The sequence below is a fragment of the Mesorhizobium sp. M0088 genome (assembly GCF_040322895.1).
In the GTDB taxonomy this organism is placed as follows: Bacteria; Pseudomonadota; Alphaproteobacteria; order Rhizobiales; family Rhizobiaceae; genus Mesorhizobium.
This window is the reverse complement of the sequence record NZ_JAMYUI010000029.1, coordinates 1-56,585: the sequence shown is the minus strand read 5'-3', so window position 1 is coordinate 56,585 and position 56,585 is coordinate 1. Positions and strand designations below refer to the sequence as shown.

The window sequence follows — 56,585 nt, the reverse complement described above, 5'->3', positions numbered from 1 at the left end:
GATGATGTCGGCATCGTCGCTGAAACGGTAGGCGCCGGTGGTGCTGGTGGTGAAGCCGTCGCCATTGTCCTCGTAGCCGAGCTTCTCGCTCAGCGCCCAGCGCTCGTCCTTCTTGAGGAAGTCGCCGGCGTCCTTGGTCTCGAAGGAGACGACGCCGCCGATGCCGCCCGAACCATAGGCGTTCGAAACCGGGCCGCGAATGACCGTGGCTTCCTTGATCAGGTCAGGTTCGACATAGAACGAGCCAGAACCATGACCGACGCGCCAATAGTCCTGGCGGGCGCCGTCGAGCGTCACGACGACGCGGCCATATTGTTCCAGGCCGCGAATGTTAATGGCGGTCGCCGGGTCGTCGCCATTCATCGAGGCGGCGACGCCGGGCGTGGTGCGGAAGATGTCGGCGGCTGTGTCGGGCTGGATGCGGTCGAGTTCGTCCTGATCGATGGCGCTGATGGCGGCCATCGATTCGATCACCGCCGTCTTGATCATCGTTGCCGAGATGGTGATCACGTCGAGCATCGTCGCCGGCTGGTTCTGCGCGGGATTGGCCGGCGCCAGGCGGCCGGCCTTGGCGGCGGCCTTTTTCTCTTGGTCCTGTTCCTGCGCGCTGGCAAAGGGCACAGCGCATAGGCCGAGCACGAAGGCGAGCGCGGTGCTCGCCATCAAGGTCGTGTTTGTTGTCGTTGTCATGGTCATGCAGCCCCCAAGCAAAAGCAAAACTGCTGGCGGTGGCTGAAGGGCCTTGGCTGGCATGATCGAGAATCCCTCGACCAGGCGGGCCGGGGCAGGGGTCACATATTAAAACATGATGACATAAGTCAACTTTAAATTTATAGCCGACCGTCATCGAGAAGCATTTGGCACGGGAGCAGCGGCATGGTCGGAAGTGTGGGCGATGGCAAGAGGATCGGCTGGTTGCAACCGGGCAGGATCGCGGCGGTGCTGCTTCTGGCGCTGTCGGTGCTGGCGCCTTCCTGCGGCTTCAAGGCGCTGGCCGCCGAGACGGTTGTCGATGCGCTGGGGCGAAGCGTCGTGCCGGGCGCGGCGACCCGAATCGTGACGCTCGGCTCCGACGTCACCGAGATCGTGCACGCGCTCGGCGCCGGCGAGCGGATCATCGCCGTCGATCGCGGCAGCAAATATCCGCCATCCGTAACCGGGAAGCCCAATGTCGGCTACCGCCGCCAGCTTTCGGTCGAGGGGCTGGCCAGCTTGCGTCCCGATCTGATCCTGGCGGCCGAGGACAGCGGGCCGCCGGAGGCGGTCGAGGTGCTGAAGTCGCTGGCGATCCCGATCGTCTTCGTCCCGCAGGACAACACCCCGCAAGGCATCGAGCGCAAGATCACACTGATCGCCGCCAGCCTTGGGCTCGAGGACAAGGGCAAGGTGGTTTCCACCGAGGTGCTCACCGCCTTTCAGACGGCAGCCGACCTGGCAGCAAATATTCCGCCGGAGCGGCGCAAGAAGGTGGTGTTCTTCCATGGCCTTGTGAAGCTGAGCGCAGCCGGTGCCGGCACCTCGGCCGACGCCATCATCCGCTACGCCGGCGGCCGCAACCCGATGGATGTCGTGCAGGGCTACAAGGCGGCATCAGAGGAAAAGCTGATCGAGATGGCGCCTGATGTCATCCTGATGATGAGCGACGGCAAGGGTGGCCCGACGCCCGAGCAGGTGTTCGGCAACCGCGCGCTGGCGGCAACGCCGGCGGCGGCCAACAAGGCGCTGGTGGTGCTCGACGGCGCCTACATGATCGGCTTCGGCCCGCGCACATCAGATGCGATCCGCGACCTGGCGAAGGCGCTCTATCCGGAAGGGGAATGACGTCGCGAAAATCGCAAGGCGTTTCGGCTGGGCAGTACCAATTCGTCGTCGAACCCGTTGCGCTTGATAAATCCTGTCCGTCCGGATTTCTCCGGATCGGCTTCCGCCCGAACAAACTTGGCGGCTCGGCCTGAAACATTGGCACGATATTCTAAGCCGCTCGGTTGACCGTGAATGTGCTCTCCAGCCTATAATTATACTAAATTCATAGACTAACTGCGAACGTTCGAGGCGCTCGCACCTTGGCCTGTGAAAACCGGCTGCACAAAGGGAGCGCGCATCGATGCCGAAGACAGAGTCCAATCCGATCGACCTCGGCACCAGGGCGGCCGATTTCCTGTTGCCCGACGCGCAAGGCGTGCTGCACCGGCTCGCCGATTTCGACGCCAAGCCGGCCTTGCTCGTCGCCTTTATTTCCAACCGCTGCCCGTTCGTCGTGCTGATCCGTGAGCAGCTTGCCGTTTTCGCCAGGGATTATGCCGGCAAGGGGCTGCAAGTGGTGGCGATCAACGCCAACGACCATGAGGCGCATCCGGAGGAGACGCTGGCCCGCATCGGCGAAGAGGCCGAAAAATTCGGCTATTCCTTCCCCTATCTCAAGGACGCGTCGCAGCAGACGGCGAAGGCCTACGGCGCCGCCTGCACACCCGACTTCTTCCTGTTCGATGCCGACCGGCGGCTCGCCTATCACGGCCAGTTCGACGATGCGCGGCCGGGTAATGGCAAGCCGGTGACCGGTGCCGATCTGCGGGCAGCGGTCGACACGGTGCTGGAGGGCGGCAGGCCCACTGCCAGCCAGGTGCCGTCGATCGGCTGCAACATCAAGTGGAGCGCCGGCAACGAGCCGGTCTGGTCTTCCAGCGCGGCCCGCGCGGCCTAGCGCCGTCCTCGACGCATTCGCCAGGTATCCATGCCCAAGCCGCAAAAATCCGTTTCTGACAGCTTGCTGCTCCAGGCCGACGTGCTGGTGCTGGGCGGAGGTCCGTCAGCGGCCTGGGCGGCTGTCGCTGCGGCCGAGAGCGGCGCCAAGGTGGTGCTGGCCGATAAGGGCTATCTCGGTACCAGCGGCGCCACCGCGCCCTCCAACACCGGCACCTGGTGCGTGCCGCCGGGCGACAACAGGCATGCCGTCGTCGAGCGGCGCTGGCAGCGCACCGGCGAACTCGCCGACCCGCGCTGGATGCTGCGCTGCGTCGATACCGCCTACCGCAATCTGCTCAGGCTGTCCGAATGGGGCTATCCCTTTCCGAGCGAGGATGACGGCCGGCTCTACATCGCCAATCTGCGCGGGCCGGACTACATGCGCTTCATGCGCCGCCGGGTGCTGTTGGCCGGCGTCACCGTGCTCGACCATCACCCGGCGCTCGAACTTCTGTCCGACGGCGATGCCATCGTCGGCGCCGCCGGTGTCGCCCGGCAGATCGGCCAGGACTGGCGCGTCGACGCCAACGCGGTGGTGCTGGCGACGGGCGGCTGCGCTTTCCGCGAGCGCATCCTCGGCGCGACCGGGCTGACCGGCGACGGCTATCTGATGGCGGCGGAAGCCGGCGCCAGCCTGTCGGGCATGGAGTTCACCGGCAAGTACACGCTGGCGCCCTATGGCTCCTCATTGAACAAGGGCCTGCCGTTCCGCTGGGCCTCGTTCCATCGCGAGGATGGTTCGCCGATCCTCGGGCCGACCGGCGAGCCGTTGCGCAACGGCATCGGCGACCGCGAGGAGGAAGTGGCGCGTGCGCTGATCGACGGCCCGGTCTATGCGCGGCTCGATCAAGCCGAGCCGGCGCTGCAAGGCTGGCTGCGCCAGGGCCAGCCGAACTGCTTCGTGCCCTATGACCGCGCCGGCATCGATCCGTTCAGCGAACTGTTCCGTATCACCTTGCGCGCCGAAGGCACGGTGCGCGGCACCGGCGGCATCGACATCGTCTCCGACGATTGCGCCACCGGCGTGCCCGGCCTCTATGTTGCCGGCGATGCCGCCAGCCGCGAGATGATGACCGGTGCGCTATCAGGCGGCGGCGCCGTCAATTCATCCTGGGCGCTGGCCAGCGGCTGGTGGGCCGGCAAAGGTGCCTCGACCCATGCCAAGCGCCGGACCGGCAAGGCGTTCCGCAGCGCGGTGCAATCGCTCGGCCAGGCCGGCTTGCGTCCTGCATCATCGGCGAGGGCCGACATCTCGGCGGGCGAAGTTATCGAGGCGGTGCGTAGCGAAGTCACGCCGCTCGACAAGAATTTCTTCCGCACTGGCGAGGCCCTGGAGAAAAGCGGCGAGCGGCTGGAGAGTGTCTGGCGCGACGTGCGCAGCCATCTGCAAGGCGAGGGGCTGGACCGGGTCCGTACCCGAGAGGCAGCTTCGATCGCCGCTGCTGGGCGTTGGTCCGTGGCCGCCGCGCTGCACCGCACCGAGAGCCGCGGCATGCACCGCCGCACCGATCTGCCGGGCAAGAGCCCGGCCTTCGCGCACCGGCTGGTCATCACCGGTGTGGATGCGTTCCGCATCGCAGGTGCGCCTGAGCGGCTGGCGGAGCTGGCGTCATGATCGAGATCGTCTCGGCCACGCGCTGCGTCGAGTGCGACATCTGCGTCAAGGTGTGCCCGGCCAACGTCTTCGACGCGACCGACAATGGCGTGCCGGTGATCGCTCGCCAGGAGGACTGCCAGACCTGCTTTCTCTGCGAGATCTATTGCCCGACCGACGCGCTTTATGTGGCCGAGTTCGCCGAAGGGCCGACCGGCATCACGGAAGCTCAGGCCGACGCCCGACAGCTGTTCGGCTCCTATGCCCGCGCGCTTGGCTGGAAGCGCGGCAAGGCGGGCGGCTCGGAATTCGACCCGACGCACCGCATCCGCGTGGCGCAGTGAACCGATCGGAGACAGATATGGATCGCCCGAACATGGACCGGATCGTCGTCAGCGACATCAGCAAGACCTTCCAGCTCAAGCCGGGGCAGTTCGTCACCGTGGATGGCGAGGCGACCGACCGCGTCACCGTGCTCGACGGCGTCGATCTTTCCATCCGCAAGGGCGAGTTCATCACGCTGGTCGGCCCGAGCGGCTCGGGCAAGTCGGTTCTGCTCGATATCATTGGCGGGCTGACGCAGGCGACCGACGGCAACGTCCAGCTCGACGGCAGGCGCATCACCAGGCCCGATCCAAAGACCGGCTATGTCTTCCAGCAATATGCGCTGTTTCCCTGGCGCACGGCGCTCGCCAACATCGAATATGCGCTGGAAGTGCGCGGCGTGGCCAAGGCCGAGCGTACCGCCACAGCCCGCCATCTGTTGGCGCTGTTCGGCCTTGCCGGTTTCGAGGACCGTTTTCCCAACCAGCTGTCCGGCGGCATGCAGCAGCGTGTGGCGATCGCGCGTGCGCTGGCCAGCAACCCGGAAGTGCTGCTGATGGACGAGCCGTTCGCGGCGCTCGACCAGCAGACGCGCGAGCTTCTGCAAGGCGAGCTGCTGCGGATCTGGGGCAAGATCAACACCACGGTGATTTTTGTCACCCACTCGATCGACGAGGCGATCTTCCTCGCCGACCGCGTCGTGGTGATGACGGCACGGCCGGGCGCGGTGAAAGAGATCATCGACATCGACCTGCCACGACCGCGCGACGGCGACATCCGCGCCAGCGCCGAATTCAATCTATATCGCGCCCGCGTCTGGGACGTGCTGCGCGACGAGGTCAACAAGGCGCAGAAGGACTGGACCCTGTCGCCAGCCTTCAGTCACTGAGGAGCTGGACCAATGGCCTATCTGACCGAGAAGTTTGGCTCCGCGGGAGCGCTCCACCTGTTTGCCGGCGCTGGCGAAACGGTCGCTGCCGCCAGGGTCCCGGCCATCAAGGCCAGCGCCAAGATCCGGAGCAAGAAAGCAAGCCACGGCACGCTCCTCTATGGGCTGCCGCTGCTCGGTCTGTTCTTCCTGCTGTGGGAGATCGCGCCCCGGCTCGGCTGGCTGAACCGCATCTTCTTTCCGCCGCTGAGCGAGGTGCTGGTCGCCTGGTGGGCGCTGCTCGCCTCGGGCGTGCTGATCGAGCATATAGGCATCAGCCTGCAGCGCGCCGCGATCGGCTTCGCACTCGGCGTGGTGGTGGCCATCCCCCTCGGTCTGTTGATGGGGCGCTATTCGTTGTTCGAGAAGGTTTCCGACCTCCTGGTGCAGACGCTGCGAAACACATCGCAATTCGCACTGCTGCCGGTGTTCATCCTGTTGCTCGGCATCGGTGAGGAATCGAAGGTCGCGATCACCTTCTACTCCTCGGTTTTCTTTCTCCTCGTCAACACGATCAGCGGCGTCAAGTCGGTGGATCCGCTGCTGATCAAGGCGGCGCGCTCGATGGGTACGTCCGACTTCGATCTGTTCCGCAAAGTCATCCTGCCGGCCAGCATTCCCTCGATCGTCGCCGGCGCCCGGCTGGCGGTGAAATCCTCGCTGTTCGCGGTCATCGGCGCCGAGATGCTGGCGGCTAAATCCGGCCTCGGTTTCCTCATCCAGAACTCGCAGCTGATGATGGAAACGGCCGACATGTATGCCGGCATCCTGACGCTGACCGTCATCGGCCTGACCGTCAACTACCTGCTCGTCTGGTTCGAGCGCTGGGCAACAGCCTGGAAAGGCCAGTCCGAGACCTCGCTCATTTAAGCGGTCCATTCATTCCAACCAGGAAGGATTTTTCCCATGCCCAACATTCCATTCGACGCACTTCGCCGGCTGCTGCTGAAGGGCGCTATTGCTGTCGTCATCGGCCTTGGCGGCATGCCTGCCTTCGCGCAGGACAAGCCTGAAATTATCCGCATCGGCAGTACCGCGCCGGGGCATCTCAAATTCATCCTCGCCCAGAAGGACGGCTGGTGGGAGAAGGAATTCGCCAAGGACGGCATCAAGGTCGAACTGGTGACTTTCAATGGCGGTTCGGAGGCGACGACCGCGCTGGCCACCGGTGCGATCGAATTCACCTATACCGGCAACAATCCGGCGCTGCGAGTTGCTGCGTCCGGCGCCGACGTCAAGCTGATCGGCCTGTCGAGCTATGTGAAGGCCGGCGGTTCCTACATCGTCGTCAAGACCGACTCGCCGCTGAAGACGCTGCAGGATCTCAGGGGCAAGAAGGTCGCCTATCTCACCGGCACGGTGCGGCATTCGAACTTCAGCAAGGCGCTGAACAGCGTCGGCCTGACCACCAATGACGTCGAAGGTCTGAACCTGCCGTTCGAGGCATCCGGCCCGGCGTTGCTGCGCGGCGATATCGACGCCATTGTCGAGACCGATTCGACGGCGGCCAAGCTGGTCGACACCGGCGAGGCGCGCGTCCTGTTCGACACCAGCACTCATCCGGAATGGAACGTGCCCAACGTCATCTCGGTCAACGGCGCCTTCGCGGCGAAATATCCCGATCTGGTCAAGCGGCTGCTGAAGGTCGATATCGAGATTTCGCGTTGGGCCGATGCCCATCCGGACCAGACGATCAAGACCTTTGTCGAGGCCACCAAGTCGTCGGAAAAATCCGTCCGCAAGACCTATGCCGACGGGGTGTTCCATCAGGATCCGAAACTCACGGACGGCGCGATCGCCGCCTTGCAAGGCGAGGAGAAATTCATGGCCAGCGCCGGGCTGCTGAAGGGCTCGATCGACTATGGCAAATGGGTCGACAAGAGCTTTGTCGATGGCGCCGCGGCTGAAGTCGCTGCCGTCCAATAGACTAGAAGCATCGAGCGGGCGGGCGCTTTGCGGCGCCGCCTCGTACAGGTCAAATCTCCGGGATGTTCTCCTTGAAGATCACCTGCAGCCTTGGTTGGTGCAGTTCATAGGGCAGTCCCCGGACCGCATGGATCAGGGTGTTGAGCGCTTCGCGGGCCTCGACGCGCGGGTTCTGGTCGATGACAGCGTCGAGCGTGCCGTCGAGCAGAAGGTCCTTGGTCCCGTCCGTCACTTCGTGGCCGAGGAAGACCATGGACTGGGCGCGGTCGCGCTCCTTGAGCGCGCGGGCGATGCCGGTGTTGCCGGCGCCGACATTGTAGATCGCGGCAAGGTCGGGGTGCCGCTCCAGCAGGGCCGATGCCTCCGAATAGGCCTTCTCGCGATCGTCGAGCATTTCGCGCATTTCGACGATCTGCAGATTGGGTGATTCCTCGGTCAGCACGTGGCGGAACCCCATCTCGCGTTCTTCGTGGCCGCGATAGGACAGCGAACCTGCGAACAGCGCCACCTTGCCCGGACGCCCCGATCCCATGAAGCGGTTGAGCAGATAGCCGGCCAGCCGCCCGGCGGCGCGGTTGTCGATGCCGATATACGCGACCCTGGGCACATGCAGGATGTCGGAAGCGATGGTCACCACCTTGATGTCGTTGGCCGACAGGGAGCGGATCGCTTCGCGCACCGTCGGATGGTCGAGTGCGATGACGCCGACGCCTTGCGTCTGTCCGCGCAGATCCTGCAGCAGGCGAGCGAGCCGGTCAGGATTGAAGCCCTCTATGGTGGCGATACGAACATCGAGGTCGGGCCGCGCCAGAGCCTGTGCCTCGATGTGGCGGTGCAGCATCTTGATGAAGGAATTGGTGCCGGCCGGCAGGGCGAAGTCGAGCCGGATGACCTCGCCGGGCGAGGGCCGTGGCGGCGTGCCGTTCGGGCCTTCGGCGATGTAGCCGAGGCGCTGCGCCATTTCGAGCACGATTTCCCGCGTGCGCGCCCGTACGCCGGGCCGGTTGTTGAGCACGCGGTCGACGGTGGCGGCCGAGACGCCGGCCTCCCGGGCTATGTCAGTCAGGGTGGAACGCACCGTCTTTCATCTCCTGCATGCGTCGGATCGGCTGGTGACGGCTTCCGCGTCATCGGCGATTCTGATGGGAAATGATGTATCCGCCCTTGGCCGATGTGCAAGCCGCCGGGCTAAATCAAATGGTCCGGCAGGGCTGCGCAGGGCCGGGAAGGGTCGGGTGCCCTCAAATTGAGGCATCCGGCTTGACGGATGGATCCCGTTTTTGTGCATTTCCTTGCCCTATTGCAATGTTATGATGTGTTTTGATTATTTATGATGTTGACAGCCTTGCCATGCTGTCGTCAATATCCCTCATAAGGGTCGTGGAGGAAACGTGGCCCTGAGGGAGGAGTTTCAATGTCTGACTTGATCCGCATCTCGCGGCGCCGGCTGCTGGCATCCGGAGGAAAGGCGGCCGTGATCATGGCCGCCGCTGGTATCGCACCCCAATTCATTCGTCCCGGCCGTGCCTATGCGGCCGACGCGCTGGCGCCAGGCATGATCGGCGGTCCGACGGGCTTCGAAGGGGCCGAGCGCTACCAGTATGGCGCCGATACGCCGGAAGGCCGCGCCATCGAGGCGGCCAAGGCGCTGAAGGGCGCCGGCAAGGCGCCGGCCAAGATCGTGCTCGGCCTGTCCGACGGCTCGATCGGCCAGCTCACGCAGCCGTTCCCGGCCGGTGCGCCGTCGATCAAGGAGCTGTGGGAAAAGGAAACCGGCATCGCGATCGAAATCGTCGGTCTGCCGAACGGCCAGGAATTCACCAAGACGATGCAGGACATCTCCACCAAGGGTGGGGCCTACGACATCTACTCGACCGAATGGAACCGCCTCGGCGACCTCGCCGAAACCGGCGGCATCGCCAAGCTCGACGACTTTGTCGCGCAGCATAAGCCTGAATGGGACGATCCCGTCAGCGGCTATGTCAACGGCGCCAAGGGCGTGTCGCTGCTCAACAAATACCGCGGCTCGAACTATGGCGTGTCGCTGGACGGCGACTTCCAGACCTGGGTCTACCGCACCGACCTGTTCGGCGACGAAGCCGAGAAGAAGGCCTTCAAGGACAAATACGGCTACGATCTGGCGCCGCCGAAGACCTGGAAGCAGCATGGCGACATCGCCGCCTTCTTCCAGCGACCGGACAAGGGCCTGTTCGGCTCGACCGACCTGCGCAACCAGGGCTGGGGCTACACGAACTGGTACCAGCGCTATGTCTCGATGGCTTCGCCCAACCAGTTCCTGTTTGGCGATGACGGCAAGCCGATGATCAATTCCGAGCAAGGCATCGCCGCCACCAACGAATATGTTGCTTCGCTCGCGCATCATTCGCCGGATGCGATCTCCTGGGGCTGGCCGGAGCAATACGGCAACTTCGCCAAGGGTGGTGCGGCGATGACCTGCGCCTTCTCCAACCTGCCGAAATTCCTCGACAATGCCGGCAACAAGGATTCAGCCGTCACCGGCAAGATCGGCTCGATGCTGCCGCCCGGCCGCGAGATCGGCGGCAAGCTGATCAGCCGTTCCGTGCTGTGGTTTTCGCTGACCGGCATGGTCTCGTCACAGTCGAAGAACCAGGAGGTCGCCTACCTCCTGCTGCAATGGCTGGGCTCGGCCCGCATCTATGCCTGGATGAGTGCCAACCCCGGCGGTTATCTGGACCCGTTCCGGCTTTCGGACTTCTCCGATCCGCTGGTGCGCCAGACCTATCATGCCTACCACATGGACGTCGTGCGCGAGACGGTCGCCCGCACCGTGCCGACCATCAACTATCCCGGCGCGACAGCCTTCCACAATGCGCTCGACGAGAACCTGATGGCGGCGCTGACCAAGGCCAAGACATCGGAGCAGGCGATGGCCGACACCGAGGCAGAGTGGAAGAAGATCGCCCGGCGCACCGGCGAGGACAAACTGCTCGAAGCCATCAAGACCAACAAGGAGGCCTGGCCGACAGTTCTCGATCCAATCGTCTGATCTTTCTCCCTGGATCATATCGAAGGAGGGGAGGAGCTTGCTTCTCCCCTCCGCCCACAACGCCACCAGCAAAGCCGCCAGATGAAGCGTTCCGTTCCTTTCCTGATATTCCGCTATGCGGCGATCTTCGCGGCCATGGCGGTGACGCTGGTGCCGATCCTGTGGATGGTATCGATGGCGTTCAAGCCGATCGCCGAATGGTCGGCGACCGGCGCCGAACTGACCTGGTGGCCGAAGAACCCGACGCTCAGCAATTTCCGTTTCGTGTTCGGCGAGTCGACCAACAATTTGATCGTCGCGCTCGACCGTAACGCGCTGAAGCCGATCCTCGCATCGCTGCTGTCGGCGGTTTTCGGCACGGTGATCGCCATGTCGGCGGGCACTGCCGCGGCTTATGGGCTGTCGCGTTTCGGCTCCGGCCAGAACCTGCCGCTGGCGCTGATCCAGCTCAGGATCTTTCCGCCGATGGCGGTCATGATCCCGGTGATGATCATGTGGGCTTTCCTCAACTTCACCGACAGCTGGTGGGGCCTGGCGCTGATCTACGGCATCGTCACCTTGCCGTTCGCCTTCTGGCTGATGAAGACCTTCTTCGACGACATGCCGCGCGAGATCGAGGAGGCAGCGCTTGTCGAAGGCTGTTCGCGGCTGCGCGTCTTCACCCGCATCACGCTGCCGATGATGCGCGCGCCGCTGGCCAGTGCCGCGCTCTTCGTCTTCATCCTCAACTGGTCGGACTATCTGATCGCGCTGCTTCTGACGACGCGCGAATGGGTGACCATCCCGGTCTACATGGCCTCGCTATCCTCCTCGATGACCGGGCAGCTCTATGGCGCCAAGGCGGCGCTTGGCCTGATCGCGGCCGTGCCGCCGGTGATCATGGGCATCGCCATTCAGCGCCATCTTGTGCGCGGGTTGACGTTCGGGGCGCTCAAGCAATGAGCGCGGTGACTGCCATGACGTCCAAGGATGAGATGACAGCCGTCGGAGCAAAGCCGGTTTCGCGCGATGAGGGCGCAAGGCTGGGTTTCCGCCTGACATTGCCTGCGCAGATCCTGGTGCTGTTCATCTCGGCCTTCCCGCTGTTGATGCAGCTCTACATCAGCGTCACCGACTGGTCGCCGCTGTCGGGCACCGGCTGGTGGAACGCCTGGTCGATGTGGAACAGCTTTGCCAACTACACCGATCTCGCCGCCGACGCGCGCTTCTGGAGCGCGCTGAAGCGTACGGCCATCGTCATGATCGTCTGCGTGCCGGCGGAATTCCTGCTTGGGCTGGCGCTGGCGACGCTGTTTGCCGACGATTTCCCAGGCAAGCGCGCCTTCTATTCGATCCTGCTGATGCCGATGATGGTGGTGCCGGCGGTGGCCGGCTACATGTTCTTCATGCTGTTCCAGTCGGGCGGCCCGGTGAACGACATCTTGTCGTCGCTCACCGGATCTCCCGTCACCATCGCCTGGCTGTCGGATCCGACTCTGGCGCTGATTGCGGTGATGGTCGCCGACATCTGGCAATGGACGCCGCTGATGTTCCTTATCCTGCTTGCCGGCCTGGTCGGCGTGCCGGAGGACCAGATCAAGGCGGCGACGCTGCTCGGCGCCAATCCCTGGCAGCGCTTCGTCACCATCGTGCTGCCGAAGATGAAGACGATCATCATCATCGCGCTGGCGATCCGGGCGATCGAGAACTTCAAGATCTTCGATACGCTCTACATCATGACCGGCGGCGGTCCAGGCGTCGCCACCGAAACCATCTCGGTCTACATCTACAAGCTCACCACGCAGGACCTGATCTGGGGCTATGTGGCGGCGATCGCGCTGGCCATTTTGGTCGTGCTGTCGATCGTCGCGGTGTTCGCCATGAAGCGCATGGCGCGGGCACGCGAGGTGGCGGCATGAGTGCGATCCACTTGCAGAACCTGGTCAAGAAATTCGGCGACTTCACCGCGTTGAAAACCATGGATTTGGCAATTGCCGATGGCGAGTTCATGGCGCTGCTCGGGCCGTCTGGCTGCGGCAAGTCGACGACGATGAACATGATCGCCGGCATGGAAGAGCCGACCGGCGGCAAGATCCTGTTTGGCGAGCGCGACATGGCCGGCGTGCCGATGGGCCGGCGCGGCGTCGGCTTCGTCTTCCAGAACTACGCCATCTTCACGCATATGACGGTGCGCCAGAACCTTGCCTATGGACCAAAAATGCGAGGGGCTGCCAAAGCCGAGATCGACCGCCGTGTCGGCGCTATCGCCGAGATGCTGCAGCTGACGCCGCTGCTCGACCGCAAGGCCGACAGGCTGTCGGTCAACATCTTGCAGCGGGTGGCGATCGGCCGCTCGGCGATCATGGAGCCGGCGATCTTCCTGCTCGACGAGCCGCTGTCCAATGTCGACGCCGCTTTCCGGGCCGTCATGCGCACCGAACTGAAGCAGCTGCAGCGGCAGTTCCGCCAGACCATGGTCTATGTCACCCACGATCAGCTTGAGGCGATGACCATGGCCGACCGCATCGCGGTCATGGATCATGGCGTGCTGCAGCAGGTCGGCACGCCGCTCGAGGTCTACAACGATCCGGCCAATGTCTTCGTCGCCCGCTTTATCGGTGCGCCGGGCATGAATCTGCTCAAGGGCAGGCCAGCGGAGAGCGACCGCGGACTGGTCGTCGATCTCGGACCGCTGGGCGTCACGCCGCCGCTGCCGGGCGAACTCGCGATGGCCATGCGCGGTGCGCGCGGCGAGGTGCTTTACGGATTCCGGCCTGAACAGGCGACGTTGGTTCAGAATGGGCAGGGGCTCGCAATGCCGGTGACCTTTGTCGAACGGATCGGTGCGCGTACCATCGTTCATCTCGGCCAGGGCGAGGCGGCTGTGAAAACGGTGTTCGACAATGATGTCGGACTGACTATCGGCGACACCGCTGTCATCGCCTCCACTACGTCGTCGGTGCGTGTCTTCGACGCCGCTACCGGCCTTGCGATGAAGGCAGGTTGAGATGGCCGATATCGTGTTTCGCAATGTCACCAAACGCTACGGCAATACACTCGCCGTCGATGACGCCTCGTTCACCGTCGACGACAACGAGTTCTTCTGCTTCTTCGGTCCGCCGCTGTCGGGCAAGTCGACGATCCTGCGCCTGGTGCTTGGGCTGGAGACACCTGACACCGGCGAAATCCTGATCGGAGGCAGGCCGGTCAACGCGATGTCGCCGGCCGAGCGCAACGTGGCGATGGTGTTCCAGAACCTGGCGCTGTTCCCGCATATGAGCGCGCTCGAAAATGTCCGCTTTCCCCTGGTCGAACGCCGGGTCGCCGAGACCGAGATCAAGCGGCGGGTCACCGACGTCGCGGCGAAGCTGCATATCGGCCATATCCTGCACAAGCCGCCGGGACAGCTTTCGGGCGGGGAGCGGCAGCGCGTGGCGATCGCGCGGGCTCTGGTGCGCGATCCCAATGCCTATCTGATGGACGATCCGATCTCGGCGCTCGACGCCAGGCTGCGCGAGGAAACGCGCGTCGAGCTGAAGCGCATCCAGCGCGAACTCGGCAAGACGCTGATCTATGTCACGCATGACCAGGAAGAGGCGATGTCGGTCGCTGACCGCATTGCTATCCTGGAGGACGGCAAGATCAGGCAGATCGGTACGCCGGCAGAGATCTACGACCGCCCGGCCAGCACCTATGTGGCAAGGCTGCTTGGTTCGCCGATGATGAACATCCTCAGATCGGCGCGCGGCGAGGGCGGTGTCGAAGCGGCTGAAGGCACGATCCGCATCGAAGACAAGACAGCGCCCGCCGACGCCGTGGAGATCGGCCTGAGGCCGGAAGACATCAAGGTTAGACCGTGGGCGGGTGGGGGCCCGGGCCGCCCGGCGCGAGTGTTCGAGGTCGAGCCGCTTGGCGGCTATACCGTGGTGACGCTCGCTGCCGGGCAGGCGCGGCTGAAGGCATTGCTGAGCGGCCAGCCCGACATCCGGCCGGATGCCATGGTGGCGATATCCTGCGAGCCGGCCAGAGTGCATTATTTCGAACAGAGCGGCGGAGCGTTGGCACGATGACGGCCGCCGCAAGGAAAGAGTTTCGGGAGGAAGAGATGGGAAGCAAAGGCTTCGAGCCGGACGTGAAGGTCCGCACGAAGGAATACAAGATCGGCTGCGTCGGCGCAGGCATGATCATGGCCGAGTGCCATCTCGCCGCCTACAAGGAAGCTGGGTTCCCGGTGGTGGCAATCGCCTCGCGCACCAGGGCCAGCGCCGAGAAGGTGGCGACGCGCTGGGGCATTCCGACCGTCCACGACACACCGGAAAAACTGATCGAGGACGAAAATGTCGAGATCATCGACCTTGCTTTCCCGCCCGACCTGCAGCCGGCGCTGATCCGTCACGCGCTGAAGCAGAAGCACATCAAGGCGATCCTGGCGCAGAAGCCGTTGGCCTTGTCGGTCGAGGAAGCGGTCAAGCTGCGCGACGAGGCGGCCAAGGCCGGCAAGATCCTCTCGGTTAATCAGAACATGCGCTACGACCAGTCGATGCGCGTCTTGAAGCAGATCATCGACAGCGGCGCGCTGGGCGACATCGTCTTCGCGCAGATCGACATGCACGCCATCCCGCACTGGCAGAGCTTCCTCGAGGACTATGACCGGCTGACGCTCGCCAATATGAGTGTGCATCATCTCGACGTGCTGCGCTTTCTGTTCGGCGATCCCGACGAGATCACCACGCTGACACGCAAGGATCCGCGCACGACATTCGACCATTCCGACGGCATCACCGTGTCGACGCTGCGCTTCCCGTCCGGTGTGCTTGCCGTGTCGCTGGAGGATGTCTGGTCCGGTCCGCGTCAGGATGGCTACAAGGACGACCAGCACATCAACTGGCGCGTCGACGGCAGCAAGGGGGTCGCGAAGGGCACCATTGGCTGGCCGACGGGCGCTGCCTCGACGCTGACCTATGCGTCGACCGAGACGACCGGAGGCGAGTGGGTCAGTCCGAGCTGGGACACGATGTGGTTCCCGCATGCCTTTATCGGCGTGATGGAGCAGCTCCAGCATGCGGTGAAGACCGGCACACCGCCGGCGCTGTCGGTCGCCGACAACGTCAAGACCATGGCGCTGGTCGAGGCGGGTTATCGCTCGATCGACGAGGGCCGCACGGTCAAGCTTTCCGAAATCGCTACCTGATCACCGCAACTGAAACACCAGACAACTGAATCGCTTCCAGGGAGGAATTCACACCATGATGCAGGCAGGTATTTTCACGGGGTATTTCCCATACGGCCTCGAAGAGACGGCGAAGAAAATTCGCGGCCACGGTTTCAACACCGTGCAGCTCGACCTTCATTTCAAGGATATCGACCTGTCGGCCGGCCAGATCACCAAGGATAAGGCCAAGAAGGTTCGCGACACGTTCCGTGCCCACGACCTGCCGATCTGCTGCATCTCGGGCTACACCAATGTCATTCATCCCGACCTCGCGCACCGCAAGGCGAATGTCGATCGGCTGAAGGAAATCATCCGCAACGCCCGCCAGCTCGGCAGTCCTTACGTGATCTCGGAGACCGGTACCTACAACACCGAGAGCGAGTGGATGAGCGATCCCAAGAACAAGTCCGAAGAGGGTTTTGAGATGTGCCGCAAGGTGATCTCCGAACTGGCGCAGGAAGCCTATGACCACGGCTCAATGTTCCTGCTCGAAACCTACGTCAACAATGTCGTCGGCTCGGTCGAGGAAACGGTGAGGATGTTCGCGCAGGTCGACCATCCGGGCCTCGGCCTGCTGATGGATCCGACCAACTACTTCGAAAGCCACAACATCGACCAGATGGACAAGGTGCTGAACCAGGTGTTCGACACGCTGGCCGACAAGGTCAAAATCGCGCATGCCAAGGATGTCGCACGAGCCGGCGACGACAAGAGCGAGAAGCATGCGGACATCGGCGATGACGACGCGCTGGCCTCGCACACCTTCCGCGGCGTTGGCGAGATGGTCCTCAACGCGCCGGGCACCGGCTCGCTGAACTACGACCTCTATCTGCAGCGCCTGTCGCAGAAGAACCCGAACATCCCGGTGATCATCGAACACCTTTCGGAAGACGATGTGCCGAGGGCCAAGAAATTTCTCGACGACAAGTTCCGCGCCAACGGTCTCTGACCGGCTGTGCGCCGCCCTTTGCCGGCGGTGCATCCGGCTTGGAAGCAACAACAAGGGAGGAATTGCAGTGTTGAAATTCGGATTGAAACTGGCGGCGGCCGCGACTGTGTTCGCGGGCATCGCATTCGCCTCGCCGGCAATGGCGCAGGAAGGCCAGAAGACCTTCTACCTGCTGTCGCATGGCGGTCCGTCGGATGCGTTCTGGCTCGACTGGAATGCCGGCGCAACCAAAGCCTGCGACCAGCTCAAGGTGACCTGCAAGATCTCCTTCAGCGGCGGCGACATGGCGGCGCAGAAGGAGGCCTTCAATTCCGCGCTTGCGGCCAAGCCCGACGGCATCGCCACCACCTCGGCCCAGCCGGGCCTGTGGACCGAGGAAGTGAAGGCTGCCAAGGCGGCCGGGATCCCGATCGTGTTCTTCAACACAGACGATCCGGCGACCGGACGGCAGGCCTATGTCGGCGCCGATCTCAAGGAGGCGGGGGTCATCTGGGCCAAGTATCTTGTCGACCACAAGATGGTGAAGCAGGGCGACAAGGTGTTCCTGCCGGTGGAAGTGCCTGGCGCCAGCTATCAGCAGCTGGAGACCGAAGGCATCGCCAGCGTCTTCGATCCGTTGGGGATCAAATATGATGTGGTCGATTGCGGCACCGACCCGGCCGGCATCATTGCCAAGATGACCGACTATATGGTGGCCAACAATCCGCCGGCGATCATCGCGCTCGGCGATTCCGTCGCGGCCAGCGTCAAGCGGGTGTTCGACGGCGCCGGTGTGCCGGCCGGCAAGATCCCGGTCGTCGGCTGGGGCAATTCGAAGGAAACCGCGGAAGCCGTGAAGTCCGGCTTCGTCAACGCGGCCGCCTGGCAGTTCCCGTCTGCGCAAGGCTTCATGCCGGTGGCATTGCTCGGGCTCGCCGCGTCGGGCGAACCGATCGGCTACGACATCCATACCTTCAGCCTCTACGACGCCTCGAGCGTCGAACCGATCCTGAAACTCTACGACACGAAGTGAAAACCGGTGCCCGCGGCGCAGGCCGCGGGCACCATTTCAAAGCATGGTTCAAGCAGTCATGATGATCGCCGCAGAAGACGAAATGCCTGTCGGGAAACGTAGATCGAGCCTTATGCGCTCGCCGCAATTCTCCTCGCTCGTCATCCTCATTGTCCTGCTCGCGGTGTTCGCCATCGCCGATGCCAATTTCCTGTCGCCGCTCAACATCTCCAACATGATGGCGTTCCTGCCCGAGCTCGGCATTATCGCGCTCGGCATGACGCTGCTTCTGACGGCGGGCGAATTCGACCTGTCGGTTGGTGCCGTGTTCGGGCTGGCGCCGGTCGTCGTCATGCTTCTGGTGCAGAACGGAGGCGTCGATATCGGCATCGCGCTTCTGGCCGGGCTTCTGCTGTGCATCGCCATCGGCGCCATCAACGGGCTGATCGTCACCAAGATCGGCATTTCGTCCTTCCTGGTCACGCTGTCCATGCTGCTCGTGGTGCGCGGGGCGGCGCTCTACATCACGCAGGGCTTTCCGCTGAAATCCTGGGACCAGCCAGGCTTTTTCGTCACGCTGCTGGCCGGTAGCTTCAATGTCGGGTCGTTCCGGTTCTACACCTCGCTGTGGTGGTTCATCGGTCTCTCGCTGCTGGCGATCTACGTGCTGCGCTATGCCAAGCTCGGCAACTGGATCAGCGCCATCGGTTCCAACCGGAACGCGGCGGTGGCGCGCGGCGTGCCGGCGGACGCCGTCAAGGTGTGGCTGTTCATCCTGACTTCGGTCCTTGCGGGACTGGCCGGCATGATCAGCGCCTTCCGCATCTCGGCCGCCTCGCCGGTGGCCGGCACCGGCTACGAGCTCGAAGTGATCGCCATGGTGGTGGTCGGCGGCACGGCGCTGACCGGCGGGCGCGGCACGATCCTCGGCACCATCGTCGGCGCGCTGATGCTGCGCGCGATCCGCAACGGCATCGTGCTGATCGGCGTGCCGGGCCTCGCCTACAACATCTTCGTCGGCCTCATCATCCTCGCCATGCTCATCCTGCACGCTTTGCTGCAGAAGAACGCCGCAAGGGGCTGACGATGGAAGTTCTCCGGCTGCAGAATCTGCAAAAATCCTTCGGCAGCGTTCGGGCGCTGAAGAATGCGTCCTTTGCCCTCAAGGAGGGTGAGGTGGTGGCCTTGCTCGGCGACAATGGCGCCGGCAAATCGACGCTGATCAAGGCGATTTCCGGTGTGTTTCCGATCGACCGTGGCGACATCTATGTGCGCGGCGAGAAGGTCTCGATCCGCTCGACGCGCGATGCCATGGACCTCGGCATCGAGACCATTCACCAGGATACGTCTCTGGCGCCGGATCTCAGCATTGCGCGCAATCTTTTCCTTGGGCGCGAACCGGTCAAGCTGAAATGGCTGGGCGTGTTCGCGCCGCTCGATTTCGCCAAATTGCGCGATGCGGCGTCGGCGCTGTTGAAGCGCGTCGGCATCTCGAAAAAACTCGACGCCGATGCGCTGGTCTCGACGCTGTCGGGTGGCGAGCGGCAGTCGATTGCGATTTCTCGCGCCATGCAGTTCGCCGCCAAGGTCATCATCCTCGACGAGCCGACCAACAATCTCGGTGTCGAGGAAACCCATGGCGTGCTGCGCTTCGTCAAGGAGGTGCGCGACGCCGGTCATTCCGTGCTTTTGATCACCCACAACATCCACCACGTGTTCCAGGTCGCCGACCGCATCATCGTCATGCGCCGCGGCGAGATCGTCGCCGAGCAGACGGTTGCCGATACCGATCTCCTGACCGTGGAGAGCATCATCACCGGCGCCGACATGTCGGCCCTGCTGAAAGAAACGAGAGCGAAGTGAAGAAGTTGGCCGTCACATGGTAGAACTCTACGGCAAGACGCTTTCGCGCCGGCAGGTGTCGGAACGTTCGGGCATGCTGTCGCAATTTGCCGGCGTGCGGCTGATGACGCTTGGCGACGGTGTGGAACGCGGCATCCGCATGCTGGAATTCCGCACCGGCTCGGGCCTGCGCTTCACGGCACTGGTCGACCGGGCGCTCGACATCGCCGATTGCGACTATAGGGGACAGGCGATCGGTTGGCATTCGCCGAGCGGCTTTCGTCATCCCGGCCTGCACGATTATGGGGGGGAAGGGGGGCTCGCCTGGGCCCGCTCGTTTTCCGGCCTGCTTGTCACCTGCGGCCTCGACCACATATTGGGCCGCGAAGAGGTGCCTGCCGATAGCTACAACTACCCGGGCAAGAAGACCGTGATCCATTCGCTGCATGGCCGCGTCGGCACCATTCCAGCGCGGCTGACCGGTTATGGCGAGGCCTGGGATGGCGACCGCTGCGTGCTTTGGGCCGAAGGCATCGTTCAGCAATCGGCGGTGTTCGGCGAGGATTTGCATCTGATCCGGCGTATCGAGGCCGATGTCGGCGGCAACGAGATCCGGCTGTCGGACCGCGTCGTCAACCATGGCTTCAATCGCACGCCGCACATGTATTTTTACCACGTCAATGTCAGCCACCCCTTGCTCGACGAGGGTTCGCGCTATCTGGCGCCGATCCGCGACGTCGTCTGGGCTGGCCATGCAGGCGAACGCTACGAGGCGCAGAAGGTCGGCTACCGCACCGTGCCGGCGCCGCGACTGGGCTTCAGCGAGCAGGTCTGGCAGCATGAGATGGCGGCCGACGCCAATGGCGAGGTGCCGGTGGCGGTGGTCAATGACGGCATAGGGCTTGGCCTGGAAGTGATCACGCGCAAGGATCAGCTGCCTTGCGCCTACCAATGGCAGAATTTCCAGGCAGGGCAGTATGCGCTGGGCATAGAGCCCTCGACACATCATGTCTTGGGCAATCTCGCGGCGCGCGAGCGAGGCGAGATGATCTGGCTGGAGCATGGCGAAGGCCGTTCTTACGACGCGGTGTTCCGGGTGCTCGACGGCGCCGGCGCGATCGCGGCGGCCGAAGCAAAGATCGCGTCGATCGCCAGGCAGCCGCAACAGGATTATCCTGTGCCGTCGGGTAATTTTCCGGGATTGGCGGACAGGGCATGATGCGAAACGAATGCTCCGGCTGGCGGGCCGGAAATCGGAGGTCGATGTGATGGAGAAAAAGCGCGACTACAGCCTGGTCGGGGAAAGCACGCGCATCGCGATCGAGACCGGGCTGGCCTCGGCCGAGTGGTATCACACCGATGTGCCGCGCAAGGCGATGAAAGAGCTGATGCAGCGCTCGGACGGCCCGGCGATCCGCGATACGATCATCTGGATCGTTGCCATATTGGGCTCGGCCGCCGGGATCGCCTGGTTCTGGGGGACGTGGTGGGTGGTGCCGTTCCTGCTCGTCTATGGCGTGCTCTACGGCTCGTCCAGCGACTCGCGCTGGCACGAGTGCGGCCACGGCACCGCCTTCCGTACGCGCTGGATGAACGATGCCGTCTACCAGATCGCCAGTTTCATGCTGATGCGCAACCCTGTGACCTGGCGCTGGAGCCATGCCCGCCATCACACCGACACGATCATCGTCGGCCGCGACGCCGAGATCGCGGTGATGCGTCCGCCGGACCTGCTGCGCGCCGCACTCGCCTTCACCGGCATTCTCGATTTCCGCTATTCGCTGCCGACGCTGGTGCGCAATGCGTTCGGCAGCATCTCGCCCGACGAGAAAAGCTTTATTCCCGAGATGGAGCTTCACAAGGTGGTCACAGCCGCGCGCTGGCATGTCGCCATCTATGTCGCGGCGATCGCGCTGGCGTTCTATCTGTGGTCGTTCCTGCCGCTGGTGCTTATCGGCCTGCCGCGCCTCTACGGCAGCTGGCACATGGTGCTGACCGGCCTGCTTCAGCATATCGGCCTGGCCGATAATGTCACCGACCACCGGCTGAACACGCGCACCGTCTACATGAACCCGATCAGCCGCTTCATCTATTGGAACATGAACTACCATGTCGAACATCACATGTTCCCGATGGTGCCGTATCACGCGCTGCCGAGGCTGCATGAATTGATCAAGCACGACCTGCCCGAGCCGAACCCTTCGATGTGGCATGCCTATCGCGAGGTCTGGCCGGTGCTGCTGAAACAGCTTCAGTACGAGGACTATTTCCTCAAGCGTGAATTGCCGCCGACGGCCAGGCCATACCGGGACGAGTTCCATGCGCTGACCGTTCCGGCGGCGGCGGAATAGAGTTGCAGGAGACGAGAGATGGCCGACTGGGTTGAAGCGTGCGGCGTCAACGATGTCGAGGAAGAGGATGTCATCCGCTTCGATCATGGCGGCCGTACCTTCGCCATCTATCGCAGTCCCGATGACGAGTACTTCGCAACCGACGGGTACTGCACGCATGAGAAGGCTCATCTGGCCGATGGGCTGGTGATGGACGACATCATCGAATGCCCCAAGCACAATGGCCGCTTCAACTACAAGACGGGTCTGGCCCGAGGCGCACCGGTATGCGTCAATCTCGCCACCTATCCAGTGAAGGTCGAGGCTGGCAAAGTGATGATCCAGATCGGCTGACCTGCCGCCGAATGCAACTGAGGGAACCCTTTTGATGAGCCGAAAAAGACCGACGGTGGCGGATTTGCGCGCCATGAAAGGCAAGCGCCAGCTGACCATGCTGCGCGTGCTGACGATGGACGAGGCAGAGGCCGCGGAGCGCGCAGGGGTCGACATCGTCTCGGTGCCGCCCGAACTCGTGCTCAACCCGCAATACCGGGACGCCGCACCCAGCCTGTTCACCATGCCGGGCGACAATTTCTACGAGATCGGAACGGCGGACGATTTCGTGCGCTGGGCCTTCCGGCTCTACAAGGCCGGCGCCGACGCGGTCTATTGCAGCGCCGGCTACGCCACGATCAAGCGGATGGCCGATGACAATATCCCGGTGATCGGCCATGTCGGGCTGATTCCGTCACGGGCCACCTGGACCGGCGGCTTCAAGGCGGTCGGCAAGACCGCCGACACCGCCATGGGGGTCTTCGCTGCGGTGAAACAACTGGAGGCCGCAGGCGCCATCGGCGCCGAGATCGAGGTCGTGCCGGTCGAGGTCGCCAAGGCGATCTCGGAGCGGACGTCGCTGATCATGCTGTCGATGGGGGCGGGCACTGGCTGCGACGCGCAGTACCTGTTCGCCGACGACATCCTCGGCCAGAACCGTGGCCACATGCCTCGTCACTCCAAGGTCTATCGCAACTTCGCCGCCGAGTATGACCGGCTGCAGGCCGAGCGCATCGCCGCGTTCTCGGAGTATGTTACCGATGTCAACAGTCTCGCCTATCCCGAAAACAAACATGTGGTGCATATGGATCCGGCTGAGCTCAGCCTGTTCATGAAAAGGGTCGACAGGGCGTGAAATCTCAAGACAATAATGCGACGGACGACGCCGCGCCGGTTCATATTCTTACGCTTTCCTGCGAGGACCGGCCGGGGATCGTCGCCGCCGTCACGGCGGAGCTTGCCGCGACCGGCGCCAACATCGCCGAAAGCAGCCAGTTCTGGGACCGGCAGACCAATCGCTTTTTCATGCGGATCGCCTTCATCAGCCCGCCAGGCTCGACCAGGGACAGCCTGGAGCGTGCCTTGAAATCAAGTGTCGACCGGTTCGGCATGAAGACCGCGCTCGTCGATCAGGGGCGCCGCCCGAAGATCATCGTCATGGTCTCCAAGTTCGACCACGCGCTTCTCCATCTGCTGTACCAGATCAGGGTCGGCTGGCTGAACGCGGAGGTTGCCGCCGTCGTCTCCAACCACGAGGATGCCCGCCGCTTCGCCGAGTTGGAGGGCATTGCCTTCCACCATTGGCCGACCACCAGGGAAAACAAGGCCGAACAGGAACAGAAGCTGCTGGACCTGGTGCAGCGGACAGGGGCCGAACTGGTCATCCTGGCGCGCTACATGCAGGTCTTCTCGAAAGGCCTGTCGGACCGGCTGTTCGGGCGGGCGATCAACATCCACCATTCCTTCCTGCCGAGCTTCAAGGGCGCCAAGCCTTATCACCAGGCCTTCGACCGCGGCGTCAAGCTGATCGGTGCGACGGCGCATTACGTCACCTCCGACCTCGACGAGGGCCCGATCATCGATCAGGAGACCGAACGCGTCACCCATGCGATGAGCGCCGAGGATTTCGTCGCTGTCGGGCGCGACATCGAAAGCCGGGTGCTGGCGCGCGCGGTCAAGCTGCATCTCGAAGCCCGCGTCATGCTCAACGGCCACAAGACCATCGTCTTCTGAGAAGCCGCGTCAGGCCGGCCAACTGCCGCCGGCGAGCGCGGCGTAAAGCGTCTCGGCGTCGATACCGAGCGGCCGGTCCTCTTTCAGCATGGGGACGAGCGCGCGGATCGCCGTGTGAATAGCGGCGGTGCGTGGCGCCAATGTGAAGCCGTCGCGCAGGTCGATGGCCTGTGCGGCGGCCATCAGTTCGAAGGCGATCAGGCGGCGCCACAGCGCGATCATCCCGGCGCATTTTGCCACCGCCAGGGGCGTTTGCGTGGCGTGATCCTCGACGCCTTCCGACACGGCCAGGAAGTCGAGCATCACCGGATTGGCCTTGTGGCGGATGGCGGCCAGGATCGACGTCACCGTCTTCTGCAGCGGTACGAGGCCGGCCGAGGCGCCGCCGACCGGCGACAGATATTTCGGCAGGCCATTGCGGCCCGAACCGGTGAGCTGGATGAAGCGCGCTGCACTGGCCGCGGCACATTGGGCGATCGCCAGGCCGAGCGTCTCGAAGGCGAGCGCCAGCGAGGCTGTGTGGAAATTGCCGGTCGACAGCACCAGCTCATCATCGCCCAGCACCAGCGGATTGTCGGCGGCGGCGTTGAGTTCGATCTCGACAGCCTGTCTCGCCTGACCGATCGCCTCGATCAGCGCGCCATGGATCGACGGCATGCAGCGGATCGACAGCGGGTCCTGCAAGGTGGTCGGCGCCGGCGCGTCGTCTCGGGCGAGCAGATCGTGCAGCACCTTGGCTGCTTGCTGCTGGCCTGCCGCCGGACGCGCCATATGCAGGCGCGGATCGAGGATGGTGCGGTTGGCGCCGATGCCTTCCATGGTCAGCGCGCCGGCCTGCTGTTGCTGGGCAAGGGCGGACAGAGCATCCGTCACCGCAAGTGCGCCGCTGCCGGCGGACACCGCCGAAGCGTTGATCAGCGACAGCCCGTCCTTGGGCGCCAGGCTGATGGGGGCGAGGCGCGCCATCATCAGCGCCTTGGCCGCCGGCATGCGACGGCCCTGATAGTCGGCTTCGCCTTCGCCGGTGAGCATGCGGGCGAGTGCTGTCATCAGCACCAGGTCACCGGCTCCGATCGAGCCGAGCGACGGCATGACGGGATGGGCGCCGGCATTGAGGGCGTCGACCAAAGCGACGAAGACGGAAGGCGACAGGCCGGAGCCGCCGACCGACAGCATCGACGCACGGGCAAGCATGGTTGCCCGCACGGCTTCGACCGGCAGCACCTCGCCGACGGCGCCGCTGCGTCCTTCAAGCAACTGGCGCTGGAAGGCGCCGGCGTTGCCGTCGACCGCGGTGCCGAGATTGGCGCCGAGCCCGGTGTTGAGGCCATAGATTTGCTGGCCGGACGCGGCGGCCTGGTCGAGCACTTTTCGTGCCTTTTCCAGCCTGCCGATGACATCGGGTCCAACCTCCACCTTGCGCCCATCGCGGGCGACCGCAGCGACATCGTCAATACCGACGCCGGTTCCGGTGAGGACGAGCGCGCTCATGCGAAGCGCAGCCGCTGGCCGATGCCTTGCACTTGGGCCTTGGCCAGCATCGCCTTGCCCAGCGCAATATCGGACAGCGAAAGGCCGCGATGCCAGAACAGGATCGTTTCGGCGTCGCTTTCGCGCCCGGCTTTCAGACCGGCGGCAATCTGGCCGAGCTCGGCATGCAGCGTCTTCTCGCTCAGCCGCCCGGTCTCGACATGGGCGCGCAGCGAGCCGAACTTGCCACCCTTGCACTGGCCCCAATCGTCGACGACCATTTTCTGCATGATATCGGTCAATGACAGTTCCACCGCGCTCATGGTGCCGTAGGGCACGACCAGCGCGCCGGGCTTGATCCATTCGGTCTTCAGCAATGGCTGCGGCTCCGGCAACCGCGAGGCCTCGACGACAATGTCGGCGCCCTCGATGCAGCTTTTCCAGTCGGCGACCGCCGTCACCGTCTTGCCGAGATCGGCGGATAGTCTGGCGGCAAAACCGTCGCGGCTTTCCGGGCGGCGCGAATGGACGCGGATCTCGTCGAAATCGAAGAGATAGTCGAGCAGGCGCACATTCCAGTAGGCGGTGCCGCGCGCGCCGATATGGGCCAGCACTTTGGAATTCTTTCGCGCCAGATGCCTGGCGCCGATGGCGGTGATGGCGCCTGTGCGCATGTCGGTGATGACGGTGGCGTCGAGGATGGCGCGCGGCGCGCCGGTGCGCGGGTCGAACAGGTTGAGGATGCCGAATTCGGAAGGCAGGCCATGCAGGTAATTGTCGACATAGTCGCCGACGATCTTGACGCCGGCCGTGTCGAGCGGCGCGACGTAGCCGCGCAAGACGTTGAAATGGCCGTGGAAGGACGGGTCCGGCTCGAGATGGACGCGCGGTTCGACCACCGTCTGGCCCTTGCCTTGCGCCACCAGGCCAGCCTCGACGGCGGCAATGATTTCGCCATCAGTCATGGCAAGGGCGTCGATGTCGAGGGCATTGAGGTAGTCGATGTAGATGGGCTTCATGTTACGCGGACACTTTCCTCGGCCACCCCGTTCATCCCATAGCAGGCCAAGGCGGGACACGAAAGTTTGTTGCGAGGTCTCTGGACGCCGCCGGTGAGATGCTGTTCAAACCGGTTCCGTCATGACAGCCGTTCCCGAGACCGCAACCTTACCCGAAACGGCCACCAATGCGCGGCGCGTGGCGCTGATTGTCGCCATCGCTTTCTTCATGCAGTTTCTGGATTCGACGATCATCTCGACCTCGCTGCCGCAGATGGGGGCTTCCTTCGGCGTGTCGGCGGTGGCGATCAGCATCGGCATCACCGTCTACATGCTGACCATGGCCGTATTCGTGCCGCTGTCGGGCTGGCTCGCCGACCGGTTCGGCGCACGCAACATCTTCCTGCTGGCGATCGTCCTGTTCACCCTGGCCTCGCTTGCCTGCGGCGTCTCGCAAAACCTGACCCAGTTCGTCGCCGCACGTGTCGTGCAAGGGCTCGGCAGCGCGCTGATGACGCCGGTCGGGCGCATCCTGGTACTGCGTAATGCGTCGAAGTCGGAGCTGCTGAACGCCACGGCACTGATCACCTGGCCGGCGCTGTTTGCGCCGGTGATCGGGCCGGTGCTCGGCGGCTTCATCACCACCTATCTGTCCTGGCACTGGAATTTCTTCATCAACATCCCGCTTGGCGTGGTCGGGTTGGTGCTGGTCGCCCGCTTCATTCCGGGCGATCGCGAAGCCGACCCCAAGCCGCTCGACTGGCCGGGTTTTTTCCTGACATCGGCGGGGCTTGCCTTGCTTCTCTATGGCCTTGAACGCATTGCTCATCCGGAGGACGGCGTTTTACCGACGGTGCTGCTGGTCGTAGCCGGCATCGTCATCGGCTGGCTGGCGGTGCGGCATCTCAGGCGCGCGCCGCATCCGCTGCTCGATCTCTCCTCGTTCAAGGTGCTGACCTTCGCCATCTCGACGCTTGCCGCCGGCACCATTTTCCGGGTGGCGATCAACGCCACGCCATTCCTGTTGCCGCTGCTGTTCCAGGTCGGCTTTGGCCTCTCGTCCGTCGATGCCGGCTTGATGATCCTGGCCTATTTCCTCGGCAATCTCGGCATGAAGACGGTGACGACACCAACGCTGCGCCGTTTCGGCTTCCGGTCGGTGCTGGTCGTCAACGGCCTGATCGCTTCGGCGGCGATCATGGCATGTGCTGCGATCTCGCCGCAGACGCCACAGGTGCTGGTGGTGGCGCTGATGCTGAGCGCCGGCCTGTCGCGCTCGATGCAGTTCACCGCGCTCAACACACTGGCCTTCGCCGACATCGATGCGGCGCAACGAAGCTCGGCGGCGACGCTGTCCTCGATGCTGCAGCAGGTGGCGATGCTGTTCGGCGTCGCGGTGGCGGCGGCGATCCTCAATTTGTCGCAGATCGCCAGGGACCGGCCGGCCCTCGATCTTGTGGATTTTCGAGTAGCCTTCCTGGCGATCGGCGCCATCGGGCTGGTGGCGGCGTTGCGTTTTCTCGTGCTGCCGCCAGGTGCGGGCGCGGAGGTTTCCGGCCACTCGCCGGGAAATTGAGATCGATTTTTCCGCCTGATGCGGAGATAAATTCCGTCTTGTCCTTTCGCCTTGGTGCAGCCTTTTCGCGAGTGGCGGCTATGGCGCAAGCAATTGCCAAAAGTGCAGAGTTTTCCGAGCATTGCGCCAGCTTCGGCAATCGATGCGTCCATTTGGCAAATATCGTTGCCGGCCGGGGTTCCGAGCGCGGATTCATTTGACGAACCGGCGTTGGGCCGATTAGCGTTCTTCCCAGGGATGGCAGCGCTGCCATCGGGGCAAACGCAGACATGAACACGATCGGCTGGCCGAATTTCAGGAGCCTGAATCAGGAAGGCATTGTCTTTGCCATAGCGGTGGTGCTGTTCGTTGCAGCGGCCATAGGCCTGCCAGGTTTCATCGACCCCAACAATCTCGTCGCCATCGTCCGCTCGGTGTCGGTGCTGGGCATCCTTGCGCTCGGCATGGCCGTCGTCATCATCGGACGCGGCATCGACCTCTCCGCCGTGGCGATCATGGCGATGTCTGTCGCCTGGTATCTGCAACTTCTGAATTCGGGAACGCCGGACGGGCTGGCCTTCGCCTATGTGCTGGCCGGTGTGCTGGCCATCGGCCTGCTCAACGGCTTTCTCGTCGCCTATGCCGATGTGCCCGCGATCTTCGTGACGCTGGCGACAGGCTCCTTCGTCTTCGGCTATGTGCGCTCGCAGCTGATCACGCAGGATGCGGTGCCGGTGCCGCAGGGCCACTGGGTCGAGCTGCTCGGCGGCCTGCGCTTCCTCGATATTCCGGTCGAGGTGTTCGTCTTTGCCGGCCTCGCCTTCCTCTTCTTCCTGTTCCTGCGCTACACCAAATGGGGCCGCTACATCTACTTCGCCGGCGACAATCCGGTTGCCGCCCGCAACATCGGCATTCCGGTGCGGCCGATGCTGGTGCTGCGCTATGTGCTTTCCGCTTTCGTCGCACTGGTCGCCGGCCTGCTGACGGCGGCGAGCCTGCATTCGATCAACACCCGCGTCGTCAATTCGACGCTGCTCTACGACATCGTGCTGGTCGCCGTGATCGGCGGCATCGGCCTTTCGGGCGGGCGGGGCGGGGTGCGCAACGTGCTGGTGGGGGCGGCACTGATCGGCATCCTGCTCAACGCCATGACCATCATCGACATCCCGCTGCTCTACCAGAACCTGATCAAGGCCGCGATCCTGCTCGGCGCCATCATCGTCGACGGCATCATCAACCCACGTGACGAACAGACCGCCCAGCAGGGCGACATCTAGAGCATGATCCCGAAAAGTGGAAACCGGTTTTCGGAAAAGATCATGCTCAAACAAGAGAGTACCTGAACTGCGGCGGACGGTTGGGGCCGGCCGCTGATAACAAAACCAAACCAGAGGATGTGACATGAAACTGATCAGAACACTCATGGCAGCGGCCACGGCGCTTGCCCTTACCGCCTTCGTGGCGCCAACCTTTGCCGCCGACGATCCTGGCCCGGCGGCTTACGCACAGGCGCTCAAGGGCAAGCGCGTCATGCTGGTGCCGATGGCGATGGGTTTCGACCTGGCACAGGGCTGGACGCATTTCCTGAAGAAGGAAGTCGAAGCCTGGGGCGGCACCTTCGAGACACGCGATCCGAACTGGGTCGTCGACGCCGGCGCGCAAGCGATCACCGACGCGATCTCGTCGGACACCAGGCCGGATGTGCTGATCATCCATTCGCCGGACCTCAATTCCTATGCCAAGCTGATGAAGAAGGCGCAAGCCGCCGGCACCTATGTGATTTTGGTCGACAATCCGGCCAATTTCCCGGCCGACGCCTTTGTCGGCAGCGACTGGGACCGGCTCGGCCAGCTCGAGGCCGAAGCGGCGATCAAGGGCTGCGGCCCGAACTCCTCCAAGAAGCTCGGTTTGGTGCAAGGCGACCAGGCCAATTCGTCGAGCCTCTACCAATATGCCGGCATCATGAAGGTGCTGGACAAGAACCCCGACTTCAAGGTGGTGGCCAAGCCGGATTCCAACTGGGACGCGACCACCTCGCGCAACGTGACGACGACGATGCTGCAGCAGAATCCCGACATCTGCGCCATCATCGATTTCTGGGACGGCGATGCCACCGGCGCGGCTGCCGCGATCCGCGACGCCAAGCTCGACGGCAAGGTGTTCCTGGTCACCACGGGCGGTGGCGAGAAGGCGGCCGATTGCGACAAGCTGCAGGACGGCACCTATGGCGCTGTGGTGATGACCGATCTTGCCCGCCAGTCGGGCGACATGAACGCCATCATCAAGTTCCTGCTGCAGAGCGGCCAGCCGGCCGGCACCTCGCACACCTACATCTACACGCTGGAGAAGGCGACGACCAAGGCTGACCTGAAGCCCGATAGCTGCTGGGACTTGAAGGCCCTGCAGGCCGAAGCGGCGGCGAAGTAAGCCAAGCCTCTTCAATCGATATCGATGAGGTGGTCGGATTGCTGGCCACCTCTCTGTCTTTTCTCTTGCAGCAGTGACCTGATGTCCTTTCGCGAACGGCTCCAGTCCTGGCGCTACAATCTCGTGCCCGACCATGTCGTCGGCGAGATCCTGACCAAGCGCTGGACCGACAACGCCATTCCGTTCCTGGCGCTGGTGGCGACGCTGGCAACCTTCGGCTCGCTCATCCCGGGCTTCTTCAAGCTGACGGCGCTGCAGGATTCGACCCGTCAGCTCGGCGAGTTCTCGCTGATCGTCACCGGCATGACGGTGGTCATGCTGGGCGGCGGCATCGACCTGTCGGTCGGTTCGATCTTCGCGCTCTCCTGTTTTTCCGCGGTCTATGTCTTCTTCATCCTCGATCAGTCCGTGTGGCTGGCGCTTGCCGCATCGATCGCCACAGGATTGCTGTTCGGTGCGATCAACGGCTATCTGGTCGGCTATTTCAGGCTGCGCGCCTTTCTCACCACGCTGGTCACCTTCATCTTCGGCCGCGCGCTGTTCGACATCCTGGTCACCACTTATGCCGCCGATGTGCAACTTTCCGGCGCCACCTCGGACGTGCTGGATTTCATCGGCGACGGCACCTTCTGGGGGCTGTCGGTCTCGGTGTGGCTGGCGATCATCCTGGCCATCGTCACCCATATCGCGCTGACCCGTTCACGGCCGGGCTGGCACGTGCTGGCGGTCGGCGGCTCCAGGCGCTCGGCGCACAATGCCGGCATCCGCGTGCGCCGCACCGTGTTCATGACCTACGTCTTCTCCGGCTTCTGCGCCTCGATCGGCGGCTTCCTCATCGCTTGCCGGCTGAGTGGGGCAGGGCCGGGCACCGGCCTCAATCTGGAAATCATGGCGCTGACGGCGGCGGTGGTCGGCGGCGTCAGCCTGGGCGGCGGCCGCGGCTCGGTGATCAAGGGGCTGATGGGCGCCATCATTGTGCTGACCATGACCAACGGGCTGATCCGGCTGGGCTATGGCACCGGCACCAACCAGATGGTGTTGGGCATCATGCTGGCGGTCGCGGTGACCATCGACATCCGCTGGCTGAAGAATCGCCACAAGGTGCTGAACGAGGTCTATGTTGCGCCGGTCTATCTCAAGATGGGCGAGACACAGTCGGCCGCACCAGGCTCCGGAACGCCCTACGAACTCGACAACCGGCTGTCGGCCGCAGAGCATATCGGGCTTGGCGAGCTGGAAGGGCCTGAAGACGTCATTCTCGACCGCGACGACAATCTCTATTGCGGCACGCGTCATGGCGAGATCGTCCGTTTCTTCGCGCCGGACTACGTCAAATCCGAAGTGTTTGCTCACATCGGCGGTTTCCCCCTGGGGCTGGCCTTCGACAAATCAGGCAATCTGATCAGCTGCGTCGGCGCCATGGGGCTCTATTCGGTCTCGCCGGATCGGGAGGTTAAACGCCTGTCGGCGGAGACGTCGCGTTCGTGGACCTCGATCGTCGACGATGCGCGGCTGCGCGATCCCAATGACTGCGACATCGCACCCGACGGGCGCATCTATTTCACCGACTCGACCAAGCGCTACGACGCGCATGACTGGGCGCTGGATTCGATCGAGAACCGCGCCACGGGCCGGCTGCTGGTCTATGACCCGAAGGACGGCTCGACGAAGACGCTGCTCGACGGCTACCGCTACACCAACGGTGTGTGCATGGCGCATGACGGCAAGTCGCTGTTCTTCGCCGAAAGCTGGGCCTGCCGCGTGCATCGCTACTGGCTGGAAGGACCGAAAGCCGGCACCGCCGAATGCGTCATCCGCGACATGCCGGGCTATCCCGACAACATCAACCGCGCCTCCGATGGCAATTACTGGATGGCGTGGCTCGGCATGCGCACGCCGAGTTTCGACCTGTCGCTGCGCCATCCCGACATGCGCAAGCGCATGACGCGCCGGCTGCCGCAGGATGAATGGCTGTTCCCCAACATCAACACCGGCGGCGTGGTCAAGTTCAACGAGAAGGGCGGCATTGTCGAGGCGATGGGCGACCTCACCGGTGGCGCGCACCCGATGGTCACCTCGATGCGCGAGCACAAGGGATATCTGTTCGTCGGCGGCATCCTCAACAACCGCATCGGCCGCTACAAGATCGCAGGCGCCGACCCGAACTGGACCAGTCCCGCTTCCTATTGGGGAGCAAAGCCATGATCCTCGATCCGGTGCTTGGCCTGTTTCGCGGCAAGGCGGTCACCATCCCGCCGCTCGACGGCGCTTTTCGCCCCAATACGCGGCTGGATGATGCGCCGGCTTTCGCCGAGATGACGGAACCAGACAATCTGCTCGTCGCCGGTGACAGGCTGCTGGCCTCCAGCGGCAACGCCATCCATTCGATTGCGGCTGGAGCGGAACCTGTCGTGGTCGAGACTTTTCCGTCTGCCGTCACCGCGCTGGCGCTGTCGCCATCCAGTGAACTGACGGTCGGGCTGGAAAGCGGAAAGCTGCTGATTGGCGGCAGCGACGTTTCGCTGCCGGCTGACCTCAGCTGCATCACCGCACTTGCCTATGCGGATGACGGCACGTTGTGGCTGGCCAATGGCTCGGCCGAGCACGCGCCGTCGCAATGGGCCGCCGATCTGATGAAGAAGGGTGCCTCCGGTTCGCTGTGGAAGCGAGACGCCGCGGGCGGTGATTTCCGCAAAGTCGCCGGCGAGATTGCCTTTCCCTATGGCCTGCATCCAGTCGGCAGCGATGTGCTAGTCAGCGAAAGCTGGCGTCATCAGTTGGTGCGTTTCGATGGCGCGACGGGCAGCCGCTCGACGGTTCTGACGCATCTGCCCGGCTATCCCGCGCGGCTGTCACCTTCCGCCGATGGTGGGGCGTGGCTGACCCTGTTTGCGCCGCGCAACCGGCTGATTGAATTCGTGCTACAGGAAACGCATTACCGTCAGGACATGCTGAGCCAGGTGCCGCCGGCCTACTGGATCGCGCCAGCGCTGGCCTCCAGCCGCAGCTTCCTCGAGCCGCTGCAATGCGGCGGCATCCGCACCATGGGCATCCACAAGCCATGGTCGCCGAGCCGCTCCTACGGGCTGGTGGTCAGGCTCGACCAGAAGATGCAGCCGCAATTCAGCCTGCACAGCCGCGCCAACGGCACGCGCCATGGCATCTGCAGCGTTGCGGAAAAGGACGGTCTTCTGTTCATCGCCTCCAGGGGCGGCGACTGCATCCTTTCCGTCGCCACGGGAGGTTTCTGATGGAACCGATTGTCCGTCTGGAGAATGTCACCAAGAACTACCGCGGCGTGCCCGCTGTGAAGAATGTCAGCTTCGACCTGCGCAAAGGCGAGATCCACGCGCTGCTTGGCGAGAACGGCGCGGGAAAATCGACGCTGACCAAGATCATCGCCGGTGTGGTCGACGCCACCTCGGGCAAGATGTTCCACAAGGGGCAGGAGATCGCCTACGCCTCGCCGCACGCGGCGCTTGAAGCCGGCATCGCCATGGTGTTCCAGGAGACGAGCCTGGTGCCGTCGATGACTGTGGCGCAGAACCTCTATCTCGGCACCGAAAAGTTCCTCAACCGGCTGCGCGGCACCTACATTTCGGCGCAGCAATTCCTGCAATCGCTGAACTTTCCCGTCGACCCGAACGCCATGGTGGCGACGCTGGGTGCTGCCAAGCGGCAGATGGTCGAGATCGCGCGCGCGGTGCACCACAATGCCGAGATCATCATCTTCGACGAGCCGACGGCGACGCTGACGCCGGAAGAAAAGCGGCACTTCTTCGCGCTGATCCGGCGGCTGAAGGCGAGCGGCGTCTCCATCGTCTTCATCAGCCACGCGCTGGAAGAGGCGCTGATGATCGCCGACCGCATCACCATCCTGCGCGACGGCGAGCTGGTCATCACCGACGACACGTCTGCTTTCGACCGCGACAGGATCGTGTCCGCAATGGTCGGGCGCACGCTGTCGGGGCAGATCTACCGGCAGCGCGACGAAGCGAAGCTTCGCAAGGCGGGCAAGAAGGTGCTGTCGGTGCAGGACATCTCGATGAGCAATGTCGTGCGCAACACGTCCTTCTCGATCTTCGAGGGCCAGATCACCGGTGTGTTCGGGCTGATTGGCTCCGGCCGCACCGAAACCTTCAAGATCGTCTCCGGCATCTACAAGCGCGACTTTCTGCGCGGCGGCGCCATCGAGCTCGATGACAGGCCGGTGCGCTATCTCGTGCCGAGCGAGGCGGTGGCCGACGGCATCGTCTATGTCACCGAGGATCGCAAGAGCGAGGGCATCTTCGAGACGATGGGCATTGCCGAGAACCTGTTCGGCGGGCTGCTGGCGGCGGGCCGCGAAAAGGCCTGGGTAATCAACGCGCAGGAAATGCGCGCGCTGTCAGCCGAATGGACGAAGACGTTGAACATCAAGGCGATCAACGACAATGCGCGCGTCGTCGAACTGTCCGGCGGCAACCAGCAGAAGGTGGTGATCGGCAAGGGGCTGGTGCAGCAGCCGCGCATCGTCATCTTCGACGAGCCGACGCGCGGCGTCGATGTCGGCGCGATCGCCGAGATCCATCAGATCATCAACCGGCTGTCCGACGAGGGCCTGGCCGTTGTCGTCATCTCGTCCTACCTGCCGGAGATCATGAACCTGTCCGACCGCATCCTGGTCTGCCGCCAGGGCCGCATCGTCGAGGAGTTTTCGCCGGCCGAGGCGACGGAGGAGAAGATCATGTACGCGGCCGTGCATTAGGTTTCCGGGCGGTGCGTACGTCGATAATTGGCCGGGACGTCCATCCCTTCGTCATCCACGGGCGAAGCAAGGAGCGTAGCGACGCGGCGCAGACCCGAGGATCCATGCCGCGACTTCCATGCGTCGCTGCGGCGCAGGATTCTGCTCCGCCGCACACTTCGAGAGACGTCACGGAATGGATCCTAGGGTCTCCGCGACGGAGCTTCGCTCCTGCTTCGCCCTAGGATGACGAAGGTGAGGGGCTGAAAACCGATTCATCCAAGGTGGTTGGCCGTAATTGCTCAACACTTGATTCAATTCAAACGAAAGGGAACGCCATGGCCACCACAAGACTCCTCAGCGATGCCGAGGTCGAGAAAATCCCGGCCGTGAAAGCCGTGTTCGACGACATCCGCGCGACGCGCAAATCTGATTTCGTCAACAATTTCTGGCGCGGGCTGGCCAATGATCCTCCGGCGCTGAAGCGGATCTGGGAGCAGTTGAAGGTGGTGATGGTGGCCGCCAGCGCCATCGATCCGCTGACCAAGGAGATGATCTACATTGCCGTGTCGACCGCCAATGGCTGCTCCTACTGCGTCCACTCGCACACGGCGGCAGCGCGAGCCAAGGGCATGACCGATGCGCAGCATGGCGAGCTGGTGTCGATCATCGGGCTCGCCGGCCAGACCAACCATCTGGTGACGGCGATGCAGATTCCGGTTGACCCGCAGTTCGAGGTGAAGTGAGGCCTCACACCGGCCGGTAAACCTTCTCCGCCGTGTTCCAGAAGATATCCGCTTCCGCTACCGAACCATGCTTCGCCACCGCGTCGCGGTGCGCCTTGATCAGCTCGGCGTGGCTGGTCCACAGTTTTTCGATCGGGAAGTTCGAGCCGAACATCAAATGGTCGGCGCCCAATATGTCGATCGCATTGTCGACGATATAGGCGATCAGAGCCGGGTCGTTGCGGTGGACGAAGGTGCCGAGGCCGGAGAGCTTGGCGTAGAAGTTGGGGGCGGCTGCAAGCGTGCGCAGGCCTGCCTTCCAGGCTTCGGTGGTTTCCGGCTCCATGCCGGTCAGCATACCGGCATGGGTGAGGATGAAATTCGTCTCCGGGTTTTCGCCGACCAGCGTCAGGCCGTCCTTCATCTGGGCCGGGAAGAGCTGCAGGTCGAAGGAGAGGCCATAGTCCTTGAGCCGCGCCACATTGGCGCGCACCTTGGGGTCGATCACCTGGTCGGCGGAGGCGGCGAAGCGGAAGGCCGGGGTCTCGTGCCAGTGCAGTTGCATGCGCACGCCGCGCAGCAGCTTGTATTTCATCAAGCGATCGATCTGCGGCCTGATATCGTCGACGGTCATGTCGGTATAGCCGACGATGGCATGCGGCCAGCCGGTTTCGTCGGATGTCTTCTGCAGGAAGGCGACTTCCTTCTCGAAATCCTCCTTGGCCCAGTTGGTCTGGACATAGACGGCCTTTTCGACGCCTGAATCCCTCTGGTCTTCGAGAAATTCCTCGATCGGGTAGTCGCGCCGGATCGGCTCGTAGGGACCGAAGATGCGCGGCACCATCGGCCCGACCAGCCAGGGCTGGTCCTTTTGGCGCCAGATGTGGAAATGCGCGTCGATTGTTTTCTGCATCATGAAACCCTCTTCCAGATTGCCGCCGCCGCCGGAGCAGGGCGAGCGAGCGACAGGATGAAATCGGTGAGGCCGGCGAGTGATGAGCCGTCGACCAGATCGTCGAGCACCGGCAGGATGGCGCGAAGTGCAGCCGTTGCCGGCCGGAAGCGCGGGTCGCCGGCTAGCGGTGTGGCCAGCGACAGCCGGAAAGCGCGGGCGCTCAGCCGTCGCATCGCCGTCTCCATCTCGCCATGATCGCCGCGCTCCAGGGCGTCGGACAGGATCACGACCGTGGCACCGCGTGCAAACGACGAAAAGCGCGGCACTGAGAGGAAGGCGAGCAGCGTCGGTCCCATGCGGGTGCCGCCGTCCCAGTCGTCGACCTGGGCCGCCGCGCGCGCCAGTGCCTGATCGCGGTTGCGGATGCGCAGTGCCGAGGTGATGCGCGTGAGCCTTGTGCCGAAGGTGAAGATTTCGGCGCGGTCCGCGCCTTGCACGGCGGCATGCGCCAGCTTGAGATAGTCCGCTGTGTGCAGCTTCATCGAGCCGGAAACGTCGATCAGCAGCAGCAGCTTGCGCGGTACGGTCTGGCGGCGGCGCAGCAGCGGCGAGGGGATGTCGCCATCGGCGCTGACTATTTCCCTCAGCGACCGGCGCAAATCGAGCTTGCCGCGCGAGTGGGTGCGTACGGTGCGGAAGGAGCGCCGGGCTGGTAAGGCGGTCGAGAGTTTGCGACGAAAGGCGGTCAGCCTGTCATCGTCGCGCTGGAAGTCGCGGGCACTCAACTGCTCCAGGGCCGAAGAGAGGTCGCCGCCCTCTTGGCTTTGTTCGGCCTCGAGCCGTTCGTCGTCGGCGCCACCATCATCCTTGATGCGAGTTTCCTCGTCGGCGTCGCCTTCGACCACGGCGGACGTATTGCCATAAAAATGGCTCTGGAAATGCGCCTCGAATTCGTCGCGGCGGTCGGGCGGCGGCGCCAGCGTGGCAAGGGCCGCCTCGCGGATGTCGGCCATCGAGCGCGGGCCGAGCAGGGTCACCGCCTGCATGAAGCCGGAGACCTGCTCGGGGGCGATGGCGAAACCATAGCGGCGCAGCAAGCGGCCGAAGCTGAGGAAGGGCGCAGCGGCGCGAGGCAAGCTTGTTTCCCGCATCATTGCGTGGCGCCCCCCTCTGTCCTGCCGGACATCTCCCCCTCAAGGGGGGAGATTGGCAGGTTCGACGCTTCGCTCTGTTCGGCGACGTGAGCGATTAGCGAAAGCGGGGATGACATCCGATCTCCCCCCTTGAGGGGGAGATGCCCGGCAGGGCAGAGGGGGGCGCTCTCCCGCCAGCATTGCAAAATGACCTCCCGCGTCACGCCAGCGCCTCCTCGACGATCCGGCCAAGCTCCGGTGCGATGTGGGAAAGGTCTTCCTCGTCCTTGATCAGCACGCCGATGGCGCGGCGAAAGGCTTCAGGCCACGGGCTGCCGCCTTTCTCCAGGATGGTCGCCGCGTTGGCCCATTCGACGGCCTCGGCGATGCCGGGCGGCTTGGCCAGCGGCCGGGCGCGAATGGTCTGCACGGCTGTCGCCACGGCGCGCGCCGTTGCTTCAGCCACATTGCCGGCGCGCAGCATGATGATGGCGGCCTCGCGCTCGGCGCCGGGATAGCCGATCCAATGATAGACGCATCGGCGGCGCAGCGCTTCGGCGAGCTCGCGGGTGCGGTTCGAGGTCAGGATGACGATCGGCTGCGCCGTGGCGCGGATGGTGCCGCGCTCGGGAATGCTGATCTGGAAATCGGACAGGAATTCCAAAAGCAGCGCTTCAAATTCGTGGTCGGAACGATCGATCTCGTCGACCAGCAGCACGCGCTGCTCGGGCGCCTTCAGCACCTGCAGCAGCGGTCGTGCGATCAGGAAACGGTCGTCGTAGATGTCGATCTCATGCTCGCCGGCATGGCGGATGGCAAGCAGTTGGCGCTGGTAGTTCCATTCGTAGAGCGCGTGCGCGGCGTCGATGCCTTCATAACATTGCAGCCGCACCAGATCGCGGCCGAGCAGCTCGGCGATCGCTTTGGCCGCTTCCGTCTTGCCGACGCCCGGCGCGCCTTCGAGCAGCAGCGGCTTGCCCAGCCGGATTGCCAGGAAGATGGCGGTCGAAAGGCTTTCATCGGCCAGATAGCGCGAGGCGGCCAGATGCTGCGCCACCGCCTCCGGCGAGGTCGCTGATGTCTCGGCGCTTGTCCCGGTCATTCCAGCCTCAGTTTGCCGCTTGCGCTTTCAGCGCGCGCAGGATGCGCTCCGGCGTGATCGGCAGCGTGTCGATGCGCACGCCGACGGCGTCGAAGACGGCATTGGCGACCGCCGGGATCTGTGGGTTGGCGCACATTTCGCCCGGCCCTTTGGCGCCGTATGGTCCGTCCGCCGATGGCCGCTCCAGCACGATGATCTCGGTCTCGGCGAGGTCGCCGGGACCCGGCATCAGATACTGGTTGAAGTCGGTGCCGCCATGATCGCGGTTGGGATAATAGGGCTCGGTCGTCTCGTAGAGCGCATGGCTGATGCCCATCCACGAGCCGCCGACCAGCTGCTGTTCGACCATTTTCGGGTTCAGCGCGCGGCCGATCTCGAAGACGTTCTTCACCGTCAGCACGGTGACCTCGCCGGTTTCGTCGTCGACCTCGACCTCGGCCACCGTGCAGGCATGGGCATAACAGGTCGATGGCTTCATCGCGCCGGTTTCTTTCTCGGGATAGGAGCGCGGGATCAGGAACATGCCGCGGCCCGAGATCGAGCGGCCGCGCTTGAAATGTGCCGACAGCGCGACATCGAAGATCGAGATCGACTTTTGCGGTGCGCCCTTGACCAGGATGTTGCCCTGGCCATCGGTCTCGAGGTCGGAGGCGTTGACCTCCAGCTCCTCGGCCGCCACTTCCAGCATCACCTGGCGTGCTTCCCTTGCCGCCTGGATAACGGCGTTGCCGGCGCGGTGCGTGCCGCGCGACGCGAAGGTGCCCATGCAGTGCGGGCCGGTGTCGGTGTCGGCGGTGTCGACGACGACACGGTCGGTCGGCACGCCGATCGTCTCGGCGCAGATCTGCGCCATGATCTGCTTCATGCCCTGGCCGAGATCGACCGATGACAGCGTCACCATGAAATTGCCTGTCGGCGTCGAATGCACCAGCGCCTGCGTCGGGTCGCCGCCGAGGTTCATGCCTGTGGGATAGTTGATGGCGGCGACGCCGCGTCCGCGCCTGATCGCCATCTCAAGCTCCCTTCACGTAGGACGACATCGCCATGTACTTTTCCGCTACCGGCCAGTTGGCGGCGCGCGAGGCTTCCTGCATGCACTCGATCAGCGCCGCGCCCTCGGTCGGCTGGCGGTGCGCCTTCATGTCGCCGTCGCGATAGGCGTTGATGAAGCGGAATTCGAGCGGATCCATGCCGATCAGGCGCGCCAGCTTATCCATCTGCACCTCCAGCGCGAAGTCGCCGATGGTGACGCCGAAGCCGCGCATGGCGGAGGAGGGCGTGCGGTTGGTGTAGACGCAGTAGGTGTCGATCCAGACGTTCGGGATGGTGTAGGGGCCGGGATAGTGCCCCGCGCCCTTCTGCGCGCCATAGGGCGAGTGGCGCGAATAGGCGCCGGCATCGGTGTAGCCAGTGACCTTGCGCGCGACGATGCGGCCGTCCTTCATGACGCCGTCCTTGATGACGACCTTTTCAGCGGCGCGTGGCGACGAGATCTGCATCTCCTCCTCGCGGCTGTAGATAAAACAGACTGGTCGTCCTGTTAATTTTGCGCCGAGGATGGCGATCGGCTCGACGATGACGTCGACCTTGCCGCCAAAACCGCCGCCGACGGTGCCGCCGACGAAATGCAGTTTGCTGCCCGGCATCTGCAGGATGATCGAGGTGTTGTCGAGCGTGAAGAACATCGCCTGCGTGTTGGTGTAGCAGGTGAAGCGGTCATTGCCCTCGGGTGCCACCACGCAGCCGGTGGTCTCGGTCGGCGCATGTTCGATTGGCGAGGACTGGTAGCTCTCCTCCAATATGTGGTCGGCGCCGGCGAAGCCCGCCTCGACGTCGCCGAAGCGCACCTTGCGGCACTCGCCGCTGTCGTAGAGATAATAATTCTGGCCGTGATATTCGTTGACCAGCGGCGCGCCAGGCTTCAGCGCCTCTTCCATATCGAAGACGGCCGGCAGCACCTCATAGTCGACCTTGACCTTGGCTGCCGCCTCTTGCGCGGCGCGCTCGGTTTCGGCCAGCACCGCCACCACGGCCTCGCCCTTCCAGCGCACCTTGCCGTCGGCAAGCACCGTTTCGTCCTCCGGCCCGACCTGGATCAGGATCAGGATGGTGTAGACATTGTGCGGCACGTCTTTGGCGGTCAGAATTTTCACCACACCCGGATGCTTTTCCGCTTCCGACGTGTCGATCGAGCGGATGCGGGCATGGTGATGCGGGCTGCGCACCATCTTCAGGTGCAGCATGCCGGGGAAATTGCGGTCGGCGAAAAAGGCGGTCTTGCCTGTGACATGGCCGGGTGAATCGGAGCGCGGCCGAGGTTGGCCGATCTCGTGCAGATCATCTTTGCGGACATCGGCGAAGTAGTTCTTGCGCAGTTCCATTCTTTTGGACCCCTCAGGCCGCGTTCTGCGAATTGGCGCGGGCGGCAGTCAGCACCGCCTTGATGATCGGTTCGTAGCCGGTGCAACGGCAGATGTTGCCCGATAGCGCCTCGACCACCTCGTCGCGGCTGGGGTTGGGCGTATGATCGAGCAGCACCTTGGCCGCCATGATCATGCCCGGCGTGCAGAAGCCGCATTGCGTGGCGAAGGTGTCGAGGAAGGCGCGCTGCAGCGGGTGCAGCACGCCGCTTTCCGAAAGCCCTGAAGTCGTGCTGATGGCCGCCCCATTGCAGGTCTCGGCAAGCGTCAGGCAGGAGAGCCTGAGTTCACCGTCGATGATGACCGAACAGGCGCCGCAGGTGCCTTGATGGCAGCCGCCTTTCGGCGAGGTGTCGCCGATCTTGTCGCGCAGAGCGTGCAGCAGCGTCGTGCCGCTGTCGATGAATTCGGCCTTTTCCGAGCCATTGAGCGTGAATTGAACCGGAACCTTTGCCATGTTTTCCTCCCAGCGCGCCTGCCCGAACCAGCGGACAGACGCGCGCCCCGAACGAAATATTATGCGAGCAGCAACCGGCCGAGATGAACCGGCAGGACTTCGGCGCGATACCAGGCGCTGGCGATCGGGTCGGTGATCGGCGAGATGCCATCGCCGGCCGCGGCCAAGGCCGGCGCGATGCCGTCAGCGGTCAGCGTTCGGCCGATCAGCGCTTTTTCCGCCGCCCTGGCGCGCATTGGCCGATCCGCCATGCAGCCGAGCGCGATCCGCGCCGAGGTCACGGTGCCATCCGACGACAGTTCCAGAACAGCGGCTATGCTGAGCACAGAGACGCCCTTGGGCTTGACCCTCGACACTTTCAGGAAGCGGAAACTGTCGGTCTTCGGAAGCGTGAAGCTTACGGAAGTGACGACGGCGCGGCTGCCGTCCCGATTGGCCAGAAAAGTCTCGATCGGCGTTTGCCCGTCATCGGTGCCGACCGTCGCATCGAGCGCCAGCAGGGCAACGGCGAAATCGCCATAGGGGGCCGGGGCAAAAAGATTGCCGCCGATGGTCGCCATGTTGCGGATGGCCGGGCCGCCGACGGCGCGAGCGGCCTTGGCGAGCGTGCCAAGCTCCGGATGACTGGCGATCGCCGCCATCGTCACCGAAGCGCCGATGCGGACTTTGCCGCCGGCAACAGCGATGGTGGACAAAGACGGCTCGGTCGACCTGACAAGGCCGGAAACCGAAACATCGCCTTCATTGGCCGCGCGGACGACCAGCGTGCCGCCGCCGAGATAGCGTGTGCCCTGGGCTTTCAGTGCCGCGTTCGCGTCTTTCACCGTTGCAAAGGTCTGCAGTGCCAGCGCCATGGTTTGGCTCCTGTCAGCTCTGGCCGGCGAAATGGCTTTTCAGGGCGTTGAAGCCGCCCTGAAAGACATTCGCGCCCATGCCCTCGGCCAGCTTGTCTGCCTCCTCGGGCGCGGCGTCGAAGCTGGCGGTCCATTCGGCGTAGGTGCGGTCGCCATCGGTCACACGCCGCAGCAGCAGGGTCGCCTTGTGATTGGTCAGCGGTTGCGGCGTCTCGAGGATGGAGTAGCTGACCAGGAAATTCTGATCGGAGAAGTCGAGCAGCTTTTCGCGCAGGCGGGCGCCGCTGGCGAGCTGGAAATTGCGCACGCAGCCGATCGTGGTGGCATCCTTGCCGTCTTCAATGTGGCTTTCCACCATGCGCGGATGCCAGCCCGGCAGCCCGTTGAAGTCGCGTATGCGCGCCCAGACCTTTTCGACCGGCGCGTCGATGACGCTGGAGATGGTGACTTTGGCCATTCAAATGTTCCCTTGCAAAAGCGATCCGGTGCAAGGGTAGGGCGGCCATTTCAGCGGCGCTTATCAATGCGTCTTGAGCGTGTATCAAGGAGTCTGAAAAACAGTCGACCTTGACTAAACGAGGACAGGCTCAGGCAATCGCCCGCGCGGCCTCGCGGTAGAGCGTCGGCGGCACGCCGACATGGTCGCGGAAAAAACGCGAGAAATTGCCCTGCGTGGTGAAGCCGAGATTGCAGGCGACCGAGATCAGCGGCTCCCGCGACCATTGCAGCTGCCGCACCGCTTCCTCCATGCGCAGCGTGTTCCAGTAGACATTGGGCGTCAGATTGGTCTGTTCCTTGAACAAAGCGAAGAAATGCGGCCGCGACAGGCCGACGCTGCGCGCCACGTCGTCGAAGCAGATGCGCTCGCAGACATTGGCCTTCATCAGCTGGATTGCCTTGCGGACACGAAAATCCTGCATGGTGTTGATGCGGACACGGGCCTCCTGCGGCGCCGAGGCGTCGGCGGCGTCGAGCACGCTATCGATGAAACGCTCGATCTCGTAGTTGGCGATATCGTCGACGCTCTCATTGTCGCTGAGGTGGTCGAGCAGATTGGCGGCGGCCTGATGCAGCCACGGTTCCAGCGTGATCGCGGCTTGTGAAAACAGCGGCGCCGACGAAGGCAGGTCGCGGCGGCGCCGCGCCCAGTCGGCATCGATGTAGAAGGCGAGAAACAGACCGGGCGTCCCGTTTTGCGACAGAACATGGCTGTGCGGCTGGAAGGAGTTGATGCCGGCGGCCATTCCGGGTCCAAGCCGGACGGTCTCGCGGCCGATGGTCATTTCGCCGGCCGTACCTTCCAGCCAGATGATCAGATGGGCCTCGACATGGGCATGGGTGACGAAGTCGCTTGCGACATTCAGGATAGAAACATGTCCGAACCGGCCCCAGTAGAGCCTGATCGCTTCCGTCATGGGTATATCCTCCCGCAGACGACTGGCCTCCCTTCGCCTGCAACAGGGATTGTGCGGCCGAGTTCGGGGCCGCGTCAAGACGCGCGGGGGCGGCGAGGGCGAATGACGGCCGATGAGGCCGGATTTTCAGACTGAGCGATAGGCACTGGAACGAAGAGCGGTCGGGAGAATTGCCAACGTCAAACCGAGGCCGTCATGCCGCCATCGACATACAGCGTATGGCCGTTGACGAAAGACGAGGCGTCGGAGGCAAGGAACACTGCGGCGCCGATCAACTCGTCGACATTGCCCCAGCCCCCGGCCGGCGTGCGCTTTTCCAGCCAGGCGGAAAATTCGGGATTGTCGACCAGCGCCTGGTTCATCTCGGTGCGGAAATAGCCGGGTGCGATCGCATTGATCTGCAGGCCGTGTTTGGCCAATCGGCGCACATGCCCCTTGTCAGGTTGCGGATCGCGCCCTTGGTGGCGGTGTAGGGCGCGATGTTCGGCCTTGCCAGTTCGCTCTGCACCGAACCGATGTTGATGATCTTGCCCTTGGCGCGCGGGATCATGTGGCGGGCGACCGCCTTGCCGGCATGGAAGGCGCCCGACACATTGGTCTTGAACAGGCGCTCCCATTGTTCCTCGGGAAAGTCCTCGAGCGGGGCGCGGAATTGTATGCCGGCATTGTTGATGAGGATGTCGATGGCGCCGATCTCGGCCTCGATGCGGGCAATGTCCTCGTTGACCGCCTGAAAATCGGTGACGTCGAAGGTCGAGTCATGCGCCTTGAAGCCGGCATCGCGCAGCTTTTCGACGGCACCGCCGATCCTGGCGGCGTCGCGGCCGTTCAGCACCACGCTTGCCCCATGTTCGGCCATGCCCCGAGCCAGCGCGAAGCCGATGCCCTGGCCGGAGCCAGTCACCAGCGCCAGCCGCCCCTCGAGGCTGAACAGGGAGTTGGCCATCAACTGTCGGCTTAGTCGCTGCGGCGGAAATTGCGGATGCGGTCGAACAGCACCGCCAGCAGGATAGCGCCGCCGATGAAGACGCCTTGCCAGAAGGCATTGATGCCGAGCAGGCCGAGACTGTTGCGGATCACCTCGATCAGGGCCGCGCCGACGATGGCGCCGAAGGCGGTGCCGACGCCGCCGGCCAGATTGGCGCCGCCGATGACGGTGGCGGCGATCACCTGCAGCTCCATGCCGGTGCCGAGATTGGTGGTGACGGCACCCAGCCAGCCGGTCTGGATGATGCCGGCAATGCCCGCCGACAGCGCCGAGATCATGTAGACGGCAACCTTGATCTGGCGCACCGGAACGCCGGTCAGCGTTGCCGCGTGCTCGTTGCCGCCAATGGCGAAGATGTGGCGGCCGAACTTGGTCCAGCGCAGGATGAAGCCGGTGATCAGCGCCAGAAGGATCATGTAGAGCACCGGGTTGGCGATGCCGAACACCCAGGCGCCGCCGCCCAATGACAGAAGCTTGGCGTGGTCCGGCCCGAACTGGAAGACGACCGTGTTGTTGGAGGCGACCATGGCGAGGCTGCGGGCGATCGACAGCATGCCGAGCGTCACCACAAAGGGTGGAAAGCCGAGATAGGCGATCAGCACGCCGTTGAAGGCGCCAATGGCGAGCGCGGTGGCAATGGAGGCCAGGATGCCGACCTCGATCGAGTAGCCGGCATGCATGGTGACGGCCAGCACCATCGACGACAGGCACAGCACCGAGCCGACCGAGAGGTCGATGCCGCCGGTGATGATGACGAAGGTCATGCCGAGCGCGATGATGGCGACAAAGGTGATGTTGCGGGTGATGTTGTAGAGGTTCTTCGACGTGGCGAAGGCGTCGGTGGCAAACGACAGGAACACGCAGGCGAGGATGACGGCGATCACCACCCAGAAGGTCTGGCTGGCAAACACTCTCGCGGCCAAGGATTGCTGCTTGTGTTCGATCGGCTGGTCAATTGTCAGTGCCATCGTCGACCTTCATCTGCTGTGCGTGGTGAAATTCGCTGAAATCAAACCTGTTCGATGGCGCCGGTGATCAGCCCGGTGACTTCCTCGGGCGAACTCGACGCAATCGTCTTGTCGGCGACCTTGCGGCCGCGCCGCATGACGATGACGCGGTCGGCGACGGTGAAGACGTCGGGCATGCGGTGGCTGATCAGCACGACGGCGATGCCCTGATCGCGCAAATGGCGGATCAGGTTCAGCACTTCGGCGACCTGGCGCACCGAGATCGCGGCCGTCGGTTCGTCCATCAGCACGATCTTGGCCTGCGACAGCATGGTTCGGGCGATCGCCACCGCCTGGCGCTGGCCGCCCGACATCTGCTTGACGAGGTCGCGCGGACGGGTTTCGGACTTCAATTCGGCGAAGAGCTGGCCGGCCCGCTTGTACATCGAGGCATAGTCGAGGATGCGAAACGGTCCGACGCCGCGCCGCAACTCACGGCCGAGATAGACATTGGCGGCGGCGGTCAGATTGTTGCAGAGCGCAAGGTCCTGGTGGACGATCTCGATGCCGTGCTGGCGGGCTTCCGCCGGCTTGTGCAGGATCAATTCCTTGCCGTCCATGTGCATGGTGCCATGGCTCGGGCGGAAATTGCCGGCGATCATCTTGACCAGCGTCGACTTGCCGGCGCCGTTGTCGCCCATGAGGCCGACCACCTGTCCGGGCTCGATCGACAGCGAAACGTCGTTGACGGCCTGGATGGCGCCGAAATGCCTTGAGATGTTGGTGAGTTCGAGAACCGCCACCAGCCTTTGCCTCCCCGTGATTTGCGACCTGCCGCTGTTCCCGGCCTGGATGCCGACGCTGCTTTGGCCTCGCTCTCCCCGGCTCCTCCCGAAGACGGCGTTAGCGTTCTTTTACGCAAAAGCCGGCGCACGTCAATCAATTGTCGGACGAATTGGGCCAGGACTATTTTAAAAATCCGTTTTGTAGGACAAATAGCATTGACGTTGGCGCCAAGCCGATATTAGCTAAGCGTCGGAGGAGATTATGCCGATCCCCGCTGGCGGTTCGCCGGCCGGAATCGGCGGAGGTTTGACGGCCCAGCATCCGGCGGCACCTGTGTGTGAGCCGATCTGAAGCCGAATCTGGAAATGCTTATCGATCTGTCCTGGCGATACGAGCGCTCGCGAAACGACCCTCGGTCATCACGCATCCGGTCGATCTGTATGGCGGGCACGCCGTGTCCGTTTGTTTCAAGGGAGGACTGACATGAGGAAGACACTTTTGCTCGCCGCCGTCGCCGCAATGGCGTTGGGTGCCGGGCCGGCTTTGGCCAAGAAACAGCTCGTCATTGTCGTGAAAGGTCTCGACAATCCGTTCTTCGAGGCCATCCACCAGGGCTGCGAGAAATGGAACAAGGAAAACGCCAGCTCGGAGTATGAATGCTTCTACACCGGTCCGGCGTCGACTTCGGACGAGGCCGGCGAGGCGCAGATCGTCCAGGACATGCTGAGCAAGGCCGACACGGTGGCGATGGCGATCTCGCCGTCCAACGCGCCGCTGATCGCGCAGACGATCAAGAGCGCCAATCCGACGATCCCGATCATGACGGTCGATGCCGATCTCAGCAAGGAAGACGCAGGTCTTCGCAAGACCTATCTCGGTACCGACAATTACCTGATGGGCAAGAAGATCGGCGAGTACATCAAGAAGGGCAAGCCGAATGGCGGCACGATCTGCACCATCGAAGGCAACCCGGCAGCCGACAACATCCTGCGCCGTGCGCAAGGCATGCGTGACGCACTGTCGGGCAAGGAAGGCCTTGCCGCACTTGCCGGTGAAGGTGGCTGGACCGAAGTTCCCGGCTGCCCGGTGTTCACCAATGACGATGGCGCCAAGGGCGTGCAGGCGATGACCGACATCCTCGCCGCCAACCCCAAGCTGGACGCCTTCGGCATCATGGGCGGCTGGCCGCTGTTCGGCGCGCCGCAGCCCTATCGCGATCTGTTCGGACCGCTCAAGGACCGGATCGCCAGCAACGACTTCGTCATCGGCGCCGCCGACACGATCGGCGACGAAGTGGCGATCGCTCGTGACGGCCTCGTGACGGCTCTGGTCGGTCAGCGGCCGTTCGAAATGGGCTACAAGGCACCGTCGGTGATGATCGACCTGATCGAAGGCAAGGCAGTCGCCGATCCGGTGTTCACCGGCCTCGACGAGTGCACCAAGGATACGGTCGACACCTGCATCCAGAAGTAGGTTCTCGATTTCGGGGCGCCCGGTTGCGGGCGCCCCGTCATTCCTGAACGGAAGCGATAATTCCCGAACGGACGCAATGGTTGGGGCAACCGGCTCCGGCTTTGCCGTGCCCGTGATCTGGATTTTTCGGCAACGAGATCGGCGCCCGTGCGGTTCGGCTCAATCCGGACGACAGACGGTCGACGCATTGGAACGTGGATGCCGGACGAGAAGTCAAGCAAGCAAACCGACCGGGCCAAGGCACAAGCCAGCCACGGCCCGGCTGTCATGCGCAAGGCCGGTGCCGCGCATTTTGCGGGAGCGAGCGTCCATGTCTCGCTGGCCGGCGAGATTGGCCTGCGGATCGTGCGTGGCGACTATCCGCCCGGCACCATCCTGCCCAACGAGTCCAGATGGGCCGAGATCTTCAATGTCAGCCGTTCGGCGGTGCGCGAAGCAATAAAGATGCTGATGGCGAAAAGCCTGCTGGCCTCACGCCCCAAGATCGGCAGTTGGGTCGAGCCGAGGGAGCGCTGGAACCTGCTCGACCGCGACGTTCTGGCCTGGTACGCGACGGCGCCCGACCGCGAGGCGTTCCTGCGAACCGTGCAGGAGTTTCGTCATATCATCGAGCCGGAAGCGTCGGCCTTTGCCGCCATGCGGCGCAGCGACGAGCAAATGGCGGAAATCAGCCAGGCCTGCCGCGAAATGGGCGAGGCCTTGAGCCTGCAGGAGCGTATCCGCGCCGACACGCGCTTTCATCTGGCCATCCTGCGCGCTTCCGGCAACGACCTCCTGGTGCCGCTCGGCGTGCTGATCGAGTCGGCGCTCGACCATCTCTTCGCATTCACGACGCAGCAGGTCGCCGATCAACGCCAGGCGCAGAAGCTGCATGAGGCGATCGAAAAGAACATCCGCCTGCAGCGCCCAGCCGCCGCGCGCAACGCCGTGCACAAGCTGCTTGCAGATACCGACGATGGGATAGGGCGGTGGAGGCGGTGACCGGCGCCAGGGTTGGGTAATCGGTCAAATGGTCTGCTTCTTCCCATCCTTCATCGGCATCAGGTCGACACCGTTCACCCCAGCGATATGCGTCGCCAGCATCGGCACGAATTGCTCGGCCGGCCCGGTTGCATGGGCACCGGCGAAGGAGTTCTTGGTGGCGTTGCCGAGCGGATTGGCAATACCGGCCGCACCCGCCATCGATTCCAGATAGGTCAGGTCCTTGAAGGCATTGGCGATGGTGAATTTGTGCGCGTCGCGGTCACCTTCCAGCGTCCAGCGCATGAAGGTCTGGTAGAAGCCGCAATCCATGCGGCCATTGCGAATGACGCTGTCGAAGCGCGGCGGCGAGATGCCGACCTTCTCAGCCAGCGCCAGCGCCTCGGAATAGATCGCGGCGTAGCCGAGCGAGATGAAATTGTTGAGCAGCTTCATGCGATGGCCGTCGCCGGTGTCGCCGATATGGACGATGCGGCCGGCCCAGGTTTCGATCACCGGCTTCACCCTGGCAAAGAGGGCGTCCGGCGCGCCGACCATGGCGTCGAGCGTGCCTTCCCAGGCTTCCTTCGGCGTGCGGCTGAGCGGCGCGTCGACAAAATCGATTCCGAGCGCCTTGAGTTCCGCTGCCAGCGCCACCGTCGAGACCGGATCGGAGGTCGAGCAGTCGACGACGACCGAGCCCTTTTTCAAGCCCTCCTTGAGGCCGCCGGGGCCGCGAATGATGGCTTCGACCTCGCGCGAACCGGTGACGCAGATGAAGACGATATCAGATGCCGCCGCCACATCGCGCGAGGTCGATGCTTCCGTGGCGCCGCGGCCAAGCAGGTCTTCCGCCGGTTTGCGGTTCTTGCGGCCGAGGAAGGTCAGGCTGTAGCCCTTGTCGACGATGTTCTTGGCGATCCCGTGGCCCATAAGGCCAAGCCCGATGAAGCCGATCTTTTCGCTCGCGGCAGTCGTGTTCATGTCTTCAAGTCCTGTTGCAATGATTGATGTCAGGCGCTGCCGTTTTGCAGGCGAGGGTGGTTGCGGATGGCGATATTGTCTGACAATACACATAAATTCCTGAGGATGTGGAGAGCAAAATGACGAAGCGGATCATGTTCACCGGCGGCAGCGGCAAGGCCGGACGCCATGTCGTCCAATATCTGGTCGAGCAAGGCTGCCAGGTGCTCAACATCGACACCAAGCCGCTCGACAATCCCAAGGTGCGCACGCTGATCACCGACATCACCGACAGCGGGCAGGTGTTCAACGCGCTGTCGAGCTATATGGGCCTGCATGAATTCGACCCCTCGCTGCGCCCGCAGCCGGTCGATGCGGTGGTGCATTTCGCCGCCATCCCGCGCATCATGATCACCACCGACAACGAGGTGTTCCGCATCAATGCGCTCGGCACCTACAATGTCGTCGAGGCGGCGGTGAAGCTCGGTATCCGCAAAATTATCATCGCCTCCAGCGAGACGACCTATGGGCTTGTGTTCGCCAACGAGCCGCGCGATCCCAAATATTTCCCGCTCGACGAGGAGTATGACGTCGACCCGATGGACAGCTATGCTTTGTCCAAGGTCGTCAACGAGAAGACGGCGCGGGCCTTCGCCCAGCGCAACGGCACCGACATTTATGCCCTGCGCATCGGCAACGTCATCGAGCCGCACGAATATTCACTGTTTCCGAAATGGTTCGCCGATCCGGGTTTCCGCAAGCGCATCGCCTGGAGCTATGTCGACGCGCGCGACCTTGGCCAGATCACGCTGCGCGCCATCGAGAAGGACGGCCTCGGCTATCAGGTGATCAACGCCGCCAATGACGACACCTCATCCGACCTGCCGACTGCCGAACTCCTGAAGCGGTTCTACCCCGGCGTGCCGGTGAAGGCCGAGCTCGGCGAATACGAGACGCTGCTGTCGAACCGCAAGGCGCGCGACGTGCTGGGCTTCCGCCCGGAGCATAGCTGGCGCAAATACGTCAAGCAGGACTGATCCGCGAAGCATCGAGCTGATCTGTGCACAGCGGGCGGCTTTGCGGTGCAAGCCGCTTGCCGCGCTTGACAGCCTGCTTAATACGGACTTTCTGGAACCCATGCGGGACGCGAAGCCGAACAAGGAAAAATCGTTGGGGAAAGCGGCCTCCGGGGACCGTCCGGGCGGCGTTCGCCGGGCGGACGCCGCCCGTATTCCTGGCTCCAGCGTCCACGCCTCGCTGGCCAGCGAAATTGGCCTCAGGATCGTGCGCGGCGACTATCCGCCTGGTACCATCCTGCCCAATGAAGCGAAATGGTCGGAGACCTTCAGCGTCAGCCGCTCGGCGGTGCGCGAGGCGATCAAGATGCTGATGGCCAAGAGCCTTTTGGCCTCACGTCCCAAGATCGGCAGCTGGGTCGAGCCGAAGGAACGCTGGAACCTGCTCGATCGCGATGTGCTTGCCTGGTACGCGACGTCGCCGGATCGCGAAGTGTTCCTCAAGACGGTGCAGGAATTCCGCCACATCATCGAGCCGGAAGCGACCGCGTTTGCCGCCATGCGAAGAACCGACGAGCAGATGGCCGAGATCAGCCTGGCCTGCCGGGAGATGGGAGAGGCGACGAGCCTGCAGGAGCGGACCCGCGCCGACACGCGCTTCCATCTTGCCATCCTGCGGGCTTCGGGCAACGACCTGTTGGTGCCGCTCGGCGTACTGATCGAATCCGCCTTCGATCACCTCTTTGCCTATACGACGCGGGAGATCGACGATCTCAACCACGCGCAGAAGCTGCACGAGGCAATCGAGAAGAACATCCGCCTGCAGCGCCCCGACGCGGCGCGCAATGCAGTGCGCAAACTGCTCGCCAACACAGACGGCGTCATCCGCGCCCGGTAGGGCCGGCCGCCGCTAATCATCCTTGTCACGTCCGAAGGCGCTGCGCAGTTCATCCTTGGCGTCCTCAAGCACTTTTTTGCGCGCGGCAGGCAAGTTCTTGCCGGCGCGGTTGATGTAGAAGTTCAGCATCGACATGGCCGACTGGAACGGCTCGGCCTTGCGCCGGTGGCTGTGTTCGGCGGATCGCTTGAGCGAGGCGGCGATCTTCCTGGCGTCGTCGGATTCGAAGACGTGATCCTCAAGATCCATCGCGTCGCTGTGCTCGGTCACCTCGGCCGACCATTTTTTCCTGGTGGCGGTCATCGCAGGACTCCTCTGCAGGGTAGGCTGCCAGGAAACTCCGCACATCGGCATCGGTTCCGCCCTGGCTCTGGAGCCACGGATTTGCCAGCTGTGGCGCTGCTGCGACCCGAGAATGCGCCGATAGTGGCGCAAACGGCAGCCGATCTCCGAGACCGCCGACAGGAAACGCCTTGACCCGAACCGACAGCATCCAGCCCGGCCCCGGCATCGACAGCTCCTATGCCTGGATGCGGCTTGCCATCTCGATGCTGCTGGCGACGATCGGCGCCGTCGGAATGTGGGCAGTCGTCGTCGTGCTGCCCGCGGTGCAGGCCGAGTTCGGCGTCGACCGCGCAGCGGCGTCCATGCCTTATACTGCGACCATGGTCGGCTTTGCCGCCGGCAACGTGCTGGTCGGCCGCGCCATCGACCGGATGGGATACTGGATCCCGGCGCTGCTCTCTTCGATTGCGCTTTCCGCCGGCCTGCTTCTCGCGGCGCTGTCGACCTCGATCCTGCAATTCACGCTTGCCCAAGGAGTGCTGATCGGTATCGGCACGTCGGTGATCTTCGGGCCGCTGATCGCCGATATCTCGCACTGGTTCAACCGCCGGCGCGGTGTCGCGGTGACCGCGGCGGCCGCCGGAAACTACCTCGCCGGAGCGATCTGGCCGACCATCATGCCGACGCTGATAAAGGCGGAAGGCTGGCGCTTCACTTATGCCGCCATCGGCATCTTCTGTCTGGTGACTATGGTGCCGCTGGTGCTGATGCTGCGGCGCGGTGCCCCAGTTGCGGCTGCCGCCGGTTCGCCCGGAAGCCGGCCGGTGCAGTCGATGCCGCTGTCGCCGGCGGCGTTGCAGGTGCTGCTGGTCGTCGCCGGCCTCGGCTGCTGCGTGGCGATGTCGATGCCGCAAGTGCATATCGTCGCCTATTGCATGGACCTTGGCTACGGCGTCGCACATGGCGCCGACATGCTGTCGATCATGATGGCAGGCGGCGTCGTCAGTCGGCTGGCATCGGGCTTTCTCGCCGACCGCATCGGCGCGGTGTGGACACTGATGATCGGCTCGGTGCTGCAATGCCTGTCGCTGCTGTTCTACATCCCATTCGACGGGCTTGCCTCGCTCTATGTGGTGTCGCTGGTGTTCGGCCTGTCGCAGGGCGGTATCGTGCCTTGCTACGCGATCATCGTGCGCGACTACATGCCGGCCAAAGAGGCTGGCCAGCGTATCGGCATCGTCTTGATGGCGACGATCTTCGGCATGGCGATCGGCGGCTGGATGTCGGGCTGGATCTACGATTTGACCGGCTCCTATGCGGCTGCGTTCCTCAACGGCATCGCCTGGAATTTGCTGAACATACTGGCGATCGGGCTGCTGTTGTGGAAGGCACGGCGCAGCACAGCCGTGATGGCCTGAGCTCACCCTGCCCAATGGTCCGGGAGCTGCGCGGCTTGACAACCACCCAAGGCTGCGCGACGCCGGAAGGCGGATGGGTGCGGCAACAGGCCGATTTGGCATGACGACGGTGGCAAAGACCCTGAATATGGTTCTAAAGGCGCTTGGCTGCACAAGCCCGTCGCCAGGAGTGCGCCCTTGACCAAGCCGCGCTCGCGCCGGGGCGGCGGCCGCCCTACCATCGCGGATGTCGCGCGCAAGGCCGGCGTTGGTGCGATCACCGTGTCGCGCGCCCTGCGCGAGCCGGAGCGTGTGTCCGAAGAGCTGCGCCGCCAGATCCAGGCCGCCGTCGACGAACTGGGCTATGTGCCGGACCCGAATGCCCGGGCCCTGGCCTCGGCGCGCGCGGAGGTGTTCGGCGTGCTGGTGCCGTCGCTTACCAACAACGTCTTCGCCGAGGTGGTGCGCGGCATCTATGACAGCCTGTCGGCCAGCCCCTTCCGCATCCAGCTTGGCAACACCCACTATTCCGGCCTCGAGGAAGAGCGGCTGCTGCAGGTGTTCGGTTCGCAACGGCCGGCAGCGTTGATCGTCGCCGGCATCGATCAGACACCGGCTTCGCGAAAGCTGCTGGAAAGTGCCGGCTGCCCTGTGGTGCAGGTCATGGAAACGGGTCCCGATCCGGTCGACATGATGGTCGGCTTCTCGCATCTGGATGGCGGCAGGGCGGCGAGCGAGCATCTGATCGAGGCGGGCTATCGCCGCATCGGCTTCATCGGCGCGCGCATGGATCCGCGTTCGCAGCGGCGCCTTGCCGGCTATCGCGCGGCGATGGAGGCCGCGGGCCTGTTCGACCCGCGCCTCGTCACCACTACGCCGGTGCTGTCCAGCGTCTCGCTCGGCCGCGAGATGTTCCGCGATGCGCTGGCCAAGGTGCCGACACTCGACGGTGTCTTCTGCAACAATGACGATATCGCGCTCGGCGTCTTGTTCGAATGCCATCGCGCCTCGATCGCGGTACCGAAGACGATCGGCATCGTCGGGTTCAACGATCTCGACATGATGCAGGTGGCGTTTCCTTCGGTCACCAGCATCCGCACCCATCGTTATGAGATCGGCCGGCGTGCCGTTGCCATGGCGCTTGCGGCGATCGCCGGCAACAGACCGGAGCAACGGATCGTCGACCTCGGTTTCGAGCTCAAGCGCCGCGAGAGCACGGCGCGTTGAAACGCACAGGAGCGACTGTGCAAATGCCGGTTTACACGCCAATTTGGTAGCGCTACCATTTCCCGCAGGCAGGTGCATAAACGACAGGGCGTACCTGTTTATTATACATAAGCGACAACTAATACTTGTTTATTATGGATAATATGATAGTTTTCGTACCGCTGGGGGCGACAAGGGAGGAACCGGGTCGGCCACCACGGGCGGCCAAGGACGCGCATGGCGAGGCGGGAGGTGCCGGTCCATCGCGCGAAAATTCGCGTTGCGAAACGAACAATCTGAACTGCAATCGGGAGGATTATCGATGATCAAGTCACTTGTTGGTGGCGTCGTTGCCGCCACTGCATTCGTCATGCTCAATTCGGCCGCCATGGCCGCCGGACCCGAAATCGTGTCGGGTCCCGCCGCTCAGGCGGACTGTTTCGCGCCGTGGAGCGCGGAGACCAAATTCTTCAAATATCCCAAGAAGGAAGGGCCGTTCCGCATCGCCTTTGCCAATGGCTATATCGCCAATACCTGGCGCATCCAGATGGTGCAGACGGCCAAGGCCTACGCCGCACAACCTGAAGTCAAAGCCAAGATCAAGGAATTCAAGGTCGTCTCGACGGGCGAGGACGTGCCGGCACAGATCTCGGCGATCAACAATTTCATCGATTCCGGCTATGACGCCATCGTCACCGACGCCCAGAACCCGACGGCCTTCGGTCCGGTCATCAAGCGCGCCAAGGAAGCCGGCATCGTGCTGGTCGCCTTCGACAACATCCTCGACACCAAGGACGCCATCAACGTCAATGTCGATCAGAAGGGCCTTGGCGAATTGTGGGCCAAGTGGCTGGTCGCCAAGATTCCGAACGGCGGCAAGATCCTGGAAGTGCGCGGCGTCGCCGGCACCTCGGTCGACACCGATCGTCACAACGGCATCCACGAGGTCTTCGACGCGTCCGGCAAGAAGTGGGACGTGACCGAAGTCGCCGGCAAATGGGATGACGGCGTGGCACAGAAAGTGACCGCGGATGCGATCGCCACCAACGGTCCGTTCGACGGCATCACCGGGCAGGGCGGCGACACCGGCATCGTGCAGGCGATGATCGACGCCAAGCATCCGTTCGTGCCGTTTGGCGGCGAGACCGAGAACGGCTTCCGCAAGTTCTGCGCCGCGCATTCGGCCGACGGGCTGAAGTGCTCGTCCGCAGGCTCGGGTCCGGCTCAGGTCGCCGTCGCCATCAAGACCGCGATCGCCGCACTCGAAGGCGAGGTTGTGCCACAAGAGGTGAAGCTGCCGCTGGCGATCGCCGAAGACCCGAACTTGAAGGAAGGCACGGATTATTTCCCCAAGGAATCCGATAATTTCTTCGTCGGCAATTCCTTCCCGACCTGCGGCATCAATTTCAGCGCCCAGGAAATCATGGGTCAGACCAAGGAAAACCAGTAAATCATCGCTGGCTGTCACCTGGCGCCGGGGCGGGGGGGCGGGGGCGCGGGGGGAGGGAACAACAAACAAACCCGCGGAGAGGAGGGGCAGGGGGCGGGGGGGGCTGGTGTTGTTTTGTGTATGATAT

Annotated in this window: 53 protein-coding genes and 1 pseudogene (1 of these 54 running past the window's edge); 36 read left to right on the top strand and 18 right to left on the bottom strand. The window is 63.7% G+C overall.

From position 1 onward, the window contains the following. Nucleotides 1-690: the beginning of a TonB-dependent receptor domain-containing protein gene (locus tag NKJ67_RS28880; RefSeq protein ID WP_352584604.1), read on the bottom strand. It extends 1,461 nt beyond the left edge of the window; the window shows 690 of its 2,151 coding nt (coding positions 1-690); it begins with the start codon at nt 688-690; its stop codon lies beyond the left edge, outside the window. Nucleotides 691-876: 186 nt separating this feature from the next. On the opposite strand from NKJ67_RS28880, the gene NKJ67_RS28875 reads away from it, so the two are divergent. From NKJ67_RS28875 to NKJ67_RS28845, 7 genes are all read left to right on the top strand, one after another. Continuing rightward, nucleotides 877-1,821, top strand: a complete 945-nt coding sequence (locus NKJ67_RS28875) for a heme/hemin ABC transporter substrate-binding protein (protein WP_127268612.1) — start codon at nt 877-879, stop codon at nt 1,819-1,821. A 283-nt stretch (nt 1,822-2,104) separates the two neighbouring features. Beyond that, nucleotides 2,105-2,701 (top strand): thioredoxin family protein, encoded by a 597-nt coding sequence (locus tag NKJ67_RS28870; protein WP_127809910.1) that lies wholly within the window; start codon nt 2,105-2,107, stop codon nt 2,699-2,701. Between the two features lie 30 nt (nt 2,702-2,731). Continuing rightward, entirely contained in the window at nt 2,732-4,357 is a 1,626-nt protein-coding gene (locus tag NKJ67_RS28865; RefSeq protein WP_352584601.1) for an FAD-binding protein, read from the top strand. Continuing rightward, nucleotides 4,354-4,680 (top strand): 4Fe-4S dicluster domain-containing protein, encoded by a 327-nt coding sequence (locus NKJ67_RS28860; protein ID WP_127255510.1) that lies wholly within the window; start codon nt 4,354-4,356, stop codon nt 4,678-4,680. Before NKJ67_RS28865 ends, NKJ67_RS28860 begins: the two co-directional genes overlap by 4 nt. 32 nt (nt 4,681-4,712) lie before the next feature. After that, nucleotides 4,713-5,549: an ABC transporter ATP-binding protein gene (locus NKJ67_RS28855; RefSeq protein ID WP_292336933.1), complete on the top strand. Its 837-nt coding sequence runs from the start codon at nt 4,713-4,715 to the stop codon at nt 5,547-5,549. 12 nt (nt 5,550-5,561) lie between these two features. Next, nucleotides 5,562-6,458 (top strand): ABC transporter permease, encoded by an 897-nt coding sequence (locus NKJ67_RS28850; RefSeq protein WP_292336913.1) that lies wholly within the window; start codon nt 5,562-5,564, stop codon nt 6,456-6,458. Nucleotides 6,459-6,494: 36 nt separating this feature from the next. Continuing rightward, a complete protein-coding gene (locus NKJ67_RS28845; protein WP_352584598.1) occupies nt 6,495-7,514 on the top strand; it encodes an aliphatic sulfonate ABC transporter substrate-binding protein in 1,020 nt (339 codons plus the stop codon). A 49-nt stretch (nt 7,515-7,563) separates the two neighbouring features. On the opposite strand, the gene NKJ67_RS28840 is transcribed toward NKJ67_RS28845, so the two are convergent. Further along, complete coding sequence (locus NKJ67_RS28840; RefSeq protein WP_127269506.1) at nt 7,564-8,592, bottom strand: LacI family DNA-binding transcriptional regulator; 1,029 nt, start codon at nt 8,590-8,592, stop codon at nt 7,564-7,566. Nucleotides 8,593-8,928: 336 nt separating this feature from the next. On the opposite strand from NKJ67_RS28840, the gene NKJ67_RS28835 reads away from it, so the two are divergent. From NKJ67_RS28835 to purU, 15 genes are all read left to right on the top strand, one after another. Further along, a complete protein-coding gene (locus tag NKJ67_RS28835; RefSeq protein WP_292662134.1) occupies nt 8,929-10,542 on the top strand; it encodes an extracellular solute-binding protein in 1,614 nt (537 codons plus the stop codon). Nucleotides 10,543-10,623: 81 nt separating this feature from the next. Further along, nucleotides 10,624-11,484, top strand: a complete 861-nt coding sequence (locus tag NKJ67_RS28830; protein WP_127269508.1) for a carbohydrate ABC transporter permease — start codon at nt 10,624-10,626, stop codon at nt 11,482-11,484. Beyond that, on the top strand, nt 11,481-12,440 hold the full coding sequence (locus tag NKJ67_RS28825) for a carbohydrate ABC transporter permease (RefSeq protein WP_352584595.1): 960 nt from the start codon (nt 11,481-11,483) through the stop codon (nt 12,438-12,440). The genes NKJ67_RS28830 and NKJ67_RS28825 overlap by 4 nt, the downstream gene beginning before the upstream one ends. Beyond that, nucleotides 12,437-13,528: an ABC transporter ATP-binding protein gene (locus NKJ67_RS28820; protein WP_352584593.1), complete on the top strand. Its 1,092-nt coding sequence runs from the start codon at nt 12,437-12,439 to the stop codon at nt 13,526-13,528. The genes NKJ67_RS28825 and NKJ67_RS28820 overlap by 4 nt, the downstream gene beginning before the upstream one ends. Nucleotide 13,529: 1 nt before the next feature. Further along, a complete protein-coding gene (locus tag NKJ67_RS28815; RefSeq protein WP_352584591.1) occupies nt 13,530-14,591 on the top strand; it encodes an ABC transporter ATP-binding protein in 1,062 nt (353 codons plus the stop codon). A 35-nt stretch (nt 14,592-14,626) separates the two neighbouring features. After that, nucleotides 14,627-15,712 carry a Gfo/Idh/MocA family protein gene (locus tag NKJ67_RS28810; RefSeq protein WP_352584589.1) on the top strand — a complete coding sequence of 362 codons (1,086 nt, stop codon included), beginning with the start codon at nt 14,627-14,629 and terminating at the stop codon, nt 15,710-15,712. Nucleotides 15,713-15,767: 55 nt separating this feature from the next. Continuing rightward, nucleotides 15,768-16,682: a sugar phosphate isomerase/epimerase family protein gene (locus NKJ67_RS28805; RefSeq protein WP_127317901.1), complete on the top strand. Its 915-nt coding sequence runs from the start codon at nt 15,768-15,770 to the stop codon at nt 16,680-16,682. 67 nt (nt 16,683-16,749) lie between these two features. Next, on the top strand, nt 16,750-17,694 hold the full coding sequence (locus tag NKJ67_RS28800; RefSeq protein ID WP_352584587.1) for a sugar ABC transporter substrate-binding protein: 945 nt from the start codon (nt 16,750-16,752) through the stop codon (nt 17,692-17,694). 82 nt (nt 17,695-17,776) lie between these two features. Further along, nucleotides 17,777-18,757 carry an ABC transporter permease gene (locus NKJ67_RS28795; RefSeq protein ID WP_245465924.1) on the top strand — a complete coding sequence of 327 codons (981 nt, stop codon included), beginning with the start codon at nt 17,777-17,779 and terminating at the stop codon, nt 18,755-18,757. Then, complete coding sequence (locus NKJ67_RS28790; protein ID WP_024501560.1) at nt 18,754-19,536, top strand: ATP-binding cassette domain-containing protein; 783 nt, start codon at nt 18,754-18,756, stop codon at nt 19,534-19,536. Before NKJ67_RS28795 ends, NKJ67_RS28790 begins: the two co-directional genes overlap by 4 nt. Before the next feature lie 16 nt (nt 19,537-19,552). Beyond that, nucleotides 19,553-20,734: an aldose 1-epimerase family protein gene (locus tag NKJ67_RS28785; protein ID WP_352584585.1), complete on the top strand. Its 1,182-nt coding sequence runs from the start codon at nt 19,553-19,555 to the stop codon at nt 20,732-20,734. A gap of 49 nt (nt 20,735-20,783) precedes the next feature. After that, complete coding sequence (locus NKJ67_RS28780; protein WP_352584666.1) at nt 20,784-21,866, top strand: fatty acid desaturase family protein; 1,083 nt, start codon at nt 20,784-20,786, stop codon at nt 21,864-21,866. Nucleotides 21,867-21,884: 18 nt separating this feature from the next. After that, nucleotides 21,885-22,199 (top strand): MocE family 2Fe-2S type ferredoxin, encoded by a 315-nt coding sequence (locus NKJ67_RS28775; protein WP_352584583.1) that lies wholly within the window; start codon nt 21,885-21,887, stop codon nt 22,197-22,199. A gap of 34 nt (nt 22,200-22,233) precedes the next feature. Further along, on the top strand, nt 22,234-23,034 hold the full coding sequence (locus NKJ67_RS28770) for a 3-methyl-2-oxobutanoate hydroxymethyltransferase (RefSeq protein WP_352584581.1): 801 nt from the start codon (nt 22,234-22,236) through the stop codon (nt 23,032-23,034). Further along, nucleotides 23,031-23,912: a formyltetrahydrofolate deformylase gene (gene purU, locus NKJ67_RS28765; protein ID WP_352584579.1), complete on the top strand. Its 882-nt coding sequence runs from the start codon at nt 23,031-23,033 to the stop codon at nt 23,910-23,912. Before NKJ67_RS28770 ends, purU begins: the two co-directional genes overlap by 4 nt. A gap of 9 nt (nt 23,913-23,921) precedes the next feature. On the opposite strand, the gene NKJ67_RS28760 is transcribed toward purU, so the two are convergent. Both NKJ67_RS28760 and NKJ67_RS28755 read right to left on the bottom strand, forming a co-directional pair. Further along, complete coding sequence (locus NKJ67_RS28760) at nt 23,922-25,403, bottom strand: HAL/PAL/TAL family ammonia-lyase (RefSeq protein ID WP_352584577.1); 1,482 nt, start codon at nt 25,401-25,403, stop codon at nt 23,922-23,924. Then, nucleotides 25,400-26,401 (bottom strand): ornithine cyclodeaminase family protein, encoded by a 1,002-nt coding sequence (locus NKJ67_RS28755; protein WP_352584575.1) that lies wholly within the window; start codon nt 26,399-26,401, stop codon nt 25,400-25,402. The genes NKJ67_RS28760 and NKJ67_RS28755 overlap by 4 nt, the downstream gene beginning before the upstream one ends. A 121-nt stretch (nt 26,402-26,522) precedes the next feature. On the opposite strand from NKJ67_RS28755, the gene NKJ67_RS28750 reads away from it, so the two are divergent. The 7 genes from NKJ67_RS28750 to NKJ67_RS28720 all read left to right on the top strand — a co-directional run bounded on the left by NKJ67_RS28750 (nt 26,523) and on the right by NKJ67_RS28720 (nt 35,834). Next, nucleotides 26,523-27,956, top strand: coding sequence for a DHA2 family efflux MFS transporter permease subunit (locus NKJ67_RS28750; RefSeq protein ID WP_352584574.1), 1,434 nt, complete (start codon nt 26,523-26,525; stop codon nt 27,954-27,956). Nucleotides 27,957-28,225: 269 nt separating this feature from the next. Continuing rightward, nucleotides 28,226-29,212, top strand: coding sequence for an ABC transporter permease (locus NKJ67_RS28745; RefSeq protein WP_236382988.1), 987 nt, complete (start codon nt 28,226-28,228; stop codon nt 29,210-29,212). A gap of 124 nt (nt 29,213-29,336) precedes the next feature. Continuing rightward, on the top strand, nt 29,337-30,362 hold the full coding sequence (locus tag NKJ67_RS28740; RefSeq protein WP_352584571.1) for a sugar ABC transporter substrate-binding protein: 1,026 nt from the start codon (nt 29,337-29,339) through the stop codon (nt 30,360-30,362). 81 nt (nt 30,363-30,443) lie between these two features. Continuing rightward, entirely contained in the window at nt 30,444-32,567 is a 2,124-nt protein-coding gene (locus tag NKJ67_RS28735) for an ABC transporter permease (RefSeq protein WP_352584569.1), read from the top strand. Continuing rightward, entirely contained in the window at nt 32,564-33,613 is a 1,050-nt protein-coding gene (locus tag NKJ67_RS28730) for an NHL repeat-containing protein (RefSeq protein ID WP_352584567.1), read from the top strand. The genes NKJ67_RS28735 and NKJ67_RS28730 overlap by 4 nt, the downstream gene beginning before the upstream one ends. Then, nucleotides 33,613-35,109 carry a sugar ABC transporter ATP-binding protein gene (locus NKJ67_RS28725; protein ID WP_352584565.1) on the top strand — a complete coding sequence of 499 codons (1,497 nt, stop codon included), beginning with the start codon at nt 33,613-33,615 and terminating at the stop codon, nt 35,107-35,109. Before NKJ67_RS28730 ends, NKJ67_RS28725 begins: the two co-directional genes overlap by 1 nt. Nucleotides 35,110-35,426: 317 nt before the next feature. Then, entirely contained in the window at nt 35,427-35,834 is a 408-nt protein-coding gene (locus NKJ67_RS28720) for a carboxymuconolactone decarboxylase family protein (RefSeq protein ID WP_352584563.1), read from the top strand. A 4-nt stretch (nt 35,835-35,838) separates the two neighbouring features. Here NKJ67_RS28720 and NKJ67_RS28715 read toward each other — a convergent pair whose 3' ends face one another. From NKJ67_RS28715 to NKJ67_RS28660, 12 genes and pseudogenes are all read right to left on the bottom strand, one after another. Next, nucleotides 35,839-36,726, bottom strand: coding sequence for an amidohydrolase family protein (locus NKJ67_RS28715; protein WP_352584664.1), 888 nt, complete (start codon nt 36,724-36,726; stop codon nt 35,839-35,841). Then, nucleotides 36,726-37,862, bottom strand: coding sequence for a vWA domain-containing protein (locus NKJ67_RS28710; protein ID WP_352584561.1), 1,137 nt, complete (start codon nt 37,860-37,862; stop codon nt 36,726-36,728). The genes NKJ67_RS28715 and NKJ67_RS28710 overlap by 1 nt, the downstream gene beginning before the upstream one ends. A gap of 199 nt (nt 37,863-38,061) precedes the next feature. Further along, nucleotides 38,062-38,943 carry an AAA family ATPase gene (locus NKJ67_RS28705; protein WP_352584559.1) on the bottom strand — a complete coding sequence of 294 codons (882 nt, stop codon included), beginning with the start codon at nt 38,941-38,943 and terminating at the stop codon, nt 38,062-38,064. Between the two features lie 7 nt (nt 38,944-38,950). After that, a complete protein-coding gene (locus tag NKJ67_RS28700; protein WP_023756899.1) occupies nt 38,951-39,955 on the bottom strand; it encodes a xanthine dehydrogenase family protein molybdopterin-binding subunit in 1,005 nt (334 codons plus the stop codon). Between the two features lies 1 nt (nt 39,956). Beyond that, complete coding sequence (locus NKJ67_RS28695; RefSeq protein ID WP_127266795.1) at nt 39,957-41,324, bottom strand: xanthine dehydrogenase family protein molybdopterin-binding subunit; 1,368 nt, start codon at nt 41,322-41,324, stop codon at nt 39,957-39,959. A gap of 13 nt (nt 41,325-41,337) precedes the next feature. Further along, complete coding sequence (locus NKJ67_RS28690) at nt 41,338-41,820, bottom strand: (2Fe-2S)-binding protein (RefSeq protein WP_127321789.1); 483 nt, start codon at nt 41,818-41,820, stop codon at nt 41,338-41,340. A 59-nt stretch (nt 41,821-41,879) separates the two neighbouring features. Further along, nucleotides 41,880-42,674: an FAD binding domain-containing protein gene (locus NKJ67_RS28685; RefSeq protein WP_352584556.1), complete on the bottom strand. Its 795-nt coding sequence runs from the start codon at nt 42,672-42,674 to the stop codon at nt 41,880-41,882. 13 nt (nt 42,675-42,687) lie between these two features. Further along, nucleotides 42,688-43,131 (bottom strand): SRPBCC family protein, encoded by a 444-nt coding sequence (locus tag NKJ67_RS28680; protein WP_352584554.1) that lies wholly within the window; start codon nt 43,129-43,131, stop codon nt 42,688-42,690. A 130-nt stretch (nt 43,132-43,261) separates the two neighbouring features. Beyond that, nucleotides 43,262-44,089, bottom strand: coding sequence for an AraC family transcriptional regulator (locus NKJ67_RS28675; protein ID WP_352584552.1), 828 nt, complete (start codon nt 44,087-44,089; stop codon nt 43,262-43,264). Between the two features lie 179 nt (nt 44,090-44,268). Further along, nucleotides 44,269-45,035 (bottom strand): annotated as a pseudogene (locus NKJ67_RS28670) (SDR family oxidoreductase). A gap of 11 nt (nt 45,036-45,046) precedes the next feature. Next, complete coding sequence (locus NKJ67_RS28665; RefSeq protein ID WP_127266789.1) at nt 45,047-46,045, bottom strand: ABC transporter permease; 999 nt, start codon at nt 46,043-46,045, stop codon at nt 45,047-45,049. A gap of 41 nt (nt 46,046-46,086) precedes the next feature. Further along, nucleotides 46,087-46,827 carry an ATP-binding cassette domain-containing protein gene (locus NKJ67_RS28660; protein ID WP_013530854.1) on the bottom strand — a complete coding sequence of 247 codons (741 nt, stop codon included), beginning with the start codon at nt 46,825-46,827 and terminating at the stop codon, nt 46,087-46,089. A gap of 466 nt (nt 46,828-47,293) precedes the next feature. Between NKJ67_RS28660 and NKJ67_RS28655 the strand changes: the two genes are divergently transcribed. Both NKJ67_RS28655 and NKJ67_RS28650 read left to right on the top strand, forming a co-directional pair. Further along, entirely contained in the window at nt 47,294-48,283 is a 990-nt protein-coding gene (locus NKJ67_RS28655) for a sugar-binding protein (RefSeq protein ID WP_023813244.1), read from the top strand. A gap of 198 nt (nt 48,284-48,481) precedes the next feature. Beyond that, entirely contained in the window at nt 48,482-49,264 is a 783-nt protein-coding gene (locus NKJ67_RS28650) for a FadR/GntR family transcriptional regulator (RefSeq protein WP_352584550.1), read from the top strand. Between the two features lie 24 nt (nt 49,265-49,288). Here NKJ67_RS28650 and NKJ67_RS28645 read toward each other — a convergent pair whose 3' ends face one another. After that, nucleotides 49,289-50,227, bottom strand: a complete 939-nt coding sequence (locus tag NKJ67_RS28645; protein ID WP_127331723.1) for an NAD(P)-dependent oxidoreductase — start codon at nt 50,225-50,227, stop codon at nt 49,289-49,291. A gap of 119 nt (nt 50,228-50,346) precedes the next feature. Here NKJ67_RS28645 and NKJ67_RS28640 point away from each other — a divergent pair, with 119 nt between their 5' ends. Beyond that, complete coding sequence (locus NKJ67_RS28640; protein WP_352584548.1) at nt 50,347-51,243, top strand: NAD-dependent epimerase/dehydratase family protein; 897 nt, start codon at nt 50,347-50,349, stop codon at nt 51,241-51,243. A 100-nt stretch (nt 51,244-51,343) separates the two neighbouring features. Next, on the top strand, nt 51,344-52,120 hold the full coding sequence (locus NKJ67_RS28635) for a FadR/GntR family transcriptional regulator (RefSeq protein WP_023813240.1): 777 nt from the start codon (nt 51,344-51,346) through the stop codon (nt 52,118-52,120). Nucleotides 52,121-52,132: 12 nt separating this feature from the next. On the opposite strand, the gene NKJ67_RS28630 is transcribed toward NKJ67_RS28635, so the two are convergent. After that, complete coding sequence (locus NKJ67_RS28630) at nt 52,133-52,423, bottom strand: DUF3175 domain-containing protein (protein ID WP_031213606.1); 291 nt, start codon at nt 52,421-52,423, stop codon at nt 52,133-52,135. Nucleotides 52,424-52,593: 170 nt separating this feature from the next. Here NKJ67_RS28630 and NKJ67_RS28625 point away from each other — a divergent pair, with 170 nt between their 5' ends. The 3 genes from NKJ67_RS28625 to NKJ67_RS28615 all read left to right on the top strand — a co-directional run bounded on the left by NKJ67_RS28625 (nt 52,594) and on the right by NKJ67_RS28615 (nt 56,458). Then, nucleotides 52,594-53,823 (top strand): MFS transporter, encoded by a 1,230-nt coding sequence (locus tag NKJ67_RS28625; protein WP_023813238.1) that lies wholly within the window; start codon nt 52,594-52,596, stop codon nt 53,821-53,823. A gap of 177 nt (nt 53,824-54,000) precedes the next feature. Further along, complete coding sequence (gntR, locus tag NKJ67_RS28620; protein ID WP_023813237.1) at nt 54,001-55,029, top strand: HTH-type transcriptional regulator GntR; 1,029 nt, start codon at nt 54,001-54,003, stop codon at nt 55,027-55,029. Between the two features lie 301 nt (nt 55,030-55,330). Next, nucleotides 55,331-56,458: a sugar ABC transporter substrate-binding protein gene (locus tag NKJ67_RS28615; RefSeq protein ID WP_023813236.1), complete on the top strand. Its 1,128-nt coding sequence runs from the start codon at nt 55,331-55,333 to the stop codon at nt 56,456-56,458. Nucleotides 56,459-56,585: the final 127 nt, after the last annotated feature.

What these genes read in the sequence shown, in the direction of transcription:
- NKJ67_RS28875 (WP_127268612.1), top strand. Translation starts at nt 877, where the DNA reads ATGGTCGGAAGTGTGGGCGATGGCAAGAGGATCGGCTGGTTGCAACCG.
- NKJ67_RS28870 (WP_127809910.1), top strand. Translation starts at nt 2,105, where the DNA reads ATGCCGAAGACAGAGTCCAATCCGATCGACCTCGGCACCAGGGCGGCC.
- NKJ67_RS28865 (WP_352584601.1), top strand. Translation starts at nt 2,732, where the DNA reads ATGCCCAAGCCGCAAAAATCCGTTTCTGACAGCTTGCTGCTCCAGGCC.
- NKJ67_RS28860 (WP_127255510.1), top strand. Translation starts at nt 4,354, where the DNA reads ATGATCGAGATCGTCTCGGCCACGCGCTGCGTCGAGTGCGACATCTGC.
- NKJ67_RS28855 (WP_292336933.1), top strand. Translation starts at nt 4,713, where the DNA reads ATGGACCGGATCGTCGTCAGCGACATCAGCAAGACCTTCCAGCTCAAG.
- NKJ67_RS28850 (WP_292336913.1), top strand. Translation starts at nt 5,562, where the DNA reads ATGGCCTATCTGACCGAGAAGTTTGGCTCCGCGGGAGCGCTCCACCTG.
- NKJ67_RS28845 (WP_352584598.1), top strand. Translation starts at nt 6,495, where the DNA reads ATGCCCAACATTCCATTCGACGCACTTCGCCGGCTGCTGCTGAAGGGC.
- NKJ67_RS28835 (WP_292662134.1), top strand. Translation starts at nt 8,929, where the DNA reads ATGTCTGACTTGATCCGCATCTCGCGGCGCCGGCTGCTGGCATCCGGA.
- NKJ67_RS28830 (WP_127269508.1), top strand. Translation starts at nt 10,624, where the DNA reads ATGAAGCGTTCCGTTCCTTTCCTGATATTCCGCTATGCGGCGATCTTC.
- NKJ67_RS28825 (WP_352584595.1), top strand. Translation starts at nt 11,481, where the DNA reads ATGAGCGCGGTGACTGCCATGACGTCCAAGGATGAGATGACAGCCGTC.
- NKJ67_RS28820 (WP_352584593.1), top strand. Translation starts at nt 12,437, where the DNA reads ATGAGTGCGATCCACTTGCAGAACCTGGTCAAGAAATTCGGCGACTTC.
- NKJ67_RS28815 (WP_352584591.1), top strand. Translation starts at nt 13,530, where the DNA reads ATGGCCGATATCGTGTTTCGCAATGTCACCAAACGCTACGGCAATACA.
- NKJ67_RS28810 (WP_352584589.1), top strand. Translation starts at nt 14,627, where the DNA reads ATGGGAAGCAAAGGCTTCGAGCCGGACGTGAAGGTCCGCACGAAGGAA.
- NKJ67_RS28805 (WP_127317901.1), top strand. Translation starts at nt 15,768, where the DNA reads ATGATGCAGGCAGGTATTTTCACGGGGTATTTCCCATACGGCCTCGAA.
- NKJ67_RS28795 (WP_245465924.1), top strand. Translation starts at nt 17,777, where the DNA reads ATGCCTGTCGGGAAACGTAGATCGAGCCTTATGCGCTCGCCGCAATTC.
- NKJ67_RS28785 (WP_352584585.1), top strand. Translation starts at nt 19,553, where the DNA reads ATGGTAGAACTCTACGGCAAGACGCTTTCGCGCCGGCAGGTGTCGGAA.
- NKJ67_RS28780 (WP_352584666.1), top strand. Translation starts at nt 20,784, where the DNA reads ATGGAGAAAAAGCGCGACTACAGCCTGGTCGGGGAAAGCACGCGCATC.
- NKJ67_RS28775 (WP_352584583.1), top strand. Translation starts at nt 21,885, where the DNA reads ATGGCCGACTGGGTTGAAGCGTGCGGCGTCAACGATGTCGAGGAAGAG.
- NKJ67_RS28770 (WP_352584581.1), top strand. Translation starts at nt 22,234, where the DNA reads ATGAGCCGAAAAAGACCGACGGTGGCGGATTTGCGCGCCATGAAAGGC.
- NKJ67_RS28760 (WP_352584577.1), bottom strand. Translation starts at nt 25,403, where the DNA reads ATGAGCGCGCTCGTCCTCACCGGAACCGGCGTCGGTATTGACGATGTC.
- NKJ67_RS28755 (WP_352584575.1), bottom strand. Translation starts at nt 26,401, where the DNA reads ATGAAGCCCATCTACATCGACTACCTCAATGCCCTCGACATCGACGCC.
- NKJ67_RS28750 (WP_352584574.1), top strand. Translation starts at nt 26,523, where the DNA reads ATGACAGCCGTTCCCGAGACCGCAACCTTACCCGAAACGGCCACCAAT.
- NKJ67_RS28745 (WP_236382988.1), top strand. Translation starts at nt 28,226, where the DNA reads ATGAACACGATCGGCTGGCCGAATTTCAGGAGCCTGAATCAGGAAGGC.
- NKJ67_RS28740 (WP_352584571.1), top strand. Translation starts at nt 29,337, where the DNA reads ATGAAACTGATCAGAACACTCATGGCAGCGGCCACGGCGCTTGCCCTT.
- NKJ67_RS28735 (WP_352584569.1), top strand. Translation starts at nt 30,444, where the DNA reads ATGTCCTTTCGCGAACGGCTCCAGTCCTGGCGCTACAATCTCGTGCCC.
- NKJ67_RS28730 (WP_352584567.1), top strand. Translation starts at nt 32,564, where the DNA reads ATGATCCTCGATCCGGTGCTTGGCCTGTTTCGCGGCAAGGCGGTCACC.
- NKJ67_RS28725 (WP_352584565.1), top strand. Translation starts at nt 33,613, where the DNA reads ATGGAACCGATTGTCCGTCTGGAGAATGTCACCAAGAACTACCGCGGC.
- NKJ67_RS28720 (WP_352584563.1), top strand. Translation starts at nt 35,427, where the DNA reads ATGGCCACCACAAGACTCCTCAGCGATGCCGAGGTCGAGAAAATCCCG.
- NKJ67_RS28715 (WP_352584664.1), bottom strand. Translation starts at nt 36,726, where the DNA reads ATGCAGAAAACAATCGACGCGCATTTCCACATCTGGCGCCAAAAGGAC.
- NKJ67_RS28710 (WP_352584561.1), bottom strand. Translation starts at nt 37,862, where the DNA reads ATGATGCGGGAAACAAGCTTGCCTCGCGCCGCTGCGCCCTTCCTCAGC.
- NKJ67_RS28705 (WP_352584559.1), bottom strand. Translation starts at nt 38,943, where the DNA reads ATGACCGGGACAAGCGCCGAGACATCAGCGACCTCGCCGGAGGCGGTG.
- NKJ67_RS28700 (WP_023756899.1), bottom strand. Translation starts at nt 39,955, where the DNA reads ATGGCGATCAGGCGCGGACGCGGCGTCGCCGCCATCAACTATCCCACA.
- NKJ67_RS28695 (WP_127266795.1), bottom strand. Translation starts at nt 41,324, where the DNA reads ATGGAACTGCGCAAGAACTACTTCGCCGATGTCCGCAAAGATGATCTG.
- NKJ67_RS28690 (WP_127321789.1), bottom strand. Translation starts at nt 41,820, where the DNA reads ATGGCAAAGGTTCCGGTTCAATTCACGCTCAATGGCTCGGAAAAGGCC.
- NKJ67_RS28685 (WP_352584556.1), bottom strand. Translation starts at nt 42,674, where the DNA reads ATGGCGCTGGCACTGCAGACCTTTGCAACGGTGAAAGACGCGAACGCG.
- NKJ67_RS28680 (WP_352584554.1), bottom strand. Translation starts at nt 43,131, where the DNA reads ATGGCCAAAGTCACCATCTCCAGCGTCATCGACGCGCCGGTCGAAAAG.
- NKJ67_RS28675 (WP_352584552.1), bottom strand. Translation starts at nt 44,089, where the DNA reads ATGACGGAAGCGATCAGGCTCTACTGGGGCCGGTTCGGACATGTTTCT.
- NKJ67_RS28665 (WP_127266789.1), bottom strand. Translation starts at nt 46,045, where the DNA reads ATGGCACTGACAATTGACCAGCCGATCGAACACAAGCAGCAATCCTTG.
- NKJ67_RS28655 (WP_023813244.1), top strand. Translation starts at nt 47,294, where the DNA reads ATGAGGAAGACACTTTTGCTCGCCGCCGTCGCCGCAATGGCGTTGGGT.
- NKJ67_RS28650 (WP_352584550.1), top strand. Translation starts at nt 48,482, where the DNA reads ATGCCGGACGAGAAGTCAAGCAAGCAAACCGACCGGGCCAAGGCACAA.
- NKJ67_RS28645 (WP_127331723.1), bottom strand. Translation starts at nt 50,227, where the DNA reads ATGAACACGACTGCCGCGAGCGAAAAGATCGGCTTCATCGGGCTTGGC.
- NKJ67_RS28640 (WP_352584548.1), top strand. Translation starts at nt 50,347, where the DNA reads ATGACGAAGCGGATCATGTTCACCGGCGGCAGCGGCAAGGCCGGACGC.
- NKJ67_RS28635 (WP_023813240.1), top strand. Translation starts at nt 51,344, where the DNA reads ATGCGGGACGCGAAGCCGAACAAGGAAAAATCGTTGGGGAAAGCGGCC.
- NKJ67_RS28630 (WP_031213606.1), bottom strand. Translation starts at nt 52,423, where the DNA reads ATGACCGCCACCAGGAAAAAATGGTCGGCCGAGGTGACCGAGCACAGC.
- NKJ67_RS28615 (WP_023813236.1), top strand. Translation starts at nt 55,331, where the DNA reads ATGATCAAGTCACTTGTTGGTGGCGTCGTTGCCGCCACTGCATTCGTC.